The organism is Kitasatospora phosalacinea (assembly GCF_030268885.1).
Taxonomy (GTDB): domain Bacteria; phylum Actinomycetota; class Actinomycetes; order Streptomycetales; family Streptomycetaceae; genus Kitasatospora; species Kitasatospora phosalacinea_C.
Genome location: NZ_BSSA01000045.1, coordinates 1 through 43,757, shown reverse-complemented (window position 1 = coordinate 43,757; position 43,757 = coordinate 1). Strand labels below are relative to the sequence as shown.

The following is a 43,757-nucleotide window of genomic DNA, read 5'->3' as shown; positions in this document are numbered from 1 at the left end:
GCTTCAACCGCCTCAAGCAGTGGCGGGGCTTGGCCACCCGCTACGACAAGACCCGCGAGTCCTACCAGGCCACCGTCACCATCGCCTCAATCCTGCTCTGGATCTGACCTTTGAAGACGATCTCTAGGCCAGCGGCTTCGCCAGCTTGGCGAAGCGCAGGTCGGCGCGGAGCGGCACGCCGAAGCGCTCGTCCCCGTACGGGAAGGGCTCGAACTCACCGGTGCGGACGAACCCGCGCCGCTCGTACCAGGCGATCAGGTCGGCGCGCTGCTCGATGACCGTCATCTCCATCGCACTGACGCCCCACTCGGCCCGGGCCCACTCCTCGGCCCGGGCCAGCACCTGCCGGCCCAGGCCGCCGCCCTGCACGGCCGGGGAGACCGAGAACATGCCGAAGTACGCGGCCGTGCCGCGCCGCTCCACGTGGCAGCAGGCGATCGGGGCGCCGTCCTCCCCCTCCACCACCAGCACCACCGAGTCGGGGCGCCCCAGCAGGTCGGTCACCGCGGCCTCGTCGGTGCGCTGCCCCTCCAGCAGGTCCGCCTCGGTGGTCCAGCCCGCCCGGCTGGACTCCCCCCGGTAGGCCGACTCCACCAGCGCCACCAGGTCCGGCACGTCCCGCAGTCGCGCGGTCCGGAAGACCGGTTCGGCCGGGGTGGTCGGGGCGGACGTCGGCTCGGCGGCGGTCATCGGGCTCTCCTCGGGCGGGGGACGGCGGGCGCCCTCCGCGGCGGGGCGCCGGAACCGCCATGGTGCCACAGCGCCCGCCCCCGCCGGGGGCGGTGCGCCCCCGACCCGGCGCGGTCGGCCCCGGGCCGGGGGCCGACCGCGCCGCTCCCGCGCGTAGCGGGCACGACGGACCCGGCGGGGGCGGGCGCGGGAACCGGGAAACGCCGACGGGACGGTGCGTGCCCGTCCTACGATGGGGCGCGTTCGCGGCGGGAGGGGGCGGTACGGATGGGGCGGCACCGTTCGAGGCGGTGGACGGGTGCGGTGGCCGTCGCCGCCCTCGTGTTCCCGGCCGCCTGCACGGCCGGGTCCCCCGCCGACGGCCGACCCCCCGCCCCCACCGGGCCGTGGGCGCTGCTGTCCGTGCAACCGGCCGTGGTGGAGCCCGAGTTGCAGGCCGAGCTCGACGCGCCGACCGCCGCCGCCCCCGTCCGGGTCCTCGGGGTCGCCGAGGTCGCGGGCGGGCGGCTGGTGGCCGCCGTGCGGGGCGACACCTGCTTCGCGGCCGCCGTCCCCGCGGGGGCGGGCACCGGGTTCTCCAGCTACGGCGCCTCCCGGCCCGGCGGTGCGGACGGGGCCGCGCAGGGGCGGGTCGCCTTCCCCGGCACCCTGCTGCCCGGCCCCTACGCGCAGGCCGCGGGCCCGGCCGGGCCGCCGTTCCGGTACCTCGCGCTGGGCTGCTCGGAGCACGCGATGGCGGTGCGGGCGGAGGGGGTGGCGCCGGGGTCCGCGGTGGCGCTGACCGGCGGGGCCGCCCGCGCCTGGGTGGAGGGGAGCGACCTCTACCTGACGGTCGGGCTGCCGCGGGGGTGATCAGGCGGTGGCCACCCGGGCGGTGAGGGCGGGGGTGGCGGTGGCCGCGGCGAGGCGTTCGGCGGCGGTGCGGAGGGCGGCGGCGGGCGGGGCCTGCTCGAAGGGGGTGACGGTGACGGTCGGACCGTCCTGCTCCCAGGTGCCGGTGATGCGGCCGTCGACGAGGAGCAGCGGGGCGATCCGGCCCGCGGTGCGGCTGACCGCGGTGCGGTGGGCGGCGGGGAGGATCTCGGTGGCCTTGGTGCCGGGGCCCAGCACGTACTGGTCGTAGGGGCCGAGCAGGTGCACGCTCGGGGCGGGCGGGGCGGTCGGGGTGGCGGCCAGGTCGTCGAGGTGTTCGGTGAGGGCGAGGGCCGGTGCGCCGTCGACGGTGACGGTGGTGAGGCGGTCGCCGAGGGCGGCGGCGAAGCCCTTCAGGACGCTCTTGCGCAGGCTGTTGCGCGACAGCCAGGCGTCGAACCGGTCGAGCCCGGCGGGGCCGTACGCGCCGAGGTAGGCGGTGAGCAGGCGCGGCCCGGCCCGGTCGACCGGGGGGAGGCCCGGCCAGTCGGGGCTGTGGTGGGCCGGATGGGTGAAGGCGGCGCGGCCGCCGGGGGCGGGCGCGTGGCAGAGCACGCCCTGCCAGGCGAGGGGTTTCAACAGGGTGCCCCAGCCGGAGGCGAGTTGCTCGGCGAGCGGGGCGAACCGGGGGTCGGCGGCGAGCACCGCGGTGAGCTCCTCCCTGGTCAGCACCGCGCTGCTCAGCAACTCACCTACGGCTTCGACGAGTTGGGCGACCTGGGCGGGGGTGGCGCCGAACTCCCGGACCCAGGCGGGCTTCTCCCAGGTCCGGGCGGAGCCGATCAGGGCGAGCGCGTCGGCGGCGGTGCGCGGGTCGAGCAGGTGCAGGGTGCCGCGCTGGGCCCAGGTGCGCAGCAGGCGGCCCTCGGCGTGGGCGGCGCGCAGGGCGGCGGGGCCCTCGGGGCCGGTGCGCAGGGCGACGGCGAGTTCGGCGGCGGACGGGACCTGCGCCTGCACCCCGGCGAGCCGTTCGACGAGGGCGACGACGGAGGGCGGGCCGTCGGCCGCCGCTCCCGCGTCGAGGTGCTGCCGGCGCAGGCGCCAGCGCAGCACCTGCTCCGTCGTCAGTTCGACCGTTCCCACCGTCCGACTCCCCCTTCGTGTGGTCCTGCCGCGAAGGCTAGCGGTCGGCACCGACAACGGCCGGTCGGGACGCGACCGGTCGGGACGCGGCCGCCCGGGAGGCGGCCGCTCAGGACGCGGGCGCGGGGACGGGCCGCTCGGGCGGGGCCGGGTGGGGGAGGATCTGGCGGAGCAGCCCGCGCGGGTGGCCGCGGCGGCGCCACTCGCGGGGGTAGCCGAGCGAGACCTCCTCGAAGCGGACGCCCTCGTACCAGGTGGTGCGGGGGATGTGCAGGTGGCCGTAGACGACGGCGGCGACGTTGTAGCGGCGGTGCCAGTCGGCGGTGAGGTCGGTGCCGCACCACTGGGCGAAGTCGGGGTGGTGCAGGACGTCGGTGGGGCGGCGGTCGAGCGGCCAGTGGCTCGCCAGGACCAGCGGCAGGGCGGGGTCGTGGGCGGCGAGCGCCTTCTCGGTGACCTCGACGCGTTCGCGGCACCAGTGTTCGACGGCGGGGTGCGGGGCGGGGTCGATCCGGTACTCGTCGGTGCAGACGATGCCGTTGGCCTGGGCGCGGGCGAGCGACTGCTGCTTGTCGGCGACGCCGGGCACCCGCCAGCTGTAGTCGTAGAGGGTGAAGACGGGGGCGACGGCGTACGGGCCGTCGGGGCCCTGCCAGACGGGGTACGGGTCCTCGGGGGTGGCGACGCCGAGGGCGCGGCAGCGTTCGACCAGGAGCCGGTAGCGGGCGGGGGCGGCGAGGTCGGCCTGGTCGTCGCTGGTGCTCCACAGCTCGTGGTTGCCGGGCGTCCAGACGACCTTGGCGAAGCGGTCGGCGAGCAGGCGCAGGGCGGCTTCGACGTCGCGGACGCGTTCGGCGACGTCCCCGGCGACGATCAGCCAGTCGTCGGGGCCGGTGGGGCGCAGGGCCTCCAGGGTGGCCCGGTTCTCGGCGACGCCGACGTGCAGGTCGCTCACCGCGAGCAGGCGTCCGTCCGGCACCGCTCCCCCGTCTCCTCGCGCCGGGCCGGTCGCCCGGCCCGCCTCGGTTCGTCCTTGCCCGTTCCGGCCGTCCCGGCCGTTCCGGCAGTGGGACGCGCGTTGACACGCTACCGCCGGGGCGGTGGGGTGCGCCAGCAGGGGCCGCTCCTGTCACTCCGTCAACATCCTTGCAAACATCCGGTGTTCAGTTGTCACACCTATGGATGTTCGCTCTACATACGGTCATTCGATATGTGGTTTCAACACTCTGTTGACTGACGGGGCCATGACTATATCTTCTCCGCATGCGGCCGACCCGGCCGCCGCCACCGGATTGAGGAGTCGTCATGCCCGCTTCCGGCACCACCCGCTCCCTGCGCCGCGCCGCCACCGCGGCCGCCTCCGCCGCCCTGCTCGTCGGCGCCCTCGGCGTCGCCGCCTCCCCCGCGCAGGCCGCCAAGCCGGCCACCCCGCCCGGCTTCCACCCCGAACTGGACTACGCCGGCTCGACCGTCCCCTCCCACGAGGGCCGCGGCAACGCGCGGACCACCGACCCAGCCGACACCGCGAGCACCCTCGCAGCACTGGCCGCCACCCAGACCAAGGGCATGGACGTCTCCGGCTACCAGGGCAACGTCGCCTGGAGCACCGCGTACGCCAACGGCGGCCGGTTCGCGTACGTCAAGGCCACCGAGGGCACCAGCTACACCAACCCGTACTTCGCCCAGCAGTACAACGGCTCCTACAACGTCGGGATGATCCGCGGCGCCTACCACTTCGCGCTGCCGAACGTCTCCAGCGGCGCCACCCAGGCCGCGTACTTCGTCGCCCACGGCGGCGGCTGGTCCAAGGACGGCAAGACCCTGCCGCCCGCCCTCGACATCGAGTACAACCCGTACGGCGCGACCTGCTACGGCCTGAGCCAGGCCGGGATGGTCAGCTGGATCCGCGACTTCTCCAACACCGTGCACACCAAGACCGGGCGCTACCCGGTGATCTACACCACCACCAACTGGTGGAGCACCTGCACCGGCAACAACAGCTCCTTCGCCGGCACCAACCCGCTCTGGATAGCCCGCTACTCCACCGCGGTCGGCACCCTCCCGGCCGGCTGGTCGTACCAGACCATCTGGCAGTACTCCGACTCCGGCACCCTGCCCGGCGACCAGGACTACTTCAACGGCGCGCTCGACCGCGTCCAGGCCCTCGCCAACGGCTGACAGCCGGCACCCCCGCACCAGCCCGCCCGCGGCCGGAACACGCCCCGCACCGGCCGCGGGCGGGCCCGGGCCGCCTGGCCGAAAGGGCACCCCGGCCCGCGGACGCCGCTTGCCCGGCCGCTCCCGTCCGTACCAGCATCGTCCCCGTGCCCGTCGAACAGCACCTCTTCGCCCTCTTCCTCGTCACCACCCTCGTCGCGATGATCAGCCCGGGACCGGACATGCTGTTCGTCCTCGGCTGCGGGATGCGCGGCGGCGCGCGGGCCGGACTGCTCGCCACCGCCGGGGTCGCGACCAGCGAGATCGTCCACATCACGCTCGCGGCCGCCGGACTGTCCGCGTTCTTCGCCGCCGCGCCGGCCGCGTTCACCGCACTGCGCCTGGCGGGTGCCGCCTACCTCGTGCACCTCGGCGTGCAGGCCGTCCGCCACCGCGGCGAGCAGCAGGCGGACCCGGGCGCGGGCGGGCTCTCCGGTCGGCGCGCGTACTTCCGCGGGCTGCTGACGAACCTGGTGAACCCGAAGATGGTCACCTTCACCCTCGCGTTCCTGCCACAGTTCGTCGACCCCCGACTCGGGCACGTCTGGCTGCAGTTCCTGGTCCTCGGCGCGGTCTTCGTCGGACTGGAGTTCCTGGTGGACGGCACCGTGGGCGTCCTGGCGGGCCGGATCGGCAGCTGGCTCGGCCGCCGCCGGGCCGCCCGCCGCCGCCTCGACGTGGCGACCGGCGGCGTGTTCATCGGCCTGGGCGTGCGCCTCGCCGTCGAACGCTGACGCGGTCGGCGGGGTCCGCCGGGGCGACCCGGCCGCCGGGGCGGACCAGCCGCGGCCACTCCTCCGGCGCCCGGGCCGGTGCGCCTCTCCGGGCGGGGCGCCGGACGCTCCTGCGGGTTCAACTCCGTTGCAGCACCAGCAGGTCCATCCAGCTGACGGCGGGTTCGTCCGGACGCTGCGCGGCCGCGCGGCGCAGCCGGGCCGGCCCGGCCCGCCAGGCCTCGTCGCTCAGTGCCCGCAGCTTGCCGTCCGCGGCGCGGCGCAGGCCCGCGGCGTACGCGGCCAGGGTCGGGGCGGAGCGCTGCGGCAGCGGGCGCAGGGCGGTGCGGGTGAACCCGGCCGCGGCGAAGACCTCGGTGACCCGCTCCACGCTCGGGTAGGCGTCGATCCCGGCGGCGGTCTCGGGGAAGTACCGCACCCGCAGGTCGCGTTCGCACCGGCCGGGGAAGGCGTTGCGGATCAGCACCGGGGCGCCGGGGCGCAGTACCCGGTGCAACTCCCGTGCGGCGGCGGGGAGATCGGTGAGGTGGTGCAGGACGGAGCCGAGCCAGGCGGCGTCCGCGGCCGCGTCCGCGACGGGCAGGTGCTCGGCCCGGCCGTCGAGCACCGTGACGCCCTCCCCCGCCGGGATCAACTCCCGCATGGCGGGCGCTGGTTCGACGGCCAGCACGTGCACCCCGTACCAGTCGCGGAAGGCGGTGGCGAAGGCCCCGGTGCCCGCGCCGACGTCGAGCAGGGTGGTGCCGGGGCGCGGTGCGGCGTACTCGGCGACCGCCTCCCGCCAGGCGGTCAGGCCCTCGCGGGGCAGTTCGCGGGCCGCCCGGTAGTCGGCGGCGGTGCGGGCGTCGTACACGGCGGACGTCCTCGGGTCGGTGGAGGGCGGGACGGGGCTCAGGCGGCGGTCGGCAGCACCAACTCCCAGGTGTCGACGGCGAACTGGAGTTGCATGCCGTTCTTGAGGTACAGCTCCATCGCGCCGGTGGCGTTCTCGGTGTCGACGCCCAGGCCCGCGCCGGTCAGGCCGCGGGCGGCGTGCGCGGCGAAGAAGTGCCGCAGCAGGTACCCGCCGAGGCCGCGGCCGCGGGCGGCGGGCAGCACGCCGATGTTGGACGCCCAGGCGGTGCCGGGCGGTCGGACGCCGGTGCGCAGCACGGCGACGTCGCCGTGGCCGTCGAGCGCGGCGACCCACACCAGGGACCAGTCGACCGTCTCGCCGCCGATGTCCTGCAGCCACTGCTCGTACGTGCGGGGCTTGAAGTCGTAGTGCGCGGCGAAGGTCTGCTGGATCAGCCGGTGCGCGACCTGCCGGTCGGCCTCCTCGGTGCAGTCGCGCAGCCGCACGCCCGCCGGGGGCTCGGGCAGCGGGTCGGTGGCCGGGGAGATCGCGCGGTGCAGGGAGTGGTGGCGGCGGGCCAGCCGCCAGCCGCGGGCGCGCAGCGCGTCGGTGTCGGTGGTGGGCGTGCTGTTGAGCAGCAGGTGCAGCACGGCCCGTTCGGCGCCGTTGCCGCGGGCGAGGTCGGCGGCGCGGGCCTCCATCAGGTCGAACAGGTGCAGGCCGCCCGCGAGTTGGTCGGGCAGCAGGTACTGGTCGAGGTCGATCCGCTCGCCGCCGGAGCGGTCGCGCACCAGCCCGTAGCCGACCAACTGCCCGTCGGCGTCGTGCAGGAGCCAACTGTCGGCGGCCAGGTCCACGTCGGGGTGGGCGAGTTCCTGCTCGACCTCGGCGAGGTCGGTGCCGGGTTCGCCGGTCTCGATCTCGTCCACCCGGTTCAGCAGGGCGCAGACCGCCGCCGCGTCCGCGACCGTGGCGGGCCGCACCGTCATTCCGTCCGGCAGTGCCATGGCGTGCTCCTCTTCCCGTACGTCCCCGTACGTCCTCGTCCCTGCCCGTGCGACGTCGTCCCGTCGCCCGTCCGGCAAACCCGGCCTTTCTACCCGTCCGCGCCCCGCTCCCCCAACCGGTTTTCGCCGCCGCCCGGCCCGGTGCCGCGGTCGTCTCCCCCCTCCTGGCCGTCTCCGCTACATTCCTGACGGTGGACCAGTTGACCGCCGAAGACCCCTCGCACATCGGCCCCTACCGCCTGATCGCCCGGCTGGGCGCCGGGGGCATGGGGCTGGTCTACCTCGGCCGTTCCGAGGCCGGCCGCACCGTCGCGGTCAAGGTCGTCCAGGCCGAGTACGCCCAGCAGACCGAGTTCCGCAGGCGGTTCGCCCGCGAGGTGGACGCGGCCCGGCGGGTGGGCGGGAGCTGGACGGCGGACGTCCTGGACGCGGACACCGGGGCCGACGTGCCCTGGGTGGCCACCCAGTACGTGCCCGGGCCGAGCCTGACCGCGGTCGTCGCCCGGGACTTCGGCCCGCTGCCCGAACGCTCGGTGCGCGTCCTCGCCGACCGGCTGGCCCTCGCCCTGCAGGCCGTGCACGGGGCGGGCCTGATCCACCGCGACCTCAAGCCGTCCAACGTGCTGGTGACGGTGGACGGGCCGCGGGTCATCGACTTCGGCATCGTCCGGGCCATGGACGGCCTGGTCGGCGACAGCCTGCACACCCGCACCGGCATGCTGATCGGCTCCCCCGGCTTCATGTCCCCGGAGCAGGTCCGCGGTCTCGAACTCACCCCCGCCAGCGACGTGTTCTGCCTCGGCGCGGTCCTGGTGTACGCCGCCACCGGGCGGCTGCTGTTCGGTGCCGCGGACTCCAACCTGAACGCCCACCTGTTCCGGGTCGCCGAGGAGGAGCCCGACCTGACCGGCGTCCCGGCCTCCCTGCACGGCCTGGTGCGGGCCTGCCTGGACAAGGACCCGGCCCGGCGGCCCACCCCGGCGCAGATCTCCGCCGCGATCGGCGGGAGCGGGGGCGGCGGGGGCGGCGGGGACGGGAGCGGGGGCGGGCGGGAGGACGGGGGCGTCTGGCTGCCCGGCGAGATCCTGGCCCAACTCGGGCGGCACGCGGCCCAGTTGCTGGACTACGTGCCCGAGCCCCGGAGCGCGCCGCCCGTGCCGACGCCCGCACCGGCGGTCGCGGTCGCACCGGCGCCCGCGGCCGCGCCCTGGTCCGCACCGACTGCGCCGCCCGGCTACACCCCGACCGAACGCGCCCACGTCCCCGCCGCCGCGGTGCCCGCCGCCGCCCCGTCCCCCGGCCGCCGCGGGGGCCGGGTGGTGCTCGGGCTGACGCAGGTGGCCGTGGTGCTCGGGCTGGTGCAGGGGGTCTGGGGCCCGGACGCCTCCTACCGCTGGGGCCCGGAGCTGTCCTGGAGCGCGGTGGCCTTCGCGGCGCTGCTGCTGCCCGGCGGCCACCTGGCGGACGTCAGGGGGCGCCGGAGCACCTTGGCCCTCGGGCTGGCCGGGTTCGCGGCGGGCTGCCTGCTGGGCGTGTCCGGCGGGGCGCTCGGCCTGACCGATCCGGTGCTGCACGCCGCCGCCGTCCTGCAGGGCGGTGGCGGCGCGCTCGCGCTGACCGCCTCGCTGGCCGTCACCGCCACCGGCCCGCACGATCCCCGCGAGCGGACCGGGACCTTCGGGGTGTACGCGGCGGTCTGCGTCGGTGCCGCGGTGGCCGGGCTGCTGGCCCTCCGGCTGCTCTCCTCGGACGTCGTCCTGCTCGCCTGCTCGGTCGCCGCGCCGGCCGCGCTGGCCGCCGTCCGCACCCTGCCGTCGGACCCCCCGTCGCGCGGCCGCTTCTCCGTACCGGGCGCGCTGCTCGGCGCCCTCGGCCCCGGGCTGCTGCTGGTCGGCACCGGCTGGCCGTGGCCGACCCCCTGGATGGTCGGGCCGTCCGCCGTCGGGCTCGTCCTGCTCGGACTCTTCTGGTGGCAGCAGCGCCGCGGCCCGGGCGGGCTGCTCCCGCCGGACGTCGTCACCGGTGGCGACCGGACCGGCGGCCTGCTCGTCGCGGCGCTCACGGGTGCGGGCTTCCTGTCCCTGCTGCCGATGCTGACCGACATGGTGGACGACGCGGCCGACGGGGCCGTCCTCGCCACCTGCCTGCCGATGCTGCTGCTGGCCGCCGGGGCCGCCGTCGGCGCCGCCGCGGCCCGCGCCCGCCTGCGGCACCCGGCGGCGTCGCCCCGCGGCCTGGCCGTGACGGGCCTGCTGACCACCGTGGTGGGCGTGGCGGGGGGCGTCCTCGCCCTGGCGAGCGGATGGACGGACACCTTCCTGCCGATCGGCACGGCCGTCGCGGGGCTGGGCTTCGGCCTGGCCCTGGTACCGGTGTTCTGCTGCGCGACCGCCACCGCCGCCCCCGGACTGCTCGGCGGGGCCGCGGGCGCCGTGGTCGCCGCCCAGCTCACCGGGCAGGCCGTCGGCACCTCGGTGCTGTACGCCACCGCCGACACCCCGCCCTGGTGGGCGGCCGCCTGCCTGCTGCTCGCCACCCTGCCGGCCCGCACCGCCCTCCCGGGCCGCACCCCGACCCCGACCCCGCACGACGCCCCGGCGGCGGCCCCCACCCCGCACCCCTGACCCCCACCCGGCCGCCCCGGCACGGACACCCCGCCCTCCCGGCGCCGGGCGCTCACCCGGCGGGGCCCTCCAGCAGGGCCGCACCCGCCCCCCCCGCCCCACCGGGCGGCCGCCCTCCCGCCGCTCACGGCCCCGCCCCGACCGACACCCCACCACCACCTGACGATCCCCGCTCCCGGCCCCGCCCCTGCCCCGTCCCGGCGCCGGGTGCTCACCCGGCGGGCCGCTCCAGCAGGGCCGCGTAGCCGTTGACGATGATCTCCAGGGTGCGCTGGTGGCGGCGGTCGAAGTCGAGGCCGGCGCCGGTGGCGAGGGCCCGGGCGAAGTGCGGGTGCGCCCGGGGGTCGACGGCGGCCGGGGTCTCGGGGGCGTCGCCGAGTTCGGCCAGGGTGTGGCCGATGGTGAAGGTCATCGCCGCATTGAGGACGTCCATCGCCAGGTCGAGCGGCACGTCGGCGGCCCGCAGCCGGGCCAGGGCCTGTTCGAACACCCCGATCGCGGCGGGTGAGTTGACGGGCCGGACGGCGATCACCGGCAGCATGCCGGGGTGCCGGTGCAGCACCGCGCGCAGCGCGTCGGCGGCGGTGCGGACGGTCTGCGTCCAGGGCTCGCCGTCGGCGTAGCGGGCCTCGGCGTCGACCTGGAGCAGCAGTCGTTCGACCATGCCGTCGAGCAGGGCGGCCTTGCTGGGCACGTAGTGGTAGAGCGTCATGCCCTCGACGCCGAGTTCCGCACCGAGGCGGCGGGTGGAGAGGGCCTCCGCGCCGTGCCGGTCGACGAACTCGACGGCGGCGTCGAGGACCTTCTCCCTGGTCAGTCCGGAGCGGGGGCGGGAGCGCCGGTCGGCCATGCGGGTTCCTCCTTGACTTCTCTTGCAGTGCAAGGCAATCTATCGCCACCGCGGTTCTTACACCGTAAGAATCCATCGGAACCACGAGGAGGAACCCGCCGTGAAGCTCGTCGCCGTCATGGTCCGCACGCTCAACGCAGGCGTCGACTACCAGGAGTTCCGCCGCGCCTGGGCCCCCGACGAGGTCGTCCCCGACGACCCGCGGGTGGTGCTGAGCGCGCTCAACCTGGAGGACCCGCAGGAGCTGTGCACCGTCGCGGTCGTCGAGGACGTCGAGCCCGCGGACATCCCGGTCTGGATGGAGCGCCTCGCCCCGATCGAGGAGCGCCGCTACCAGCGGATCCGGCACCTGGTCAGCGAGCCCCGGCTGAACGCCGTCTACCGCGTGGTCGCCGAGGACGCCCTCGCCCACCCGGTCGCCGTCTGAACCGAAAACCCGTCGACGCCGCGTCAGGCGTGCGGCAGACTGCCCGCGATGACCGAGCGAACCGACACGCCTCCCTCCTGGGACGAGCGCACCCAGCTGTCCACCTTCCTCGACTACGCCCGGGCCACCGCCCGCGCCAAGTGCGAGGGCCTCTCCGCGGAGGACGCCCGCCGTTCCCCGCTGCCCGGCTCCCCGCTGATGACGCCCTGCGGCCTGATCAGCCACCTGCGCTGGGTCGAGCACTACTGGCTGGACGTGGTCTTCCTCGGCCGCGAGGAGCAGGGCCCCCTCGTCCACGCCACCGAGGACGACCCCGACCCGGAGATGCGCACCGCGGTCGACGTCCCGCTCCCCCGGCTGCTCGCCGAGTACGAGGAGCAGAGCGCCCGCTTCCGGGAGTTGGTCGCCGCGCACGACCTGGACACCCCGGCGAAGCAGTCGATCCGCGACGGCCGCCACCCCGACCTGCGCTGGATCCTGCTCCACCTGATCGAGGAGACCTCCCGCCACAACGGCCACCTCGACGTCGTGCGCGAACTCCTCGACGGCCGCACCGGCAGCTGAGCCCCGCGGGGCGAGGGCGCCACGACGAGTCGGCAGTAGGGGGAGCGTGCGGTCCGAGGAACACGCCGGGTGGGAGCGGGACTTCCCGGTCCGGTACCTCCTGGTGCGGGAGGACGTCCACGAGGCGGAGGAGGACGTGCTGTGGGGGCGGTGCGCGGAGGTCGAGGGCCTGTTCGCGGACCCGCCCCCGCTGCCGCGGGAGGTCCTGACGCTACGCGGCTGCCCGCGCGAGAGCCTGCTGGTCCGGCGCGTGACCGACAGCGCCGGACCGGTGCGGCTGCTGGGGGACGGCATGCTCTCGATCGAACCCGCGGATCCGTCGAACGGCGGGCCGCACCGCTCCTGGGACCTGGAGGACGCCACCGTCCTGGCCCACCGGCCCGCGCCGGGCGATCCCGGGCGGGTGGACCTCGTCGTGGGCACCGGCGTCAGGGAGGACGACCACCGGGGCAGCAGGCGGCTGCCCCCGCAGCCGCGCTTCGACCTGTGGTTCCCCTCGCTCCGGGGGGACGGCCCGTCGGGCGGTTGCCGCTCCGTCGACGGCCTGTTCGCCCCGCGCCCGCAGCGCCCCGCCCGGCCCCTGCACCTGATCAGCTGCGAACCCGCCGCGCCGCTGCTGGCCCTGCTGCGCCGTCCCCTCCCGCAGGAGGGCGGCCCGGTCACGCTCCGGCGCCTCGACCGCCACGGCCGGACGATGACCGGGTACCACCTCGTCCTGGACACCGTCGAGGCACGCCCCTCCGTCCTCGGCGCAGCCCTGGTCGACGTCACCGTCACCGACCCCGGTGACGACCGTCCCACCCCGGCCGCCCGCGCGGTCTGGGAGGTCTGGTCCGAGGGTGTTCCCGCGCGGCCCGGCCAGTGGGCACGGTTCGACGCCGGGGGCCGGTCCGAGTGGCTGCGCCTCACCCGCGCCGGCCGGTACGGGCCGGACGGCCGCTCCGGCGGGACGTACCACCTGGACGGACGGCACGCCACCGACCGGGCCGGCCTGCTCCTGGCGCTCGGCGAAGCCCTGCTCGGTCCCGGCGCCAACTACGGGACGTGCCTGGACGCGGTGGCGGACTGCCTGTGCGGCGGGCCCTCCGTCGTCCCGCCGTTCACCCTCGTCTGGCACCACGCCGCCCTCGCCCGCCGGGCCCTGGCCGGACACGTCCTGCACCACCTCGGCGGCCTGTCGTACTTCGAGGAGACCGTGAACCTCCTGCGCGAGCACGGCGTCACCGTCGTGCTCCGGTGAGAGCGACGGCGGCCGAGCCGGGCCGGAGCCGCCGCCCGGGACGATCGACGTACGACCCGACCGCGGGCGGGCCCGGCCTGGTGGCGACGGAGGGGGAACGGAGTTGACCGAGCGGGACGCCGAACCGGCCGCCCTGGCGGCGGACCACCGCGGCGGTCGGCTCACCCTCGACCAGGCCCGGGCGCGCTACCCGGAGGCACTGCGGCTCGCCCACCTGCCGACCGAGCCGTACGCCGACCTGTGGCCGCGGTTCTGGCTGGCCGCCGCCGCGTGCTTCACCACCTGCCCGGACCGGGAGGTCCGCGACCTGCTCGCCCTCGCCTTCCCGCTGGAGCACCCCGACCACCTGCCGGAGGCCGCCCCGCTCCTGGCCGAGGCCCGCCGGATCGCCGCGCGGGAGCCCGCCGCCGACGGCCACCGCCGCCTGCTGGCGGGGTCGACGGGCTACGGCGCCGCGCTCTAGCGGGGGCACCGCGGCTCAGGCGCGGACCTGGACGAGGGCGTGGCGGCCGTCGGTGCGCCAGCCGGGGCCCTCGGCGTCGAGGCGGGCGAGGGTGTCGGGGGTGACGCCCGCCAGGACGTCCGACTTGAGGGTGCGCAGGGCGGCGACGGGGGTGGGGAAGTGGGCGGTGAGGTCGGCGAAGGGGGTGGTGGCGGGCCAGTGGCGGTCGTCCAGCAGGCGGCGGTAGTTGAGGTCGCCCTTGAGGATCGTCAGGGTGGCGCCGGAGAGTTCGGCGCGCAGGTCGGCGGGCATCGCGGCGTAGGGCAGCGGGGCGCAGAAGAACGGGTGGGTGCGGACGGTCAGGGTGCCGTCGGCGGTGGCCCGCCACAGCCGTTCGCCGGTCGCGGCGGCGGCCTCGCCGGGGGCGGCGCGCAGGCGGGTGAGGGTGGCGAGGGTGTCGGCGGTGGTGGCGTCGGAGACGAAGTAGGGCTGGGGTTTGACGTACAGGGCGACGTGTCCGGCGAGGCCGGTGGTGAGCAGGTGGTCGGCCAGCACCAGGTCGGGGAGGAGTTCGCGTCCGGCGTTGTCCGCGACCAGGCCGACCCGGCCGCCCGGGGCGCGTTCGAGGACGGCCCAGAGCCGGGCGCTGTCGTCGGCGACCAGGTCGGGCGCCCGGCCGCCGTCCCGCGCGGTGAGCCGGAAGCTGAGGTCGGCGCGGTTGCCCCACAGGGCGGCGGACAGCAGGGCGGCCCGCGGGTCGGGGGGCAGGGCGTCCAGGGCGGCGAGTTCGGCGTCCACGGCCGGGCCGGTGAGTTCGGCGGCCTTGAACGGCGCGAACGGGTCGACGCCCCGCCAGGCGCCGTCGGGGCGGAAGTAGCCGGTGGCCTCCAGGAGCAGCCGGTAGAACCAGCTCTCCGCCCACAGGAAGGGCGCCTCGTCCCACGGCCGCCCCCACAGCCCCTCGCCCCAGGCCCGCCACTGCGCGGCGTCGGGGGCGTCCGGGCCGGGCGGCTCCAGGGTTCCGCCGCCGGTGCTGCGGGCGAGCAGTTCCTCCAGGGCCGCCCGCTGCCGCGGGCCGTAGGGCAGCGCGTCCAGCACCTGCCGGACCAGGACGGGGTGGCGCTCGTGGAAGACGGCGCGGGGGAAGGAGCCGGGGGCGTCGATGCGGATCACGGGCGCGTCGGGGGGCGTCGGCACGGGCACGTCGGGGCTCGGTTCTGTCGCGGACGGACGGCGGTCTCCCCCGATGCTTTCACGCGGGCGGCCGGTGGGCGGCGGCCGACGGGCGGCGGACGGCCCGCGGGCGGCTGCGCACCCGCCCGGTGGACGGTGCCTCCGACGGGGCCGCGGGCGGGGGCTCGTCCGGCCCGGGCCGACCGGACGCCACAATGACCGCATGAGAGTGATCTTCACGGTGGCCGGGGCCGCCCTGCTGCTGGCCACGGCGGCCAGCATCCTGCGGACGCTGGTGGTGCCGCGCGGGCTGTACTCGGCCCTGGTGATCCGGCTGTGGTCGGTGCTGCGCCGGGTGGTGCGGGCGGTCGCGGCGCCGTTCGGCGGCTACCGGGCGATCGACCGGGCGCAGACCTGGCTGGCGCCGCTGATCCTGCTGGGGATGCTGGGCTGCTGGCTGCTGTCGACGCTGCTGGCGTACACGCTGCTGCTGCGCGGGACGTCCGACCTGGGGTGGCGGGTGGCGTTCCGGGAGGCCGGGTCGAGCCTGTTCACGCTGGGTTTCGCCAGCGGCGACCGGCTGCACCTGTCGGTGATCGACTTCCTGGCGGCGGCCAACGGCCCGCTGATCATCGCGCTGCTGATCGCCTACCTGCCGACGCTGTACGGGGCGTACAACCGGCGGGAGTTGGAGGTGACGCTGCTGCAGTCGCGGGCGGGCGAACCGGCCTGGGGGCCGGAACTGCTGGCCCGGCAGGCGCTGGTGCGCACCGAGAGCGAACTGCCGGAGCTGTACCGGGACTGGGAGCGGCTGGCGGCCGACCTCGGCGAGGGGCACTCCAACTACCCGGTGCTGATCTCGTTCCGCTCCCCGCAGCCGTACCGCAGCTGGGTGGTGGGCCTGATCGCGGTGATGGACGCGGCCGCGATGCAGCTGGCGCTGAACCCGCGCTCGGCCCCGCCCGAGGCCCGGCTGCTGCTGCGCGCCGGGTTCACCGCGCTGCGCGACATCGCGACGGCGCTGCGCATCCCGTTCGAGCCCGACCCCGACCCGGACGGGCCGATCCGGCTGACCTTCGAGGAGTTCTACGCGGCGGCGGAGTTGGTCACCTCGGCGGGCATGGGCCTGGAGCGGACGGTCGCCGAGGCATGGCCGCACTTCCGGGGCTGGCGGGTCAACTACGAGTCGGTCGCCTACGAGCTGGCCCGCCGGGCGGACGCCGTCCCGGCCCTGTGGACCGGCCCGCGCGACTTCCCGGCGACCCCGATCCCGCCGCGCCGCCCGGCCGACCGGCGCCCCGCCAACCCCTGACGGGCCTGCCCGCGGGCCCCGGCGGTCCGGTCCTACTTGCCGCCGCGCAGCAGCTGCTCCTCGGCGGCGGCCAGCACCTCGACCACCTGCCGTCCGAAGGCGATGTCGCAGGCGTGCGGGGTGCCGGTGCGCGCGGCGGCGAGCAGGGCGTCGATCGCGCGGGCGAAGGCGTCGGTGGCCTCGGTGTCGCGCTCGGGGAGGGAGGTGACGCCGGAGGCGCCGCGCAGTTCGAGGGCCGCGCCGTTCGCGGAGGCGGCGGGCGGGGCGGTCAGGGTGAGGGTGACGGTGCTGGAGGCGCCGCCGCGGTGGCGCAGCACCAGGTGGGCGGTGTCGGCGGGGCCGGGGGCGGCGGTGAGCTGCTCGACCTCGCCGAGGACGGGCAGCAGGACGGAGAGGGCGTGCGGGCCGACGTCCCACAGCGCGCCCTTCTGCTGGCGCCAGGGGGAGGCGGCGAACGGGCTGTCGGTGGTGAAGATCGAGCCGATCCAGTGGCAGTGGGCGGTGAACCAGCCGCCGGTGGCGGCCTGTTCGGTGATCCAGGCGTCCTGGGTGGGGCCGAAGCGGGTGGTGAAGAAGACCACCGAGGCGACGCCGGAGGCGGCGGCCGCGTCCTCCACGGCGCGGGCGGCGTCGACGGTCGCGGCGACCGGCTTGTCCAGCAGCAGGTGCTTGCCGGCCCGGGCGGCCTGGGCCGCGTACTCGGCCTGCACGTCCGGCGGGAGGGCGATGGCGACCGCGTCCACCTCGGCCAGCAGGGCCTCGACGGTCGGGTGGGCGGGGACGCCGTGGACGGCCGCGAGTTCGGCGGCGGCCTCGGGGCGGCGCCCCCAGAGGCCGGCGAAGGTGACGTCGGGGTGGGCGGCCAGGGCGGGGGCGTGCACGAAGCCCGCCCAGGGGCCGGTGCCGAGGAGTCCGATGCGCATGCCGCCCAGTCTTCCACCTCGGCACCGGCCGCCGGGAGTACGGGGCCCGAACGCCGGGCTACGCCTCCAGGACCCTGATCAGGGTGAACCCGTCGTGGCCCCGGCTGCCGACGGTCTGCACGGTGGTGGCGTCCAGCCGCTTCTCGTCCGCGATCAGCTCGTGCAGCCGCCGCACGCCGAGCACCGCCGGGTCGGTGCTGTCGGCGTCGGCGAGCCGGCCCTGGCGCACCACGTTGTCGACCACGATCACCGCGCCGGGGCTCGCCAGCGCGAGGGCGGCCTCGACGTACTGCGGGATGGTGGCCTTGTCGGCGTCGACGAAGAAGAAGTCGTACGGTTCGGTGCCCTGCGCGATCAGCTGGGCCAGGGTGTCCAGGGCCGGGCCGAGGCGGACCTCGACGCGGTCGGCGAGACCGGCCCGCTCCAGGTTGGCGGTGGCGACGGCGGCGTGCGCCGGGTCGAGCTCCAGGGTGGTCAGGGTGCCGCCGTCGGGCAGGGCGCGGGCCAGCCAGATGGTGCTGTAGCCGGCCAGCGTGCCGATCTCCAGGATGCGCCGGGCGCCGCGGATCCGGGCCAGCAGGTGCAGCAGCTTGCCCTGGTTGGCGGCGACCGCGATCGGCGGCAGCCCGGCCTCGTCGGCTGCCTCCCGCGCGGCGTCCAGGGCTTCGTCCGGGCCGATCAGCAGCGCCTCGGCGTACTCGTCCACCGCGGTCCACAGCTGCGGGTCGTTCTGCATGGTGCTCCCCACTTCGCGCTCACTTCGAACCTGCCGAACCTACCCGCGCGACCCCCGGGACACGCCGAGGCCGCCGGGACCCGGTGGGGTCGCGGCGGCCTCGGCACGGCGGCGCGGGATCAGTCGGTGCGCTCCGCGAAGGTCTCGGCGAGCGGCTCGCCGCTCTTGCCGCCGGACTGCTCGGGGTGCTCGGCCCGGGACTTCTTGGCCTTCCGCTTGAGCCACAGCGCCGAACCCGCGCCGAACAGCACGGCCGCGCCCAGCCCGATGTACGAGGCGCCCTGGAGGTACTTCTCGGCGACCTTGCCGACCTGGTAGACCAGCAGCGTGGTGCCGCCCGCCCAGACCACGCCGCCCAGCACGTTGGCGATCAGGAACTTCCAGTACGGCATCCGCAGGGTGCCCGCCAGCGGACCCGCGAAGATCCGCAGCAGGGCGACGAAGCGGCCGAAGAAGACGGCCCACATGCCCCAGCGCTGGAACTGCCGCTCGGCGGTGGCCAGGTGGTCGGGCCCGAAGTGCTTGGGGAACTTCCGGCCGAGTTTCTCGAACAGCGGCCTGCCGCCCTTGTGCCCGATCGCGTAGCCGATCGAGTCGCCGATGATCGCGCCCGCGATCGCGCAGAGCGCCACGCCCCACGGGCTGACCGTGCCCTTGGCGGCCAGCAGCGCGGCGGTGACCAGGGCGATCTCGCCGGGCAGCGGGATGCCCAGGCTCTCCAGGCCGATGATCAGGCCGATGATGACGTACACCAGGGTCGGCGGGACGTCATTGATCCATTGGTCGACGTGCAAGGCGGAGTACCTCCGTCTGGGCAGGACAAGGCCGTCGACACGTCGTACGGCACACAGGAAAAATTTCGGCAAAGAACCAGCCGGGCCAGCCTATCCGCTGCCGCCGCCCCCGCGGACCCCCTCCCCGGGGCCCGCCGACGGCCGGTCGGCGCCCCTTCGTCCACCGGATCCAACTCCCGGCGCCGGTGCGTTCGTTCCCCGCCCGGGGGTGAGATTCCCCGCACCCGCGGGCCCTGTCGGTCCACCGCCCGACCGGCCCATACTCCGTCTCCTGGCATCCGACGGAGGGGAAGTGCGCATGGGTGACGCGGCGGCAGCGGCGGCCGGTACGTGGCGGCTCGGCGACCTGGAGGTGAACCGGCTCGGCTACGGGGCGATGCGGCTGACCGGCAACGGCGTGCACGGCAACTCCGACGGCCCGCCGGTCGACCGGGCGGCCGCCGTCCGGCTGCTGCACGAGGCGTTCGACCAGGGCGTCGACCACGTCGACACCGCCTCGTTCTACTTCTCGCCGCTGCGCTCCGCCAACGAGCTGCTGGGCCGGGCGCTGGCGGGCCGGCGCGGCCACCGGGTCACCGTGGTGACCAAGGTCGGGCCCGGCCGCACCCCCGACGGGGAGTGGTACACCATGGCCCGGCCCGAGCAGCTGCGCGCCCAGGTCGAGGAGAACCTGCGCCAGCTGGGCACCGACCACCTGGACGTGGTGAACCTGCGCCGCAACGGGCCGGACGTGGAGTCCGTCGCCGAGCACTTCGGCGCCCTCGCCGAGCTGCAGCGGGCCGGGCTGGTCCGGCACCTGGGCCTGTCCAACGTCCGCCCCGAGCACGTCCACCAGGCCCGGGCGATCGCCCCCGTGGTGTGCGTGCAGAACTCCTACGGGCTGGACCGCCGGCTGGCGGACGAGAACGGGCTGCTGGAGCTGTGCGGCGAGCTCGGCATCGCCTTCGTCCCGTTCTTCGCCATCTCCGGGACGGCCCGCGAGGCCGCCCCCGCCGCCGAGCGGGACGCCCGGGTCCGGGCCGTCGCCGAGGCGCACGGCGCGACGCCCGCCCAGGTCCGGCTGGCCTGGACGCTGCACCGCGGTCCGCACGTGCTGGCCATCCCCGGCACCCGGAACCCGGAGCACCTGCGGCAGAACCTCGCCGCCGCGGCCCTGCGCCTGACCGCCGCCGAACTCGCCCTGCTGGACGCCCCGGCCGGGTAGCGGCGGCTACTCCTGCGCCACCCACCGCGGCAGCTCCTCGCGGCGCTCGCGCCAGGCGGCCGGGACGCCGGACAGGCCGGTGCGGGCGGCGACCACGCCGCCGGTGATCGCGCAGGTGGTGTCGACGTCGCCGAGGCCCTCGGCGGTGGTCCACAGCGCGTCGGTGAGGCTGTCGAGGTGGTGGGCGGCGGACCAGAGCGCGAACGGCACGGTGTCACCGGCGCGGACCCGCTGCCCGTTGCCGAGCAGGTCGGCGGCCCGCCACGGCTCCGTGCCGGGGGACAGTTCGGCGGCGGCCCGGACGCCTTCGCGAACCGCCCCGTCCGGGGTGCGGGCGGCGACCTCGTGCAGCAGTTCCGCCCCGGCCGGGGCGCCGCCCTCCGTCCGGCCGAGGGCGGCGAGCGCGGCGGCCAGGGCGACGGCGACCGCCCCGGCGATGCCCTCGGGGTGGGCGTGGGTGACCTCGGCGGAGTGGGCGGCCTGTTCGGCGGTCTCGTCGAGGTCCGCGGCGAACCAGGCGCCGAGCGGGGCGACCCGCATCGCGGCGCCGTTGCCGAGGCTGCCCTGCCCGTCGAACAGCGCCGCCGCCCCGGTCTCCCAGCGCTGCGGCTGCTCGGCGAGGACGGGCAGCAGCCGCTTCATGCCGTGGCCGTAGCCGCGGCCCGGGTCGGCCAGGAAGGTGGCACCGAACATCGCGGCGAGCCGGGTGCGGTTGACGCCGTCCTGGTCGAGCAGCGCCCGGTACACGCACAGCGCCATCGCGGTGTCGTCCGTCCAGTGCCAGGGCGCCTCCGCGGGGGTGCGCCGGGCCCGGATCTGCTCGAACGCCTCGGCGGGCGTCCGGAACAGTCCGAACCAGCGCTCCCCGAAGGCGTCCCCGAGGGCCAGGCCCTCCAGTGCGTCGCGGGCGGCCTGCCGGGCGGTGGCGGTGGGGATGGTCATGCCGCGCATCCTGCCGCACCGCCCGGCGGGGGCCGTCGGATTTCCGGAACCCGGTCAGGCCCTGGTGGGACCGCTCCTGGTCGCCGGGGCGAGGGCGCCGACCAGGAGCCGCGGATACCGACGCCGCGCTACCGCCCGGCCGTTCCAGCCGTTCCGGCGGATTCGGCGGGTTCGGCCGTTCCGGCGGGTTCGACGCAGAAGACGGCCGCCCGGATCTGCTCGGCGGTCGGCGTGCCGGTGAGGCCGTGCACCCGGACGGTGGTGCGCTCGCCGGGCAGCAGGGTGGTCAGGCCGCGGTCGGCGGCGGCGGCCGGGTCGATCCGGTCGGCCTGCAGCAGCAGGTCGCGGACCAGGGTGCGGGCGGTGACGACCACGTCGAGGGCGCCGTCCCCGGCCTCCGCGACGGCCAGGTCGAACTCCGGCTCCGGGTACGCGAAGACCTTGTCGGGGACGGGGAAGTGCACGGCGCGCAGGCCGTCCGCGTCCGCGACCAGGTACTCCTTGTCGGAGCCGTCGGCGGGCAGCAGCCCGTCGGGGACGGGGAGCCGGTGCACGCTCCGGGGGTCGGCGGTGAGGTCGGCGGTGGTCTCGGCGAGCACGTGGCCGTCGGCGTCCAGGCGGCGCAGGCGCAGCGTGGTGGTCCAGGCCGCGGCGGACTGGTTGACCAGGGCGATCCGCGGGGCGCCGTCGCGGTCGGCGGGCTGCAGGGTGAGCAGCCGGTCGGCGTACAGGCGGCGCAGTTCGTGGTGGAGCGGCTTGAGCCGTCCGTCGCCGTCGACGGCGGCCCAGGAGGAGACCGGCCAGCAGTCGTTGATCTGCCAGACGACGGTGCCGGCGCAGTGCGGCCAGTGCGAGCGCCAGTGCTCGATGCCGGTGGCGATCGCGCGGGCCTGGACGAGCTGGGTGAGGTAGTGCCAGCGGTCGAACGCGCCGGGGCCGGTGGGCAGTTCGAAGTGCCGCTCGACGCCGCGGTTCAGCTTGCCGTTGCCGTCCTCGGCCTTCTGGTGGTGCAGCATGCCGGGCGAGTCGGCGGCGAGCTCCTCGGTCGGCAGGGCGCGGCGCAGGGTGGCGTACGCGGGCGGGGCCTGCCAGCCGAACTCGGCGACGAAGCGGGGGACGCTGGCGCGGTACTCGGCGAAGTCCTGGCGGTTCCAGACCTCCCAGGAGTGGTGGGTGCCGTGGTCGACGTCGTTGGGGTGGTGGTCCCAGCTGCCGGACCAGGGGCTGCCGGCCGCGTACGGGCGGGTGGGGTCGAGTTCGGCGACGATCCGGGGCAGCACGCCGAGGTAGTAGCCCTCGCCCCAGGAGTCGGCCCCTTCGGCACCGGCCCGCAGCTCCTCCTCCCAGCCCCAGTCGCGGAAGCCCCAGAGGTTCTCGTTGTTGCCGTTCCACAGCACCAGCGAGGGGTGCGGCATCAGGCGCACCACGTTGTCGCGGGCCTCGGCCTCGATCTCGCCGCGCAGCGGCTGCTCCTCGGGGTAGGCGGAGCAGGCGAACAGGAAGTCCTGCCAGACCAGCAGGCCGAGTTCGTCGCAGGCGTCGTAGAAGGCCTCCTGCTCGTAGATGCCGCCGCCCCAGACCCGGATCAGGTCGATGTTGGCGTCGGCGGCCTGCTGGAGGCGGTGGCGGTAGCGGGCGGGGGTGACGCGGGTGACGAGGGTGTCGTCGGGGATCCAGTTGGCGCCGCGGACGAACAGCGGTTCGCCGTTGACGACCAGGGTGAAGGGGGTGCCGGTGGCGTCGGGGGTGCGGCGCAGTTCGACGGTGCGGAAGCCGATCCGGCGCTGCCAGGTGTCGAGCGGGTCGTCGCCGTCGGCCAGTACGAGGTCGAGGTCGTAGCGGGGCTGCTCGCCGTAGCCGCGGGGCCACCAGCGGGCGACGTCGGCGGCCTCCAGGGTGAGGACGGCGCTGTCGCCGTCGGTGACGGTCTCGGCGCGGGCCCCGGCCACCGAGGCGCGCAGGGTGAGCGGGCGGCCGGTGCCGGTGGCGGTGCGCTCCAGGGTCACGTGGAGCTCGACCCGGCCGGTGCTGCCGTCGACGGTGACCAGCGGGCGGACCTCGGCGATCCGGGCGGTGGACCAGTGCTCCAGCCGGGCGGGCTTCCAGATGCCCGCGCTGGGCAGGGTCGGGCCCCAGTCCCAGCCGAAGCTGCTGGCCATCTTGCGGATGTACTGGAACGGTTCGGGGTACACGTTGGGCCGGTCGCCGACCAGGGCGCGGACGCGTTCGGCCTCGGTGTAGGCGCTGGTGAAGACGACCCGCAGCTCGCCGTCCAGGCCGGTGGCGTCGAAGCGGTAGCGGCGGTGCATGTTGCGGGTGGAGCCGAGCCCGGTGCCGCCGAGGGTGACGGTGGCGGCGGTGTCGAGGCCGTCGAAGACCAGGTCGGTGCGCTCGTGGCGGCTGCCGTGGGCGGGCAGTTCCAGCGTGTAGGTCCAGTCGCGGCGGCCGACCCAGGCCACCTCCAGCTCGTTGGCGTCCAGGAACGGGTCGGGGATCAGCCCGGCGTCCAGCAGGTCGGTGTGGACGCAGCCCGGGACGGTGGCGGGCAGCCGGTTCCCTTCGTGGTGCAGGCTCCAGCCCTGGTCGAGCGGGGTGGTGTCCTTCATGCGTGCGGCTCCTTGGTCGTTCGGCCGGACCGGTGGTCGGGTTTGCGGCGCGAGCAGAACCGTAACCCGCCGGAGCGCACCTGTCTATAAACCGGTTATGTGAATGCCTTGATGGGTTTCAGTGCCCGTCAACTCCGCTGCGAACTGCCGGAAAGCCCGGAAACGCCACTGCTGCCCCACCAGCCACGGACGGGCTGGACAGGGCAGCAGGTTTACCGGTTCACCAGGCGGGTCGGCCTGCGGGACGCACTCAGCCCGCGGCCTTCTGCGCCCGGCCCCAGCGCCGGTTGAGGTCCGCGAAATAGGAGTCCAGGTCGCCGGGGACGGCGCCCGTCGCCAGGTCGACCAGCCTGCGCCGGTAGTCGGGCGCGTCCAGCCCGATGCCCGCGGCCCTGTCGATCGCGTCGACCTTCGCCAACTGCTCCCGGGTCTGCGGGATCATCCGCACCGCCCGGTCGTCCAGCGGCTGCAGCGAGGCGGGCAGCTTCGCCCCGCGCACCGCGGAGATCGACTCGTCCGCGGCGGCGCTGCCGGAGCGCGTGACGTACCACTCCAACCAGGCCGCGGCCGCGTCCCGGTGCGGCGAGTGCACGTTGACCGCGTACTTGTAGTCCGGCTGCACGACGGTGCAGAAGTGCCCGTCGTGCTGCACCGGCAGCGGCATGAACCCGATGTCGTCCGGGTCCGCGCCCGCGTCCCGCGCGGCCTCCCGCATCTGCGCGACCGCCCAGGAGCCCAGTTCCATGGTGGCCACCCGGCCGGTGCCCAGCAGTTTCTTGGACTGCTCCCAGTCGGTGGTCCGCGGATCGGCCTCGGCCAGCTTCCCGTGCACGATCCGGTACAGCAGGCCGTCGACCGCGTACAGGTCGCCGCCCGGCGCCCAGGGCGCGGCGGTGGCGGCCAGCCGGTCGCGCGCGGTGTTGTCGCAGCTGGGCACGCCGATCGCGTCCGACCACTGCCGCAGCGGCCAACCGTCGTGGTAGTTGGTGTAGTACGGGATCGCCTGGGTCTTCTCCTTGATCGCCTGCAGGTCGGCGAGGAACTGCTCCGGCGTGGCGGGCCACTCGGTGACGCCCGCCTTCGCCCACACCGCCTTGTTGTAGACCATCCCGGAGGCGATGCCGATGTTCGCGATGCCGTACACCCGCCCGTCGACGGTGCCGTAGTCGATGTAGTCGAAGGTGTCCGACAGTTCGCTCGCGTTGCCCAACGGGGCGAAGTAGCTGGGGAACTGGCCCGCCGGGAGGCTGTCCGGGATCAGCAGCACGTCACCGTAGTCGCCCCCGGCCAGGCGCTTGCCCACCTCGCCCTCGTAGTCGACGAGGCCCTCGAAGCTCACCTTCACCTTCGGGTAGAGCTTGTTGAACTCGGCCGCGTACTTCTTCAGCAGCCCGCTGTTCACCTGGTCGACCCGGTTGGTCAGCACCGTGATCGACCCCGACACCTTCGACCGGTCGGCCTCCGCCACCACCCCCTTCAGCGGAGCGGGCCCGCCCCCTCCGGTGCACCCGCCCAGGACCAGGGCCAGGGCGGTCGCCGAACCCACGGCGGCCCATCCTCTGCGCATCGTTCCCCTCGTGCTCGTGCTCGTGCTCGTGCTCGTGCCGGGCCGTGCGGTGGTCGCCGTTCGGACGACGGCCACCGCACGGTCAGCGTGAATTGACGCTCCGTCAGTACGTGCTGCAGGACTGGCCGTTGAGCGTGAAGGCGGTCGGAACGCCGTTGGTCCCCACGCTGGAGGTGCCGCTGAAGCCGAAGTTGACGCTCCCCCCGGCCGCGATCACCGTGTTGTACGAGGCCGGGTTGCTCGCCACCACCTGCCTGCCGGTCTGCACCGGCACCGCGTTCCACATGGTGGTGACCTTCTGGTCACCGGGGAACGCGAACGCCACCCGCCAGCCGTTGACCGGCGCGCTGCCGGTGTTCTTCACCGTCACGTCGCCGTTGAAGGTGCTGCCCCAGTCCGACAGCCCGTAGTGCACCGCACAACTCCCGGCGGGCGCGCTGGTACTGGCACTCGCGCTGGCACTCGCACTCGCACTGGCGCTGGCACTGGCACTGGCGGACGGGGACGGGCTCGCGGAGGCGCTCGGGCTCGTGCCGCCCGTCGGCGTCGGGCTCGAAGTCCCGCTCGTCAGACCGGACTTGGCGCGCATCCGGTCCGAGTGGGCCCGGAACACCGACAGTTCGGGCGCCCCGGCCATCACCCCGAACTTCCCGTCCACGCTGCGGTCCGCGTACCACCAGAACGCGCTGCCGTCGCCGCCCGCGGCCTCGAAGTCGGGGTAGAGCTGCCCCCACCAGGCCGAGCGGTCGACGTTGTGGACGTTGAACTCGCCCATGAAGAACGGCTTCCCGACCTTGTCGTGCGAGTCGGTGATCCACGAGCGGATCAGCGCCTTGGTCCGGTCGAGGCTCAGGTTCGCCCAGGACTCGGTCGGGTACGGGTGCGCGGAGGTGTAGTCGATGTACGGCGACTGCTGCACGTGGACGAAGGGGTTGCCCTCGTCCCCGCCGAAGCCGTAGTTCGTGCCGTGGCCCTCCAGCCCGACGCCCAGCAGGTGCTTGGAGTCGATCGACTTCACGAACGCGCCCATCTCGTCCACCCAGGCGCGCAGCGTCGTCCCGTCGACGTTCTCGGCGGCGCTCTGGTCCTGGTACCGGGGCTCGTTCATCAGGTCCCAGGCGAAGATGGTCGGGTCGTCCTTGTACTTGACGCCGCTGTAGTGGTTGACCCGGTTCAGCGCGTACGAGACGTAGTTCTTGTACGAGGTGAAGCAGCCCGGGCAGCGGGTCTTGTCGAAGAACGCGGCCCGGCCGGGCTGGCCGCCGGAGAGGCCCTCCCACTGCAGGCGGGTGTCGATGCCGCCGTACGCCTCCCAGTAGTTCTCGAAGACCGGGACGAGCCGGATGCCGTGCGCCTTGGCGGACTGGACGATGTAGTCGAACTGGGCGAACTCCTGCTCGTCGTAGACGCCCTTGGACTTCTCGAAGCCGTGCCAGTTCTCGTGGCTGAACATCCACAGCCGCACCACGTCGACCTTGTCGGCCTGCAGGTTGGCGAACTGGGCGTCGATCCGGGCCTTGTCCATGAACTGCGTCTCGGTGTCGCCGTAGCTGCCGCCGTACGTGAACAGGTCGTAGGTGTTGGTGCCCGCGAAGTAGTACTCCTTGCCGTCCAGGCAGAAGTGCGTGCCGCAGCGGGTCGCGAACGAGTCCGCTCCGGCCGCCTGCGCGGTGTCGGCCCGGCCGAGGGTCAGGCCCGCCGCGGCGACGGACGCGGCGAGCAGCAGGGCCATCGGCGCCAGGCGCTTGGCGGAGGTGCGGGGGCGGTGGTGCTGGAGTCTCGGGTTCACGCGAGTGCCTTTCGTCCCGGGTGGGGGGGTGGGGGTGCGGGTGGGAGGTGCCCCGGCCGCCGGGTGTCCCAATCGCGGGGGCTCGGGGTCGGCGGTGCGGACGGCGGCGTTCGTTGGGGCGTGCCGCCCGCACCGGGCCTTGCGGGGAAGTGCTCCTCTTGCGCGGGGCAGGCGTCCAGCGGCCTGCCCGATCGGCGATTAACCGATTAAGGCGTGAAGACCGTACGGGCGGCTCGACATCGTTGTCAACAGGGGGTTAACCGTTTGTTGCCGACCCACTCCCCGCGGGGGCGGCGGGCTACAGCGGGCGGGGGTGCGCGTAGTAGCTTGAGAGGGCACAGCAGGTCCGCGTCCGGCACCAGAGCGGTCGACGGGCGGTCGACGAGCAGTCCTGAAAGGTTCCGTGGAGCAGGTGTCCCAGCAGCAGAGCCCGCCGGCGAAGCGGCCGACCATCGCCGACATCGCCAGGATCGTGGGCGTGTCCAAGGTCTCCGTCTCCAACGCCTTGAACGGTCAACCCGGCGTCTCGGACGCCACCCGCGCGAAGATCGCCGCCGTCGCCGAGGAGCTCGGCTTCGTCCGCAACAGCGCCGCCCGCGCCCTCAGCGGCGCCAAGGCCGCCGCCGTCGGCCTCGCGCTCTGCCGGCCCGCCCGGATGCTCGGCACCGAACCCTTCTTCATGGAGCTGATCGGCGGCATCGAGAAGGTCCTCTCCGACGCCTCCTACTCGCTGGCCCTCCAGGTCGTCTCCGACCACGAACGCGGCCTGGAGGCGTACCGCCGCTGGTGGGGCGAGCGCCACATCGACGGCGCGATCCTGGTCGACCTGCGCCGCGACGACGCCCGGGTGCCCGTCCTGGAGGAGATGGGCCTGCCCACCGTCGTCATCGGCCACCCCTCCGGCTCCGGGGGGCTCACGCCCGTCTGGTCCGACGACGCCGCCGCCGTCCGCGAGACCATGGAGTACCTCGCCGCCCTCGGCCACCGCCGGGTCGGCCGCGTCGCCGGACTCACCGGCCTGGTCCACACCGCCATCCGCGACGACGCCTTCACCGCCGCCTGCGCCGACCTCGGCCTGGACGCGCTGCCGACCGTCCACACCGACTACACCGGCGAGGAGGGCGCCCGCGCCACCCGCCGCCTGCTGCTCTCCCCCGCCCGCCCCACCGCGATCCTGTACGACAACGACATCACCGCCGTCGCGGGCCTGTCCGTCGCCCAGGAACTCGGCCTCTCCGTCCCCCGGGACCTCTCCCTGGTCGCCTGGGACGACTCCCCCCTCGTCCAGGTGGTCCGCCCGCCGCTCACCGCCCTCACCCGCGACATCCACGCCTACGGCGCCCACGCCGCCCGCACCCTCCTCGACCTGATCGCGGGCCGCCCCGTCGACGGCTACGAGGACCTCGCCCCCCAACTCACCCCGCGCGGCTCCACGGCCGCACCGCCCACCCGCTGACCCCGCCCTCGGCCGGGACGTTCCCGCGGACGACGGACTCCGCGGGGCGGCCGCGGTCGACCACGGGCCGTTCCGGACCAGCACGGCAGTCGGCCGCCGCCCGGTCCGACGTCTGCGCCTCCTCCGCCCCCGAGCAGTTCCACCACCCGCCCGTGCGGCAGGTTCGGGTGCGAGGAGACGGCACGACGCCCCGTCCCTGCCACCGAGGCGTCGGTGCCATGCATGGCCAGCAGAAACACGCCCCTCACCAGCGGAAGGACAACACCTTCTCACCCGTCCGCACCGGCGCCCGCTTCGAGCGCGGCACACTCGTCGAACACCCCCGTCAGGAGGCAGCGTGACCACCCTCGAGCCCCGAACCATCCGCACCGACCGGCTGGCCCTGCTTCCCCTGCAGGTCGAGCACGCCGACGAGATGGCCGTGGTGCTGTCCGACCCCGCCCTGCACGCCTTCGTCGGCGGCACCCCGGACGCCCCCCAGGATCTGCGCGCCCGCTACGAACGTCTGGTGACCGGCTCGCCCCGTCCCGGCGAATCCTGGTGCAACTGGGTCGTCCAACTCCGCGACGCCGCCTGCCTGACCGGCTACGTCCAGGCGACGGTCACCGCCGACGACCGCGGAGCCGCTGCGGAGATCGCCTGGGTGGTGGGCACCCCCTGGCAGCGGCGCGGCATCGCCGCCGAAGCTGCCCAAGGACTCGTCGCCTGGCTCCGGGAGCACCCGGTGCACACGGTCAGCGCCTACATCCACCCCGACCACACGGCATCCGCCGCCGTCGCCGCCGCCGGCCTCACCCCCACGCAGCAGTCGCACGACGGAGAGATCAGGTGGCAGCTGACGATCAGCTGACCCCGCCCACCCACGGGTCTTGACGGTCACTCCTGCCGGCAGTGCCAGGGCCGTCTGACCGCCGAGCCGCCCTTCACGGTGGGCCTGCATCCTCTGTAGGCGCCGACCTGAAGCCCCGAGCCTCGACGGCCCCGAGCCTCGACGGCCCCGAGCCTCGACGCCCCAGCAGGGGAAGGCGATGTCACGTCGTCGACACCGCTTCAGCACACTCGCTGCCGCCGTACTGACGCTGGGCAGCGGTCTTGTCCTGCCCACCCCGCCCGGGCGGCGAACCGACCACCGGAACGACGGGGACGTTCGACCTGGTGCGCCGGAGCGACCGTCTCGCGTTCAACGGGGCGGAAGGAGTGGCTGCCGTGCCGCTGGACGTCACAGGGAGCAGATGTATCGCCCCGCGGGTGCCGGCACCGGATCCGCACCGAGGTCGAGGAGTGAGCACGCCGGGCACACGCCCGCCTCGCCCGCGCGCCGCCCTGTGCGATCTCCCGCTCGACCGTCCTGCGCCTGCCCCTGCCCCTGCGCCGGGTTCTGCCGCCGCTGCGGGTGCTGCGGGTGCTCGGCGCCGGGCCGGTGGCGCAGGCAGGGGTGCGGGCCGTGCCGGGCTTGACCTCGCGGTCGGCGTCGGTGAGCGCCGGAGCGGCCGGAGGCGGCCCGGACCGGCGGCGGTAGGGTCGGGACCGGCCCGAACCGACCGAGGAGACACGCAGCATGAGGGCGCCCACCGAACTCGGCCTGGTCGACTGGTCGGCGCTGGAGCACGCGTACGGCCCGGCGGAGGACCTGCCCGAGCTGCTGGCCGGGCTGTACGGGCAGGACGCGGCGGCGGTCGAGGAGGCGCAGTACGAGCTGGTCAGCGCCGTCTGCCACCAGGGCAGCGTCTACTCGGCGTCGGCCGCCACCGTCCCGTACCTGGCGCACGCGGCGCTGCACGCCCCGCTGGCGGCGGGCCGCAACGACGCGCTGGCGCTGCTGTTCCTGATGGCGGAGCACGAGTCGGAGGAGCTCGCCGCCCCGCGCTGGGCGGGGAGCGCAACGGCCGCGGTCTGCCGCGAGTTGGAGCGGGTGCTGCCCGGGCTGCTGCCGTGCCTGGCGGATCCGGAGGAGGAGACCCGGCAGCTCGCGCTGCGGGTGGTGGCCGCGGTCGCCGACCTGCTGCCGCAGGCGCAACGGGAGGAACTGGCCGATCTGGTGGGCGGGTTGCACGAGGCGGACGCCTCGCCGTCCGTCCGGGCCGACGCACTGGTGGCGCTGGACCGGCTCGGGCGCGAACTGGCCTTCCTGGACAGCCCGTTGTCCGAGGTCCGGCAGGTCTCGGCGGTGCTGGTCGCGGAGCGGCACGGGCCGCCGTACCCGGCGGAGGCGGTCGCGGTGTTCGCCGCCGACGGGGCCTCGGGCGGCCCGGGCATCCCGTGGCCGGTGACCGGCAGCCCGAACACGCACCTGCACCGGCTGCTGCAGCGCGACCCGGACGCGGCGCTGGCGGTCGCGGGGCGCTGGATCGCCGACGGGGACGGGGCCGGAACCGACCGCCACCAGGGCAGTTGGCTGGCCACGGCGGTCGCCCGGGTCTGGCGCGACCGCGAGGCCGCGGTGCTCGACCTGGTGGCGGCCGCGCTCCCCCACCACCACGAGGACCCGCGGCACCTGCTGCGCACCGCCGCGCACTGGATCGAGCACCTGCGCACCCCGCCCGCCGCCCTGCTGGACGCCCTGCGCGCCCACCTGGACCGCGATCCCGCCGCGCTGCTCGGCCTGGTCCGGGCCCGCGTCCCGGGGGTCCTCGACCTGCTGCCGGGCCGCCCCGGGGCCGCGCTGCTCGCGGAGGCGGCCCGCCTGCTGCCCGCCCGGGAGCACCCGCGGCTGCGCACGCTGGCCGCCCGCCGACTCGCGGCCGGCGCCGACGAGTACGAGAGCCGGACGCTCGTCGAGACGCTCGACCTGCTCGGCGGCGGCACACCCGAGCTGCTCGCCTGCCTGCGCGAGGGCCGGGCCGCCGCCCCGGCCGCCCGCGCCCTGGGGCGCACCGCGGTCACGGCCGCCCCTGCCGAACTCACCGTCCTGCTACGGGAGTCGACACGCGCGGAGGACGGGGAGCTGCGGGCGGCGGCGGCCGTCGCGCTGCACCGGCTGACCGGGGACCTCACGGAGGTGCTCCGGGTCTTCCCCGAGCTACTCGCCGACGGCGAACCCCTCTGGCAGCTGGCCGAGTTGGCACCGCTCGGGGCCGCCGCGGCACCGCTGCTCCCGCTGGTCGTCCCGCTGCTCGGCAGCCGCCGCGCGCACGTCCGGCTGGCCGCGGCCCGGGCTCACCACCGGATCACCGGCGACCCGGGGCTGCCCGCCGCCGACCTGATCGCCCGACTGGCCCCGGAGCGCGACGTCCTGGGCGCCCTGCCGCTGCTCGCCGCCCTGCCCCGGCTCCCCGAGGAGGCCCGCCCGTTCCTGCGCGGCCTGGCCTTCTCCCCGCGCCGCCTGCTGGCCGACGACCCCCTCGGCCCCACCGGCGGCGGCCTGCCGGACTACCGGGCCCGCAGCCTCGCCCTCGCCCTGCTGCGCACCTGACCCCGTCGGCCTCCCGCGGGCCTCCCGCCCGCACCTGCCCCGACGCGCCCGATCTTCGCCCTCAACCGTCCCACCGCACGCGAAACTCGACTGCGAGTTTCCCCAAGTCGTCGAGTTCCGAGGCCAGTTCGGGTGCGGCTTCGGCAAGTGGCCTTCCTCCCACCAGCGGTGCGGAGCGGTAGATCTTGCGCAGCGCGAAGCCCCACCCGCCGTCCTCGTCGGCCGCGGCCCCCGCGGCGCCCGCGGTGACGACGAGCCGGTGCGGCTGGTAGCGGAGCAGGCGGCTCTCCTCCCGGGTCGCGGTGCAGGCGTCGAGTACGGACCACAGCTCGGCGTCGGTCAGCCGGGCGAGCCGTCGCGCCGTCAACTCCTCGCCGTCGAGCAGTCGACGGGCGAGTCGGCGGGCCACCGAGACCGGGCCGACGTTGTCCCAGGAGGTGTGCAGCCGGGCCTCCGCCCGGACCAGCGCGACCAGCACGGCGGCGGTCTCCCGGTCCGTGGAGACCGCGGAGTGCGCCGCACCGCCGAGCCGGAGCCGTTCCAGCAGTGCGGCGGGGTCGGCGTCGAGCTGCCCAGCGGCCCGGCCGCTGCGGGCGTAGGAGTCGAGGTGGTCGAGGTTGAGCAGTCCGGGGTGCCCGGTGAGCGGTGTCCGGGGCTGCCCGTCGAGCAGGGCGGCCACCGCCTCGGGGCGGATGCCGTGCCGCTCCAGGACGGGTCGGACCGGGTCGGCGTGCAGCAGCTCGGCGCCGAGGGCGTGGTGGTCGAGGCCGCCGATGCCCTCCAGGGTGTGGCTCAGCGGCAGGTGTCCGATGTCGTGCAACAGGGCGGCGACCCGCAGGAGTCGGTCCTCCGGCCGGAAGTGCGCGACCAGCGCGAGGACGCCGAGGGTGTGTTCGAGCCGGGAGTACGACTGCAGCGTGGTGACCGCGGACGCACCGGCGTGCCCGACGAACTGCAGGCGCCGCAGCGGGGCGGTGCGCAGCAGCGCCGCCTCCACCGGTGCGAGCCGCACCGGGACGCGCCACAGCGGGTCCACGAACACCCCGCCCGCACCGGCCGTACTGCTCGCCACCACCCGCACCCCGTCGTCCATCGGGCCACCCTACGGCCTCACCGGGGCGCCCGGCGCGGGAAATCCGCTCGGCCGGGCGGTGGCACGGAGCCGCTGCCCGGGCACGACGCGGCACGCGGCCGTCGGCCGGGTCAGGGTGCCGTGGACCCGCCGCCACCCGGCGGCGGGTCCGGGGCCGTGAGCCGGGGCTCGCAGAATTGAACGTGTTCAGTATGCTGGCGGCACGACGCTCCCGCCCGGAGCGCACACCGCAGGGGGACCGATGCCGACCGCACCCGCACACCACCACTGGACGAGCCGCCCGGGCCCCGTCCGGGGCCTCTGCGCGCTCTGGGTCGGGCTCGCCGCCCTGGGCCCCCGGCTGTCCGGCGCACCGACGCTGACCGCCTTCCCCCTGCTGGTCCTGCTGCCCGCCCTGCCGCTGGGCCTGCTGCTCGGCCACGCCCGCCCGCGCCGGCTCCCGCTGCTGCTGGTGACGCTCCCCGCCGGGCCGGTCGCCGCCGCGATCGGCCTGCACCCGGCCCTGCACCCGGACCGGACCGCCCCGCACGACCCGTGGGAACCGCGGCTGCTCGGCACCGCCGCGGTCCTCACCGCCCTCTTCCTGCTGACGGGCGTCGTCTGCGGGGCCCTGACCCGGCGCACCTCCGAACGGCAGCGCGACTGACCGGCCCTTCCCCCTGCCGCTCAGGACGGCGCGGGCCCGGTGCTGCCGCGCGGCACCAGCACCGGCGTACCGGCCGGGCGGGACGGGGCGCGGCCCTCGTCGATGAGCTCCAGCAGGCAGCGGGCGACCTCCTCGCCGACCGCGAACGGGTCGTGGCTGAGGGCGGAGAGCTGGGGGCGGGTGATCCGGCACAGGTCGGAGTCGTCCCAGGCGACCAGCGAGACGTCCTGCGGGACGCGCAGCCCGAGTTCCTCGGCGACGGCGACCGCGGCGACCGCCATCAGGTCGTTGTCGTAGACGATCGCGGTGGGCCGGTCGGCGGCCGTCAGCAGGGTGCGGGTGGCCCGGGCGCCCGCGTGCGCGGAGAGGTCGGTGGGGAGGGTGCGGGCGGTGACGTCGGGGAGCTGGGCGGCGGTCGCCGCGAAGGCCCCGCCGCGCAGCAGGGTGCGGCCGAGCGCGGCGGGGCCGGTGACGTGGGCGATCCGGCGGTGGCCGAGCAGGGCGAGGTAGCGGACGGCCTCGGCGATCGCGGCGTCGTCGTCGGTCCACACCGCGGGGAACGGGCCGGACAGCGCGGGCTGGCTGACCGCGACGGCGGGCATGCCGAGCTTGTGCACGGGCTCCAGCCGGGGGTCGTCGGCGACCACGCCGACCAGCACCGAACCGTTGACCCGCCCGGACTGCCACCACTGCCGGTACAGCGCGATCTCCGCGTCCCGGTCCGGGACGGTGTGCAGCAGCAGCGCGCACGGCCGCTCCGCGAGGACCTGCTCGATGCCGCCGATCAGCGCCATCTGCACCTGGTCGAGTCCGGCCCCGCCCCGGGTCAGCGCCATGCCGACGGTGTGCACCCGGTCGCCCTGGGCGAGCGAGCGGGCCGCCAGGTTCGGCGACCAGCCGAGTTCGCGGGCCGCCTCGACGATCCGCCGCCGCGTCGCGTCGGAGACGCCCGGCCGGTCGTTGAGGGCCAGCGAGACCGCACCGGCCGACACCCCGGCCCGGGCCGCCACGTCCCGGATCGTCACCCGGCGCTGCATCCTGCTGCTCACCCCGTCCACTCCGTAGCCGCCACCTGCGGGTCCCCATCCTGTCAGGTCCCCGCCGCCGGACGGCACATCGGCTCCTGGTAGCGTCGCACTCTTCGCCGGGTGGGCCCGGTGGAGTACCCAGCGGGGGACCCGGCATGACGACCGCGCAGCAGCGCCTGCACCACGCCCTGGACGCCCTCGGCCGTACCGCCCGCCCCGGGCCGGCGGTCGACGGCTGCGAACACTGCTACACCGCCGAGCAGTTGGCCGTCCTCTCCGGCCCGCCCGACCTGATCCCGGACGGGCTGCTGCACTCGGTGGCCGCGAAGTTCCCCGACCACTGGGGCGACTTCCCCACCCTCTACCGGCGCCTCGCCCCGCGTCTGCTGCGGCAGTTGACCACCGGCACGCTCGCCGTCGACGGCCCGCTGGTCGCCGCCCGCCTGGTCGCCGCCGACTGGCCGAACTGGCACCGCGCCGAACTCGTCCGGGACGTCCTGGACGCCTGGTGGTCCGCCACCCTCGCCGATCCCGCCGCGCACGCCGCCGACGTCCTGGAGACGGTGGCGGTCGCCACCGGCACCGTCGTCCCCTGGCTGCGGACCTGGACCGAGACCCGCACCCCGACCGCCGAGCGGCACGCCGCCCGCACCGTCGACGACTGGCTGCACTTCGACCGCCTGCCCGACCTGCGCCTCGGCTTCCACCGCGAACTCCCGGTCGGCCCCGAGGTCGCCGCCTGGATCGCCAGCCTCCCGCCCCGCCTCCTCGACGAGGAGCACCGCTACTGGCTGGACACGGTCTACCGGGACTGACCCCGCGGGGGCACCCCGCGCCCGCCCGGCCCCCGACCCGTCAACTCCCGGCCGCGGCGGCCAGCAGGACGCGGCCGGCCTCGGTGAGTTCGTGCGTGACGGTGCGACCGACCCTGCTGCTGTCGATCAGCCCCGCGTCCCGCAGGATCGCCAGGTGCTCGCTGGCCGTGGGCGGCGTGACGCCCACCAGCCCGGCCACCGCGGTGGTCTGCAGCGGGGTGGCGAGCGCGGCCAGGATCCTGGACCGCGTCGCCCCCAGGAGGCGGTCCAACGACCCGGGGGCGGGGGGCGCCGCCCACAGGTAGCGCCCGGACGCGGGGTAGTAGATCGCCGGGGTCCAGTGGTCGGAGGTGGTGCACTGCACCCGGTCGGTGATGAACAGCGACGGCACGAGGACGAGCCCGTCGGGGCAGTCCACGTCGATGTCGACGGCCTTCGCGACGGTGACGGTGTCGCCCTCGCACGCGGCGGAGGGGTGCAGGCGCGGCAGGACGGCGCGCAGCCCCTCGCGGTTGACCTGGAGGGCCCGGTCCAGCATCTCGGCCCGCAGCGCCTGCCGCATGGCCGGCCACTCCGGTTCCACGACCGCCTTCCACAGGCGGCGCAGCGCCTCGGCGGCCTCGGACCTGAACCGTTCGGGGTCGTCGAGCAGTCGACGGGCCACCGCGGCCCCGCGGCCGGCCGCCGCGTCGACCAGTTCGGCGTGCGCCCGGTCCGCCGGTGCGGCGAGGAGCGCCTCCACGCCTTCCTCGAACGTCGGTTCGCTGGACGTCGGCGACGGGTCGAGGAAGTCGGGCCGGTAGGCGCCCTCGGCCATGAGGACGGTGAGCGGTGCCAGGTCGGGCAGCGGGAGGGCGCGTCGGCGGCGCAGCCACGGCTGGAACATCGGGTGGCGCTGGGGCTCGGTCAGGAGCCGGGCGAGGCTGACCACTTCGTGGATCGGCGACATCGCCCACCGCACGCTCGCGGCGCCGGCGCCCAGTCGGTAGCGGATCACCAGGTCATTGTGCGGCCACCGCCGAAGTGAGCGCGAGCAGGGCGGCGCCGCCCCGAGACTCGGGGCATGACCGACACGGAACGGACCGCCGGGCCCTCCACGGAGCCCGAGCTGTCCCGACAGGCACGAACGATCCGGCTGGGCCCCGGCGGGTCGACCGTCGAAGTCCTCGCGACCCCGGCGGAGACCGGTGGGGCGGTGAGCGTCTACCGGTGGCGCATGGCACCGTCCGGCCGCGGGCCCGACCCGCACTTCCACACGACGTTCGGCGAGACCTTCGTGGTGGAGCAGGGCGAGGTCGCCCACTTCGACGGACGCTCCTGGCGGACCCTCCGGCCCGGCGACACCGCGCACGCCGCGGCGGGCGGCGTCCACGCGCTCCGGAAGGAGAACGCCGGACCCGCCGTCCTGCTGATGGTGCTGACGCCGGGCGTGCCGCGGGAGGAGTACTTCGCGCAACTCGCCACCGCGGACGAGCAGGACCTGGACCGGCTCCACCGGGACCACGACAACCACTTCGTCGCCCCCCGCGGACGGTGAGGGCCCGGTCCCGAGCGGGACCGCAGCGCCGCCGTCCGTCCCCTTCCCCATCGATCCCCCAGCAGAGGACCCCACCGTGCCCACCATCGCCATCGTCGGAGCAGGCCCCGGCATGGGCCTGGCCGTCGCCCGCACCTTCGGCTCCCGCGGCTTCGACGTCGCCCTCGTCGCGCGCAACCGCGACGGGCTCGACCGCCTGGTCGACCGGCTCGGCGCCGAAGGCGTCACCGCCGCCGCGTTCCCCGCGGACGTGCTCGACCCCGAGGGGCTGACCGGGGCGCTCGCGGACGCCGCCGCCCGTTTCGGCGGCGTCGACGTCCTGGAGTACTCCCCGGCCGGGAGCCTCGGGTCCGCGCCGCTCACCGCACCGTCCGACACCACCCCCGCCGACGTGCGGTGGGCGATGGACCTGCTGCTGCACGGGGCCCTCACCGCCACCCGGGCCGTGCTGCCGTCGATGCGCGAGGCCGGCGCGGGCACCCTGCTCTACACCAACGGCGCCGGCTCGATCGACCCCAACCCGCTGCTCGGCAACCTCAACGCCGCCCAGGCCGCGCTGCGCAACTGGGTGCTCGGCCTGCACGGGGAACTGGTCGGCACCGGCGTCCAGGCCGCGCACGTCGCCATCGGTGCGTGGGTGGGCACGGACGGCCCGCCCGGGGTGCCGGCCGTCCGGGCCGAGGAGGTCGCCCCCCTCTACTGGGAGCTGCACACGCGGCGCGACGAGGCCGAACGCGTCTTCACCGCGTGACGTCCGACCGGCCCCGCCCGGCACCCCGTCCCGCTCTCACCCCTCGCCGGGCGGCGTCTCGCCCGACCCGCGCGGGACGAGCACGGTCGGGATCTCCAGCCGGGCCGGGGCCGCGTCCTCGCCCGCCAGGCGGTCGAAGAGCCGGTCGAAGAGGCGGCGGGCGGCGAGGGCGCCGAGGGCGACCGGGTCCTGGGCGACGACGGTGAGGCCGGGGGTGAGCAGGTCGGCGAGTTCGAGGTCGTCGAAGCCGACCAGGGCGGGGCGCCGGTCGGCGGGGAGGTGGTGCAGGGCGGCGAGGGTGACGCGGTTGTTGGCGGTGAACAGCGCGGTGACGGCGTCGGGGCCGGTGGTGAGGCGGTGGACGGCGGCGGCGACCCGGGCGCGGTCGGTGGGGCCGCAGTCGATCCAGCGTTCGTCGACGGGCAGTCCGGCCTCGGCCATCGCCGCGCGGTAGCCGCGGGCGCGTTCGGCGGCGGTGTGGATGGTGGGCTGGTCGCCGACGAAGCCGATCCGGCGGTGGCCGTGGGCGATCAGGTGGGCGGTGCCGGCCTTCGCGCCGCCCGCGTTGTCGCTGAGGACGGCGTCGGCGTCGATCCCGGCGCCGGGGCGGTCCAGGAAGACCACGGGCGTGCCGGACTCGATCTCGGGCAGCAGGTAGCGGTGGTCGTCCCCGGCCGGGACGACGATCAGCCCGTCGACCCGGCGGGCGCAGAAGGCGAGCGCCAACTCCCGCTCCCGCGCCGGGTCCTCGGCACTGGAGCCGGTGAACAGCAGGCAGCCCTCGGTGGCGGCGACCTGTTCGACGGCCCGGGAGAGCGCGGAGGAGAACGGGTCGCTGATGTCCTCCAGCAGCAGGGCGACGCTGGCGGTGCGGCCGGTGCGCAGCAGCCGGGCGCTGTCGTTGCGCCGGAACCCGAGCGCCTCGATCGCGGCCCGCACCCGGGCGGCCATCTCGGGGGTCACGCCACTCTCGCCGTTCACCACCCGGGAGACCGTCTTCAGCCCGACCCCGGCGGCCGCCGCGACGTCCTTCATCGTCGGTCGGGCACTGCGGGAACTGCTGGTGGGGCGGCTGGTCATGTCAGGGAGGATAGTGCGCCCACCACCCGGCACGCCCGCCCCCTCCCCCGTCCGCTTCCGGCCGCCGGGCACCGGGTTCGGCCCGGGGCGTGCCGCACCCGGGCGGCGGCGACGGCCGGGTTCAGGCCCCGTCGGTGACCAGGGCCAGCCAGGCGTCGGCGAGCAGGCGGTGGCCGAGGGGGGTGGGGTGGACGCCGTCGGCGGCGATCAGGGCGGGGTCGCCCGCGGTGCGGGCGGCCTGGTTGAGCAGGCCGTCGGCGGCGAGCAGCAGGGCGTCGTGCTCGGCGGCGAGGCGGCGGACGGCCTGGATGCGCGGGTCGAGGTCCGCGCGCCAGGTCCACTGCTCGGCGGTGACGGGGACGAGGAAGGGTTCGATCAGCACGAGCCGGGGGGCGCAGTGGGCGTGCAGGCTGCGCAGCAGCTCCCGGTACCCGTCCTCCCAGGCGTCGACGGGGCTGGCCAGGCCGCTGTCGTGGTGGCGCCAGGTGTCGTTGACGCCGATCAGCAGCGAGACGAGGTCCGGCCGGTGGGCGAGGGTGTCGGCGTCCCAGCGTGCGCGCAGGTCGACGAGGCGGTTCCCGGCGATGCCGCGGTTGAGGACGGTCGGGGTGCCGGGCAGCGCGGCGGCGGCCAGGGCCGCGTAGCCGTGGCCGAGGTCGTCGGGGCGGGCGCGGTCGCGTCCGGCGTCGGTGATGCTGTCGCCCTGGAACAGGACGGTGGCGGCGGGCTGCATGCGGCACTCCTCGCGCGGGGGCCCGCCGCCCGGTCGACGGTCACCGGGCGGCGGGCGGACGGGTGGGTGGGTCGGTGGACGGATGGACTGGTGGACGGGCGCGTTCCCCGTCACCCCGCGGGCATGCCGCCGTTCAGCGGGCCCGCGGCACCTTGGCCCGGAACACCGTAGCGTCCCCGGTCAGCCGCAGCGGCCCGCTCGCGGCCGGGACGTACGCGCAGTCGCCGGGACCGAGGGCGGGACCGTCCTCGACGCGGGCGGTACCGCGGGTGCAGAGCAGGAGCTGCGGGCCGTCGTCGTCGAGCCCGACGGGGGCGCCGAGTTCGATCCTGGAGAGGGTGAACTCCTCTGCGGGGGTGAGGAACTCGAGTTCGCCGGGGCCGACGGGAACGGCGGGTGCGCGGTGCGGGGCGGTGGGCCGGAAGTCGACCACCGCGGCGAGCGCGGCGGTGTCGACGTGCTTGGGGGTGAGTCCGCAGCGCAGCACGTTGTCGGAGTTGGCCATGATCTCGACGCCGAGGCCGCGCAGGTAGGCGTGCGGGACCCCGGCGTCCAGGTAGAGGGCCTGTCCGGCGCCGAGGTGGACGTGGTTGAGCAGCATCGCGGCGAGGAGGCCGGGGTCGCCGGGGTAGTCGCGGGCGGCGGCCAGGTACGCGGCCCAGGTCGGCGCGTCCGCCCCGTCGCCCTGCGCCAACTTCTGCAGGGCGGAGGGGAGTTCGGCGGCGGCCCGGTCGCCCCGGGCGCGGTCCGCGGCGAGCGCGCCGGTCAGGACGGTGCGCAGGGCCTGTTCGGCGGGGGCGGTGCGCAGCGTCTCGATCCAGGGGGCGAGCACCGGCAGGTCGAGGCGCTGCCACAGGTCGGCGGTGGCGCGCGGGTCGCGGAAGCCGCAGAGGGCGTCGAACTCGCCCAGGGCACAGATGAGTTCGGGTTTGTGGCTGCGGTCGCGGTAGATCCGGTGCGGGGCGTCGAGCGGGACGCCCGCGGCGTCCTCGGCGGCGTACCCGGCGGCGGCCTGGGCGGAGGTGGGGTGGACCTGCACGGACAGGGCGTGTTCGGCGGCCAGCACCTTGAGCAGGAAGGGGAGCCGGGGTCCGAAGCGGTCGGCGACCCGGGGGCCGAGTTCGGCGGCGGGGTCGCGGGCGATGACCGCGTCGAGCGGTTCGCCGCCGGCGCCGCGGTCGATCCGGGAGGGGGCGCCGGGGTGGGCGCCCATCCAGAGTTCGGCCTCGGGTTCGCCGGTGGGCGGGCGGCCGGTGAGGCGGGCGAGCGCGGTGGTCGATCCCCAGGCGTAGGGGCGGATCGTGGTGGCGAGCAGGTCGGCGGTCATCGGGTGCGCTCCGGGCGGGTGGTGCCCCGGTCCGTCCGCGGACTTCCTCACCCTCAGGAGGAGTCGGGGACGGACCGGGAGTCTACGGGAGGGGGCGGGTCGGCGGGGCGCTGCTGCCGCGCGGGACGAGGACGGGCGTGGGCGCCGGCCCGGCGGGGGTGCCGCGGTGCTCGATGACGTCGAACAGGGTGCGGGCGACCAGCGCGCCGTAGCCGTGCACGTCGTGGCTCATCGCGGACAGCGCGGGGTGGGTGAGGCGGCACAGCTGGGAGTCGTCCCAGGCGATCAGGGACAGGTCGGCGGGGACGTGCAGGCCGAACTCGGCGGCGACCGAGATGCCCGCGACGGCCATGATGTCGTTGTCGTAGATGATCGCGGTGGGGCGGTGGGCGGAGGCCAGCAGCATCCGGGTGGCCCGGGCCCCGGCCCGGCCGGAGAAGTCGGTGGGAACGCTGCGCGGCGGCTCCAGTCCGAGCTGTGCGGCGACGGCGGCCAGCGCCCTGGTGCGGATCGCGGTGTGGCCGAGGTCGGGGTCGCCGCCGACCCGGGCGATCCGGCGGTGGCCGAGCATCGCGAGGTAGCGGACGGCGTCCTCGACGGCGGCCGAGTCGTCGGTCCAGACGGCGGCCGACTCCCCTCCGGCCAGGCCGGGGTGGCCCGCCGCGACGGTCGGCATGCCGATCGCGGCGAGGGCGGGGATCCGCGGGTCGGCCTCGGTGAGGTCGACCAGGACGGCGCCGCTGACCCGGCGGGTGCGCCACCAGGTGCGGTGCACGGCGAGTTCCTGCTCCCGGTCGCGGACCAGCCGCAGCAGCAGGGTCGCGGAGCGTTCCTCCAGCACGCTCTGGATGCCGGAGACGAACTCCATGTAGAAGGGCTCCAGGCCGAGTTGGCGGGCCGGGCGGGTGATGACCAGCCCGACGGTGTCGCTGCCGGGGGCGAGCCGGGCCAGGCTGCGGGCGGCCTGGCTGGGCACCCAGCCGAGCTGCTCGGCCGCGGCCCGGATCCGCTCCCGGGTGGACGCGGACACCCCGGGCCGGTCGTTCAGCGCGAGCGAGACGGCCCCGGCCGAGACCCCGGCGAGGGCGGCGACCTCCCGGATGGTCACGCGTCCGCCCACCGCGCCCCCTCCCGCGGTTCCCCGGGCGGCGGCACCACGGCGCAGGTGCGCTGCCGCCGCCCGTTCCCCCCGCTGCGGCGGCTCGCCCGGGGTCACTTGGTGGAGCCGGCCGCGAAGCCGGCGTAGATCAGGCGCTGCAGGGCGAGGAAGACGACCAAGGTGGGGAGGATGACCAGGATCGCCCCGGCCGAGATGATCTCCCAGTTGACGCCGAACGGGCCCTGGAAGCGGAACAGCGAGGTGGAGATGGTGCCCAGGTCGGTGGAGGGCATGTACAGGAACGGGATGAAGAAGTCGTTGTACACCGTCACCCCCTTGACGATCACCACGGTGGCGATGGCGGGCTTGAGCATCGGCAGGATGATCCGCCGGTAGATGGTGAAGGAGTTCGCGCCGTCGAGCCGGGCCGCCTCGTCCAGCGAGACCGGGATGGAGCGGATGAACTGCAGGAAGATGTAGATGGAGATGATGTCGGTGCCCAGGTAGAGCAGGATCGGCGCCCAGCGGCTGTTGAACGCGCCGAGCTCGTTGACGATCTGGAAGGTGGCGACCTGGGTGGTCACCGACGGCACCAGGCTGGCGAGCAGGAACGCGGCCATCACCAGCTTCTTGAGCCGGAACTCGAAGCGGTCGATGGCGTAGGCGGTCATCGAGCCGATCAGCACGGTGCCGGTGACGGACACCAGCAGGATGATCCCGGTGTTCAGGAACGCGGGCAGCATGTGGCCCTGGGTGAAGGCGATCCTGAAGTTCTCGAAGTTGAACCAGTCGGAGGGCAGGTCCAGCGGCCCGGTGTTCAGGGCCTCCTTGCGGGTCTTCAGCGAGGTGAACAGGATCACCAGCAGCGGCACCAGCACCACGGCGCTGGCCAGCACCAGCGACAGGTACTTGGCTCCGGACGCCGCGGCGGAACGGGCGTGGAAACGACGGCGGTTGCGGTTCACGGCGGTGGTCACGACAGTTCCACCCTCTCCTCCGGCACCAGGCGGCGCTGGATCCAGGTGACGATCAGGATCAGGACGATCAGCACGACGGCGCTGGCCGAGGCGAGACCGAACTTGTCGAACTTGAACGCCATGTTGATGCTCTGGATGACGAAGGTCTGCGAGCCGTTGGCGCCGCCGGTCATGATGTACGGGATCTCGAAGACGGCCAGCGAGCCGGAGACCGCCAGGATCGCGCTGAGGCTGATCACCGGCTTGATGCTCGGCGCGATGATGTGCCGGAACTGCTGCCAGCGGTTGGCGCCGTCCAGCGCCGCGGCCTCGTACAGGTGCGGCGGGATCGACTGGATCGCGCCCAGGAACAGCACCAGGTTCAACCCGGTGTAGCGCCACACCGACACGCCCGCCAGCGACTTGTTGACCAGGTCCGGGTCGCCGAGCCACTGGTGCTTGCCGTGCACGCCGACCAGCGACAGCAGCGAGTCCAGGGTGCCGTGCGGCTGGAAGAAGAACAGGAACACGAACCCGATCGCCACGCCGTTGATCAGGTACGGGAAGAACAGGATGCCCTTGAACAGGTTCCGGAAGCGGGTGTTGAAGCTCAGCACGGTGGCGAAGTACAGGGCCAGCGCGATCTGCAGCACCGCGGCGACCAGGTAGACGCCGGAGACCAGGAACACCTTGAACAGTTCGGGCCGGGTGAACAGGTCGGTGTAGTTCTTCAGGCCGACGTTGTCGCGCTCCGGGCTGATCCCGTCCCAGTCGGTGAAGCTGTAGCCGATCATGTCCCCGATCGGCAGGTACGTGAACGTCACCAGGAACGCCAGCGGTACCAGCAGGTACAGCCACGGGGTGAACCACCAGTGGCGGCGCAGGGTCTTGCGCCGGGGAGCGCGGCGCCGGTCGGCCGGGGCGGCGTCGCCGTCCGCCGCGGCCCGCGCGGGGGGCTTTCCGGCGTCCCGGTCCCTCTGCAGTGCAGTCATCTTCCGTTCCTTCTCACGTCCTGGCACCCGGTGGGCGGCGCGGTCGGTGGGGTCCGCTCGCGCCGCGCCGTGCTGCTGGGTCGGCTGGGCCGTGCTGGTCAGCCGTTGACGGTCTTCTGGGCCTGGGACCACTTCTTGTTGAGTTCGGCGAAGTAGCCGTC

The 43,757-nt window shown here is 75.3% G+C and carries 40 protein-coding genes; 17 read left to right on the top strand and 23 right to left on the bottom strand.

The window, feature by feature from the left end; translation table 11 throughout:
* Positions 1-123: 123 nt before the first annotated feature.
* Positions 124-690 carry a GNAT family N-acetyltransferase gene (locus tag QSK52_RS36945; protein ID WP_285740665.1) on the bottom strand — a complete coding sequence of 189 codons (567 nt, stop codon included), beginning with the start codon at positions 688-690 and terminating at the stop codon, positions 124-126.
* Positions 691-993: 303 nt separating this feature from the next.
* On the opposite strand from QSK52_RS36945, the gene QSK52_RS36940 reads away from it, so the two are divergent.
* On the top strand, positions 994-1,542 hold the full coding sequence (locus QSK52_RS36940; protein ID WP_285740664.1) for a hypothetical protein: 549 nt from the start codon (positions 994-996) through the stop codon (positions 1,540-1,542).
* Here QSK52_RS36940 and QSK52_RS36935 read toward each other — a convergent pair whose 3' ends face one another.
* Both QSK52_RS36935 and QSK52_RS36930 read right to left on the bottom strand, forming a co-directional pair.
* Positions 1,543-2,685 carry a DNA glycosylase AlkZ-like family protein gene (locus tag QSK52_RS36935; RefSeq protein ID WP_285740663.1) on the bottom strand — a complete coding sequence of 381 codons (1,143 nt, stop codon included), beginning with the start codon at positions 2,683-2,685 and terminating at the stop codon, positions 1,543-1,545.
* 109 nt (positions 2,686-2,794) lie between these two features.
* On the bottom strand, positions 2,795-3,664 hold the full coding sequence (locus QSK52_RS36930) for a metallophosphoesterase family protein (protein ID WP_285740662.1): 870 nt from the start codon (positions 3,662-3,664) through the stop codon (positions 2,795-2,797).
* A 326-nt stretch (positions 3,665-3,990) separates the two neighbouring features.
* Here QSK52_RS36930 and QSK52_RS36925 point away from each other — a divergent pair, with 326 nt between their 5' ends.
* Entirely contained in the window at positions 3,991-4,863 is an 873-nt protein-coding gene (locus QSK52_RS36925) for a lysozyme (protein WP_285740661.1), read from the top strand.
* A 146-nt stretch (positions 4,864-5,009) separates the two neighbouring features.
* Entirely contained in the window at positions 5,010-5,636 is a 627-nt protein-coding gene (locus tag QSK52_RS36920; RefSeq protein ID WP_285740660.1) for a LysE family translocator, read from the top strand.
* 118 nt (positions 5,637-5,754) lie between these two features.
* Here the strand turns inward: QSK52_RS36920 and QSK52_RS36915 are convergent, their stop codons facing one another.
* Both QSK52_RS36915 and QSK52_RS36910 read right to left on the bottom strand, forming a co-directional pair.
* Positions 5,755-6,489 carry a class I SAM-dependent methyltransferase gene (locus QSK52_RS36915; RefSeq protein WP_285740659.1) on the bottom strand — a complete coding sequence of 245 codons (735 nt, stop codon included), beginning with the start codon at positions 6,487-6,489 and terminating at the stop codon, positions 5,755-5,757.
* Positions 6,490-6,527: 38 nt separating this feature from the next.
* Positions 6,528-7,478: a GNAT family N-acetyltransferase gene (locus tag QSK52_RS36910; protein WP_285740658.1), complete on the bottom strand. Its 951-nt coding sequence runs from the start codon at positions 7,476-7,478 to the stop codon at positions 6,528-6,530.
* A 191-nt stretch (positions 7,479-7,669) separates the two neighbouring features.
* Here QSK52_RS36910 and QSK52_RS39760 point away from each other — a divergent pair, with 191 nt between their 5' ends.
* Complete coding sequence (locus QSK52_RS39760; protein ID WP_435053467.1) at positions 7,670-10,102, top strand: protein kinase domain-containing protein; 2,433 nt, start codon at positions 7,670-7,672, stop codon at positions 10,100-10,102.
* A gap of 211 nt (positions 10,103-10,313) precedes the next feature.
* Here QSK52_RS39760 and QSK52_RS36900 read toward each other — a convergent pair whose 3' ends face one another.
* The gene (locus QSK52_RS36900) at positions 10,314-10,952 is read right to left on the bottom strand and encodes a TetR/AcrR family transcriptional regulator C-terminal domain-containing protein (protein WP_285740657.1); all 639 of its coding nucleotides are present in this window, start codon (positions 10,950-10,952) and stop codon (positions 10,314-10,316) included.
* Positions 10,953-11,052: 100 nt separating this feature from the next.
* Here QSK52_RS36900 and QSK52_RS36895 point away from each other — a divergent pair, with 100 nt between their 5' ends.
* The 4 genes from QSK52_RS36895 to QSK52_RS36880 all read left to right on the top strand — a co-directional run bounded on the left by QSK52_RS36895 (position 11,053) and on the right by QSK52_RS36880 (position 13,646).
* The gene (locus QSK52_RS36895) at positions 11,053-11,379 is read left to right on the top strand and encodes a hypothetical protein (RefSeq protein ID WP_285740656.1); all 327 of its coding nucleotides are present in this window, start codon (positions 11,053-11,055) and stop codon (positions 11,377-11,379) included.
* Positions 11,380-11,427: 48 nt separating this feature from the next.
* A complete protein-coding gene (locus QSK52_RS36890; RefSeq protein ID WP_285740655.1) occupies positions 11,428-11,943 on the top strand; it encodes a DinB family protein in 516 nt (171 codons plus the stop codon).
* Between the two features lie 46 nt (positions 11,944-11,989).
* A complete protein-coding gene (locus QSK52_RS36885) occupies positions 11,990-13,183 on the top strand; it encodes a barstar family protein (protein WP_285740654.1) in 1,194 nt (397 codons plus the stop codon).
* Positions 13,184-13,286: 103 nt separating this feature from the next.
* The gene (locus tag QSK52_RS36880) at positions 13,287-13,646 is read left to right on the top strand and encodes a hypothetical protein (protein WP_285740653.1); all 360 of its coding nucleotides are present in this window, start codon (positions 13,287-13,289) and stop codon (positions 13,644-13,646) included.
* Between the two features lie 15 nt (positions 13,647-13,661).
* Here QSK52_RS36880 and QSK52_RS36875 read toward each other — a convergent pair whose 3' ends face one another.
* Entirely contained in the window at positions 13,662-14,798 is a 1,137-nt protein-coding gene (locus QSK52_RS36875) for a damage-control phosphatase ARMT1 family protein (protein WP_352230356.1), read from the bottom strand.
* 223 nt (positions 14,799-15,021) lie between these two features.
* On the opposite strand from QSK52_RS36875, the gene QSK52_RS36870 reads away from it, so the two are divergent.
* Positions 15,022-16,110: a hypothetical protein gene (locus QSK52_RS36870; protein WP_285740651.1), complete on the top strand. Its 1,089-nt coding sequence runs from the start codon at positions 15,022-15,024 to the stop codon at positions 16,108-16,110.
* A 32-nt stretch (positions 16,111-16,142) separates the two neighbouring features.
* Here the strand turns inward: QSK52_RS36870 and QSK52_RS36865 are convergent, their stop codons facing one another.
* The 3 genes from QSK52_RS36865 to QSK52_RS36855 all read right to left on the bottom strand — a co-directional run bounded on the left by QSK52_RS36865 (position 16,143) and on the right by QSK52_RS36855 (position 18,563).
* Positions 16,143-17,033 (bottom strand): Gfo/Idh/MocA family protein, encoded by an 891-nt coding sequence (locus QSK52_RS36865; protein WP_285740650.1) that lies wholly within the window; start codon positions 17,031-17,033, stop codon positions 16,143-16,145.
* Between the two features lie 58 nt (positions 17,034-17,091).
* The gene (locus tag QSK52_RS36860; RefSeq protein ID WP_285740649.1) at positions 17,092-17,769 is read right to left on the bottom strand and encodes an O-methyltransferase; all 678 of its coding nucleotides are present in this window, start codon (positions 17,767-17,769) and stop codon (positions 17,092-17,094) included.
* Positions 17,770-17,888: 119 nt separating this feature from the next.
* On the bottom strand, positions 17,889-18,563 hold the full coding sequence (locus QSK52_RS36855; protein ID WP_285740648.1) for a DedA family protein: 675 nt from the start codon (positions 18,561-18,563) through the stop codon (positions 17,889-17,891).
* 298 nt (positions 18,564-18,861) lie between these two features.
* Between QSK52_RS36855 and QSK52_RS36850 the strand changes: the two genes are divergently transcribed.
* The gene (locus QSK52_RS36850; RefSeq protein WP_285740647.1) at positions 18,862-19,767 is read left to right on the top strand and encodes an aldo/keto reductase; all 906 of its coding nucleotides are present in this window, start codon (positions 18,862-18,864) and stop codon (positions 19,765-19,767) included.
* Between the two features lie 6 nt (positions 19,768-19,773).
* On the opposite strand, the gene QSK52_RS36845 is transcribed toward QSK52_RS36850, so the two are convergent.
* The 4 genes from QSK52_RS36845 to QSK52_RS36830 all read right to left on the bottom strand — a co-directional run bounded on the left by QSK52_RS36845 (position 19,774) and on the right by QSK52_RS36830 (position 26,671).
* Positions 19,774-20,718, bottom strand: a complete 945-nt coding sequence (locus QSK52_RS36845; RefSeq protein WP_435053466.1) for an ADP-ribosylglycohydrolase family protein — start codon at positions 20,716-20,718, stop codon at positions 19,774-19,776.
* A gap of 119 nt (positions 20,719-20,837) precedes the next feature.
* Positions 20,838-23,315, bottom strand: a complete 2,478-nt coding sequence (locus QSK52_RS36840; RefSeq protein ID WP_285740645.1) for a glycoside hydrolase family 2 protein — start codon at positions 23,313-23,315, stop codon at positions 20,838-20,840.
* Between the two features lie 250 nt (positions 23,316-23,565).
* Complete coding sequence (locus tag QSK52_RS36835) at positions 23,566-24,882, bottom strand: ABC transporter substrate-binding protein (RefSeq protein WP_435053465.1); 1,317 nt, start codon at positions 24,880-24,882, stop codon at positions 23,566-23,568.
* 103 nt (positions 24,883-24,985) lie between these two features.
* Positions 24,986-26,671 carry a cellulose binding domain-containing protein gene (locus QSK52_RS36830; protein WP_285740643.1) on the bottom strand — a complete coding sequence of 562 codons (1,686 nt, stop codon included), beginning with the start codon at positions 26,669-26,671 and terminating at the stop codon, positions 24,986-24,988.
* Positions 26,672-27,074: 403 nt separating this feature from the next.
* On the opposite strand from QSK52_RS36830, the gene QSK52_RS36825 reads away from it, so the two are divergent.
* From QSK52_RS36825 to QSK52_RS36815, 3 genes are all read left to right on the top strand, one after another.
* Positions 27,075-28,127 carry a LacI family DNA-binding transcriptional regulator gene (locus QSK52_RS36825; RefSeq protein WP_285740642.1) on the top strand — a complete coding sequence of 351 codons (1,053 nt, stop codon included), beginning with the start codon at positions 27,075-27,077 and terminating at the stop codon, positions 28,125-28,127.
* A gap of 337 nt (positions 28,128-28,464) precedes the next feature.
* Positions 28,465-28,977 carry a GNAT family N-acetyltransferase gene (locus QSK52_RS36820; RefSeq protein ID WP_285740641.1) on the top strand — a complete coding sequence of 171 codons (513 nt, stop codon included), beginning with the start codon at positions 28,465-28,467 and terminating at the stop codon, positions 28,975-28,977.
* Between the two features lie 708 nt (positions 28,978-29,685).
* Positions 29,686-31,539, top strand: coding sequence for a hypothetical protein (locus tag QSK52_RS36815; protein WP_285740640.1), 1,854 nt, complete (start codon positions 29,686-29,688; stop codon positions 31,537-31,539).
* 61 nt (positions 31,540-31,600) lie between these two features.
* Here the strand turns inward: QSK52_RS36815 and QSK52_RS36810 are convergent, their stop codons facing one another.
* On the bottom strand, positions 31,601-32,632 hold the full coding sequence (locus QSK52_RS36810; RefSeq protein WP_285740639.1) for an HD domain-containing protein: 1,032 nt from the start codon (positions 32,630-32,632) through the stop codon (positions 31,601-31,603).
* A 241-nt stretch (positions 32,633-32,873) separates the two neighbouring features.
* Between QSK52_RS36810 and QSK52_RS36805 the strand changes: the two genes are divergently transcribed.
* The gene (locus tag QSK52_RS36805; RefSeq protein WP_285740638.1) at positions 32,874-33,278 is read left to right on the top strand and encodes a hypothetical protein; all 405 of its coding nucleotides are present in this window, start codon (positions 32,874-32,876) and stop codon (positions 33,276-33,278) included.
* A gap of 20 nt (positions 33,279-33,298) precedes the next feature.
* Here QSK52_RS36805 and QSK52_RS36800 read toward each other — a convergent pair whose 3' ends face one another.
* Complete coding sequence (locus QSK52_RS36800) at positions 33,299-34,327, bottom strand: LacI family DNA-binding transcriptional regulator (RefSeq protein WP_435053464.1); 1,029 nt, start codon at positions 34,325-34,327, stop codon at positions 33,299-33,301.
* 134 nt (positions 34,328-34,461) lie between these two features.
* Between QSK52_RS36800 and QSK52_RS36795 the strand changes: the two genes are divergently transcribed.
* A complete protein-coding gene (locus tag QSK52_RS36795) occupies positions 34,462-35,121 on the top strand; it encodes a hypothetical protein (RefSeq protein ID WP_285740637.1) in 660 nt (219 codons plus the stop codon).
* A gap of 40 nt (positions 35,122-35,161) precedes the next feature.
* On the opposite strand, the gene QSK52_RS36790 is transcribed toward QSK52_RS36795, so the two are convergent.
* Complete coding sequence (locus QSK52_RS36790) at positions 35,162-36,118, bottom strand: DUF5937 family protein (RefSeq protein WP_285740636.1); 957 nt, start codon at positions 36,116-36,118, stop codon at positions 35,162-35,164.
* A 66-nt stretch (positions 36,119-36,184) separates the two neighbouring features.
* Between QSK52_RS36790 and QSK52_RS36785 the strand changes: the two genes are divergently transcribed.
* Positions 36,185-36,658, top strand: coding sequence for a cupin domain-containing protein (locus QSK52_RS36785; protein WP_285740635.1), 474 nt, complete (start codon positions 36,185-36,187; stop codon positions 36,656-36,658).
* Between the two features lie 76 nt (positions 36,659-36,734).
* Entirely contained in the window at positions 36,735-37,409 is a 675-nt protein-coding gene (locus QSK52_RS36780) for an SDR family NAD(P)-dependent oxidoreductase (protein ID WP_285740634.1), read from the top strand.
* A 36-nt stretch (positions 37,410-37,445) separates the two neighbouring features.
* On the opposite strand, the gene QSK52_RS36775 is transcribed toward QSK52_RS36780, so the two are convergent.
* The 6 genes from QSK52_RS36775 to QSK52_RS36750 form a co-directional block, all read right to left on the bottom strand.
* The gene (locus tag QSK52_RS36775) at positions 37,446-38,489 is read right to left on the bottom strand and encodes a LacI family DNA-binding transcriptional regulator (protein ID WP_285740633.1); all 1,044 of its coding nucleotides are present in this window, start codon (positions 38,487-38,489) and stop codon (positions 37,446-37,448) included.
* A gap of 121 nt (positions 38,490-38,610) precedes the next feature.
* Positions 38,611-39,222 (bottom strand): GDSL-type esterase/lipase family protein, encoded by a 612-nt coding sequence (locus QSK52_RS36770; RefSeq protein WP_285740632.1) that lies wholly within the window; start codon positions 39,220-39,222, stop codon positions 38,611-38,613.
* A gap of 133 nt (positions 39,223-39,355) precedes the next feature.
* Complete coding sequence (gene manA, locus QSK52_RS36765) at positions 39,356-40,549, bottom strand: mannose-6-phosphate isomerase, class I (RefSeq protein ID WP_285740631.1); 1,194 nt, start codon at positions 40,547-40,549, stop codon at positions 39,356-39,358.
* Positions 40,550-40,631: 82 nt separating this feature from the next.
* Positions 40,632-41,657: a LacI family DNA-binding transcriptional regulator gene (locus QSK52_RS36760; protein WP_285740630.1), complete on the bottom strand. Its 1,026-nt coding sequence runs from the start codon at positions 41,655-41,657 to the stop codon at positions 40,632-40,634.
* A gap of 104 nt (positions 41,658-41,761) precedes the next feature.
* A complete protein-coding gene (locus QSK52_RS36755) occupies positions 41,762-42,613 on the bottom strand; it encodes a carbohydrate ABC transporter permease (protein ID WP_285740666.1) in 852 nt (283 codons plus the stop codon).
* A gap of 8 nt (positions 42,614-42,621) precedes the next feature.
* A complete protein-coding gene (locus QSK52_RS36750) occupies positions 42,622-43,596 on the bottom strand; it encodes a carbohydrate ABC transporter permease (RefSeq protein ID WP_285740629.1) in 975 nt (324 codons plus the stop codon).
* Between the last annotated feature and the right edge of the window lie 161 nt (positions 43,597-43,757).

Excerpts from the sequence above, each read along its gene's own strand:
- QSK52_RS36945 (WP_285740665.1), bottom strand. The coding sequence starts at position 690 with ATGACCGCCGCCGAGCCGACGTCCGCCCCGACCACCCCGGCCGAACCG.
- QSK52_RS36925 (WP_285740661.1), top strand. The coding sequence starts at position 3,991 with ATGCCCGCTTCCGGCACCACCCGCTCCCTGCGCCGCGCCGCCACCGCG.
- QSK52_RS36910 (WP_285740658.1), bottom strand. The coding sequence starts at position 7,478 with ATGGCACTGCCGGACGGAATGACGGTGCGGCCCGCCACGGTCGCGGAC.
- QSK52_RS36900 (WP_285740657.1), bottom strand. The coding sequence starts at position 10,952 with ATGGCCGACCGGCGCTCCCGCCCCCGCTCCGGACTGACCAGGGAGAAG.
- QSK52_RS36890 (WP_285740655.1), top strand. The coding sequence starts at position 11,428 with ATGACCGAGCGAACCGACACGCCTCCCTCCTGGGACGAGCGCACCCAG.
- QSK52_RS36870 (WP_285740651.1), top strand. The coding sequence starts at position 15,022 with ATGAGAGTGATCTTCACGGTGGCCGGGGCCGCCCTGCTGCTGGCCACG.
- QSK52_RS36865 (WP_285740650.1), bottom strand. The coding sequence starts at position 17,033 with ATGCGCATCGGACTCCTCGGCACCGGCCCCTGGGCGGGCTTCGTGCAC.
- QSK52_RS36860 (WP_285740649.1), bottom strand. The coding sequence starts at position 17,769 with ATGCAGAACGACCCGCAGCTGTGGACCGCGGTGGACGAGTACGCCGAG.
- QSK52_RS36850 (WP_285740647.1), top strand. The coding sequence starts at position 18,862 with ATGGGTGACGCGGCGGCAGCGGCGGCCGGTACGTGGCGGCTCGGCGAC.
- QSK52_RS36845 (WP_435053466.1), bottom strand. The coding sequence starts at position 20,718 with ATGCGCGGCATGACCATCCCCACCGCCACCGCCCGGCAGGCCGCCCGC.
- QSK52_RS36840 (WP_285740645.1), bottom strand. The coding sequence starts at position 23,315 with ATGAAGGACACCACCCCGCTCGACCAGGGCTGGAGCCTGCACCACGAA.
- QSK52_RS36835 (WP_435053465.1), bottom strand. The coding sequence starts at position 24,882 with ATGCGCAGAGGATGGGCCGCCGTGGGTTCGGCGACCGCCCTGGCCCTG.
- QSK52_RS36815 (WP_285740640.1), top strand. The coding sequence starts at position 29,686 with ATGAGGGCGCCCACCGAACTCGGCCTGGTCGACTGGTCGGCGCTGGAG.
- QSK52_RS36810 (WP_285740639.1), bottom strand. The coding sequence starts at position 32,632 with ATGGACGACGGGGTGCGGGTGGTGGCGAGCAGTACGGCCGGTGCGGGC.
- QSK52_RS36805 (WP_285740638.1), top strand. The coding sequence starts at position 32,874 with ATGCCGACCGCACCCGCACACCACCACTGGACGAGCCGCCCGGGCCCC.
- QSK52_RS36795 (WP_285740637.1), top strand. The coding sequence starts at position 34,462 with ATGACGACCGCGCAGCAGCGCCTGCACCACGCCCTGGACGCCCTCGGC.
- QSK52_RS36785 (WP_285740635.1), top strand. The coding sequence starts at position 36,185 with ATGACCGACACGGAACGGACCGCCGGGCCCTCCACGGAGCCCGAGCTG.
- QSK52_RS36775 (WP_285740633.1), bottom strand. The coding sequence starts at position 38,489 with ATGACCAGCCGCCCCACCAGCAGTTCCCGCAGTGCCCGACCGACGATG.
- QSK52_RS36770 (WP_285740632.1), bottom strand. The coding sequence starts at position 39,222 with ATGCAGCCCGCCGCCACCGTCCTGTTCCAGGGCGACAGCATCACCGAC.
- manA (WP_285740631.1), bottom strand. The coding sequence starts at position 40,549 with ATGACCGCCGACCTGCTCGCCACCACGATCCGCCCCTACGCCTGGGGA.
- QSK52_RS36750 (WP_285740629.1), bottom strand. The coding sequence starts at position 43,596 with ATGACTGCACTGCAGAGGGACCGGGACGCCGGAAAGCCCCCCGCGCGG.